Raw genomic sequence first — 55,843 nt, 5'->3', positions numbered from 1 at the left:
GTCCAGGCCCTGGGCGATGTCGTAATTGCGCCGCGAGGCGTAGAACCCGGGATAGGCCTCATCCGCCGCGTTATCGAAGACCTGCGCTTGCTGGATGGCCAGGCGCACGTCATCGGGCATGTCGAGCTTGAGCAGGTCTTCGTAGTAGCCCTGGACCACCAACAGGTTGGAACCACCATAGACCTCTTCGCCCTGCCCGTCCCGGGTCAGGTATTGATCGCCGCAGTAGCTGATGACGTGATCGCCGATAAAGCTCTGGCCGACACTGTGGGTGACCACGTCACTCAGGTCCTGCTCCAGCACCACGCCGTCGCTGAACAATTGCGCCGCATCCGGGCGCGCGAGGATGGCGTCGAACTCGTCGAGGCTGCGGATCACTTCCTGGCCGCGACCGGCGCAGGCATGCACGGGCTTGAGACGGATCGGCCCGGTGTACAGCAAATGGGTCGCCGCCGGCCGCGCATCTGCCAGGGCGTGCACACTCAACCCATCCAGCACCACATTGCGGATGCGCTCGGAAAACAGCGGCGACCAGCCTTCGGGCGCAACCGCGTTTTTATTCAGCAAACCGTGGCTGATGGCCTTGGTGCAGATGAAATCGTGATCGACGTAGCCGCCCCACAGATCCTCAGGGCCTTTGACGCCGAATTGCCGCGCCTGTGCCGCGCCAACCAGCGTCTGAGTGGGCAATAGATAGAGGTCGCGCCCACTGTGCTGCTCAGGGTTATAGCTGCCGCCATATTTGAGCCCGAGGATGTGCGCCAGCCAACGGGCCAGGGCGCGGTTGGTCTCCACTTCGTGCAATGGCGCTTGCGGACGGATTGAATGCGCCACCACGATTTTTTTGCGATTTGTCGGGGTCATGCGTCCCCCTTGGCTCTGCTGCCATGTGTGTAAGGAAACGGTAGCAGGGATCAAGCCAAGGCGGCGTTTGTTTAAACGCGAGGGGAATCAATCAGTTGCGGGAAAAGCGATAGCACTTGGCCTGTTTTATTCTGCACGATGTGATCCCGGTGTCGCGGTTTTCTGCACGATTCAGGCTTGGGCCTTGGTTGGGGTTACACCGAAACGGCTGCGGTAGTCGCTTGGCGCCAGCCCGGTGATTTTCTTGAAGGTGGCGCGGAAGGCGCCGGGGTCCTGGTAACCCACGGTCCAGGCAATGTGATCAATGGTGCTGTTGGTGAACTCGAGCATCTGGCGCGCCTTGCCGACACGCAGGTGCTGGCAATATTCGGTGGGTTTCAAACCGGTGGCGGCGCGGAACCGTCGCAGGAAGGTGCGTTCCTCAAGTCCCGCCTCCTGCGCCATGGCAGCCAACGAAACATCCACCGCACCGCTGGCCTGCAGCCAATGCTGCACCTTGAGAATCGCAGCGTCGCCATGGGCAAGGATCGGCGCAAAATTACTGCCGCACTCACTGGCGCTGTCACTGTGTTCGATCACCAGGAAACGCGCGGTGCTGGCAGCGATGCTCGGGCCGAGCAAACGGTCCACCAGGCGCAGGCCCAATTCGGACCAGGCCATGAGGCCGGCGGTGGTGATCAAGTCACCGTCGTCGACGATGGGTTTGTCGGCCTCCAGGCGAATCGCCGGGTAACGCGCGGCGAAGGACTTGGCCGACGTCCAGTGCGTGGTGGCGCTGCGACCGTCCAACAGGCCGCTTTCCGCCATCAGGATCGAACCTACGCACACCCCGCCCAGAATGGTCCCGGACCGATGTTGCTGGCGCAGCCAATCCAGCAATTCGGCGGACGCCTGGCCCTCGGAAAAGCCGGCAATGGAGGGTGGAATCAGCAAGGCCGTCAGCGCGTGCCCGGGGCCGGGCTGGCTGTCGAATACGCGGGTCGGCGCACCGCCTGTTTCAGCCTGCCAATGGCTGATGCGCAGGGACGGCAGTTGCTCGGACTGATGCTCGGTCGCAATCCGGTTGGCGACCGCGAACAGGTCGGTCAAGCCATGCACGGCAGCCATTTGCGCACCACTGTAGATCAGCACGCCGAGCTCGACGATCGCCATTGTCAGTTTTCCCTCTGTTATTGTCGGTGCGGCCAATCCCCAGGCGTCACGCCAGCCAGGATACTGGACGCATCAACCCTCACAAGGAAACCAACATGGCCAAGCAAGCGCTCATCCTAATCGATATCCAGAACGACTACTTCCCCCAGGGCAAGTGGCCGCTAGACGGAGTGGACGCGGCGGCAGACAAGGCGCAGCAAGTGCTACAGGCATTTCGCCAGGCAGGCGATACGGTGATTCACGTACGCCACGAATTCACCTCCGACGATGCCCCCTTCTTCACCCCGGGCTCGGAAGGTGCACACCTGCACCCCAAGGTGCTGAACCAGGCCGACGAGCCGGTGGTGCTCAAGCATTTCGTCAATGCGTTCCGCGAAACCAACCTGCGGGCCCTGCTGGAACAACGCAGCATCACCGAACTGGTGGTGGTGGGCAGCATGAGCCATATGTGCATCGACGGCGTGGTGCGCGCCGCGTCGGACCTGGGCTACAGCGTGACCGTGGTCCACGATGCCTGCGCCACGCGGGACCTGGAATTCAATGGCAGCGTCGTGCCGGCAGCCCAGGTGCATGCGGCGTTTATGTCGTCGCTGGGGTTTGCTTATGCGAGCGTGGTATCGGCTGAAGCGTATTTGAACGCGCAAAAATAAACCTGAAACCGTGCGGCCTCACAGGAGGCCGCCGATTAAATGGTTTCCTCGAAAATCGCTACCGCCCGCACAAAACCGGCAGAGGCGTGTTTGATCTTGTAGGGGAAACAGGACACTTCAAAACCGTGGGCCGGCAGAGCGTCCAGGTTGGCCAGTTTTTCCATCTGCCCATAGCCGATGTCCCTTCCCGCCTTGTGCCCTTCCCAGATGATCGAGCTGTCACCGCTGGCCGCAAACCGCGCCCGGGTATGGCTGAATGGCGCGTCCCAACTCCAGGCATCAGTGCCTACCACCCGCACCCCGCGCTCCAGCAAATACAAGGTGCCTTCGCGGCCGATCCCCACGCCTGCGTCCAGGTAGCCCGGCTGGCCGAACAAGGCACCGGCACGGGTATTCACCAGCACAATGTCCAGCGGCTGTAACACATGGCCGATGCGCTGCAGCTCCGCCTCGATTTGTGCAGCGCTGATCACATGGCCGTCCGGCAGGTGGCGAAAGTCGAGCTTTACGCCGGGCCGCAGGCACCAGTCCAACGGGATCTCATCAATGCCATAGGCCGGCTTGCCGCCATCGGTGGTCGAGGCGTAGTGCCACGGCGCATCCATGTGCGTGCCGCTGTGGGTGGTGATGTCCAGGCGCTCGGCCGCCCAGGCCTCCTGGCCGGGCATATCGTCGATACACAAGCCCGGAAACATCGCGAGCAGCTCCTGGATACCGCCCTGGTGGTCGACGTACTCGATCTTCGGCAGCAGCGGTGGCGGGTCGGTATAGGGGTTGTTTTCAAGGGTGACCGACAGGTCCACCAGACGACGTTTGCGTTCAGTCATGAAAGCGCCTCTTGAGTGAGCAAGGTGGAGTCAACCAGGCGCTGGTCGATGGCGCCGAATACCGACTCGCCCTCGCTGTCCAGTGCTTCGATGCGTATGCGGTCGCCAAACTTCATGAATCCGGTCAGCGGCTGCCCGTGGTCAATCATCTCGATGGCCCGGCGCTCTGAAATACACGCCGAACCCACAGCGCGGTCGACATTGGACACGGTGCCGGAGCCAATGATGGTGCCGGCGCGCAAGCGTCGGGTGCGCGCGGCATGGGCGATCAGGTCAGCGAAGCTGAAGCTCATTTCAGCGCCATGGGGCGCACCGAACCAGCTCTGGTTCCAGGTGACGCTCAGGGGCAGGCACACCCGCCCGTTGTGCCAGGCGGCACCCAGCGCTTGCGGGGTGACGGCCACCGGCGAAAAACTCGACGAGGGCTTGGCCTGGAAAAACCCGAAGCCGGTGCTGACTTCATGCAGCAGGAAGCCCCGCAGGCTGACGTCGTTGACCAACAGCACCAGCCGCACGTATTGCAACGCCTGGTCGGCGGGGCAGCCCATCGGTACTTCATCGACGATCACGGCGAACTCGCCCTCAAAATCGATTCCGTGATTCACGTCCGGCAAGGGCACATCGTCGCAGGGCCCGAGAAAGTCGTCGCTGGCGCCCTGGTACATCAACGGAATGCGCTCATCGGCCATGGGCGGCAGGCTGAAGGCTTTTTGCAGCAGGTGCGCGTGGTTGAGAAACGCCGAACCGTCGCACCACTGATAAGCCCGGGGCAATGGCGCTGCGGCGTGTGTGGGGTCAAACGCAAACGACTCGGGCGCTTGCCCCAGATTAAGCAACTGGTAGTGCCGGCTCAGCACCGGCTCGGCCTCGGCCCAATTCTCCAGCGCCTGTTGCAAGGTCGCAAAAGGCGGAGCGATTACCGCATGGCGCAGGTCCCTGGAGACCACTACCAACTGGCCGTCACGCAGGCCGTTTTTCAACGTAGCGAGTTTCATCGAGCATTCCTCAAGGAATTAAACGGTTAATGCAGGACCATGTCGTCCGACACTTGAATCGGATCAAGCAGCCGCACACCGGCCAGCCACGGCGCGACCAGCGAAACCAGGGCCGCCAGCAGCAGGCCCCAGCCGACCATGGCCACCGCGCCTACACGCCCATCGGACACACCGGACAACGCCATGACCAATAACGGGCTGGCAAACTGGCCGCCGAAAAAGCCCGCGTTGAACAGGCCGGTGCCTTTGCCGCGGTGTTCGAAACTCAGGGTGGAAAGTGCCCAGCTGAGCACCGTGGGCAACGCCAGCCCGCCGCCCAGGCCGTTGACCATGACGGCGATGACCGCCGTGCGGTAGTAGACGGCGTTGGCCAGCAGCAAAATGCCGATGCCGGAGACCACAAACGCCAGCGCCAGCAGCAAGCCCGGCCCGAAACGGCTCAGACGCCGGAAGCACAGGGCACCGACAAACACCGCCGAATGGCCCAGGCCGATGGCCATGCCAATGCGCTGCGGTGAATCAATGCCGATGTGCTCCAGCAAGAAACCGGTTTGTACCGGAACAATGAAAAAACCCAGGGACGCCAGCACGGTCATGCCGCAAATCACCGACAGCGAGCGCAAGGGAAAACGCGTGCCCAGCGCCACTTCGACCGCCGCACTGGCGCCACGCAACGATTCGCGCAACGCCAGGTGCATCAACGGCGCAAGCAGCAGGCCCACGATGTACACCGCAAACGGCAGGCGCCAACCGTGCTCACCGATGATCCCGCCCAGCATGAAAAACGCCGTGGCCGAGAGTGAGGTGACGATGGTTTGCCACGACAGCAGTTGCACCCGGTCGCGGCCGTCGAAGTAGTCGCCGATCAGCGCGGTGCAGCAGGTCATGATTGCCGCTTCCGCCAGGCCCAGGCCGGCACGGCTGAGCAGGATCGCATCGAGGTTGTCCAGCACCAGCGGCAGCGGCCCGCAGATGCCATACAGCAACATCGCCAGCACCAGCAGGCGCTTGCGCCCGACGCGGTCGGAGAGCCAGCCGGCGAACGGCGAAAACAACGCGATCATCAGCGCCGGCAACGTCAGCACGATGGGCACGATCAGCCCCACGTTGGCGGTACCGGAAAAATGTTCGGCGATGCGCGGCAACACCGGGGCAATCAACACCCCGCCGAGAATCGGCAGGCAGCTGCCGAGCAACAACAACGGGCCTGATCCGCGCGGGCGAGGCGCGGGGGCAGCTTGCGAGGACGGGTTCATGCAGGGTTTCCTATTGTTGTTATCGGGTGTTCGGAAGGTGCATCAGGCAGCAGGAAATGCGCCAGGGCCGGCAGTAATACCAGTGCGCCGAGCATGTTCAGCAGGAACATGAAGGCCAGTAAAATGCCCATGTCTGCCTGGAATTTGATCGGTGAAAATGCCCAGGTGGCAACACCGACTGCCAGGGTGACACCGGTCAGCATCACCACTTTGCCAGTGAACAGCAGCGCCTGGTAATAGGCACGGGACAGGCTGTCACCCGCCTTGCGCCGCGCCAGCAAAATACTCATGACGTACAGCGCGTAGTCCACTCCTATGCCGACGCCCAAGGCAATCACCGGCAGGGTCGCGACCTTGACGCCGATGCCCAGCCACACCATCAGCACCTCGCACAGGATCGAGGTGAGCATCAACGGCAGAATCACGCAGACCACCGCCGCCAAAGAGCGGAAGGTCAGCAGGCACAGCACGATCACCGCGCCGTAGACCCAGTACAACATGTCGTGGTTGGCCTGCTTGACCACGATATTGGTCGCGGCTTCGATACCCGCATTGCCGGCCGCCAGCAGGAACTTCACGTCAGCGGTGTTATTGGCCTGGGCGAAGGCTTCGACTTCGTTCACCAGTCGCGTCAGCGTCACGGCTTTGTGGTCACGCAAGTAGGTGTAGAGCGTGAGGGTGTTGCAACTCTGGTTGAACAGCTCACGCGGTGCCCGCCCGGTGATGGAGTTGAGCAGCGCCTGGTTCTGTGTCAGGTCATACCACTTTGGGTTGCCTTCGCTCATGCCCACCAACAGGCTGCGGTTCAGGCTGGCCAGCGACGCCGTGGACTCCACGCCCGGCAGTTGGCGCAAGCGCCACTCCAGGGCATCCACGCGCATCAAGGTGGTGTAGTCGGAACAGGCGCCGTCAGGTGTGCGCACGATCACCGCGAACACATCGCTGCTGGCGCCGTAGTGAGCCACCATAAACCCGTTGTCGCGGTTATAGCGTGAGTCGGCCCGAAGCTCCGGGGCGCCGGCGTCAAGATCGCCGACTTGCAACTGCTGGCTGATCCACCAGCCGCCGCCGGCCAGCAATGCACTGACCATCAGCGTGCCGGTGGCCCAACGGCGCTGGGTAAAGCGGTCGAGGAACACCCACAACGGTTGCTTGCGCCCGTGCCGGTCAGCCTCTTCACTGCGCAGGCTGCGCGCGGCGGCCCGGGCACTGACGCCGCAATAGCTGAGGAGAATCGGCAACAGGATCAGGTTGGTGAACACCAGCACTGCAACGCCAATGCTGGCGATCAATGCCAGGTCCTGGATGACCTTGATGTCGATCAGCATCAATACGCCAAACCCCACCGCGTCACACAGCAAGGCGGTAAGGCCGGCGAGGAACAACCGCCGAAAGGTGAAACGCGCCGCCACTTGCCGGTGCATGCCGCGCCCGATGTCTTGCATGATGCCGTTCATTTTCTGTGCGCCATGGCTCATGCCGATGGCCAATACCAGGAACGGTACAAGCACTGAATAGGGGTCGAGTTCGAACCCCAGCAACGCCACAAGTCCCAGTTGCCAGACCACCGCAATCAACGAGCAGGCCATCACCAACACGGTGCTGCGCAGGCAACGGGTGAATGCGTAGAGCATCAGCGTGGCGATCAGAATCGCCGCCGCGAAGAACAGCAGTACCTGGCGCAACCCATCGATCAGGTCGCCCACCACTTTGATGAAACCGGTGATGTGAATTGTCAGCCCCTGGGCCTGGAACTCGCTGCGCAGTTGCTCCAGCTGTTGGGACAACGCGCTGTAGTCGAGGGCTTTGCCGGTTTGCGCGTCGATGTCCATCAAGGGCACGAAGATCAGGCTGGAGTGGCCGTCCAGGGCGATGGTCTGGCCGATCTCACCGGAGCGGGTGGCGTTGCGGCGCACCGTCTCCAGGCTGCTGGCCGAACCATCGTAGTCATCGGGGATCACCCGGCCGCCTTCCACGCCCTCCTCGGTCACCGCCATCCAGCGCATGTTGGGGGTCCAGAGGGACTTCATGAAGGGCCGGTCGACACCCGGCAGCAAAAATACTTTGTCGTTAAGACGGGCCAGCAATTCCAGGTAGTGCGCGTCGTAGATGGAGGAGCCAGGCGCTTCGACGGCGATGCGTACCGCGTTGCCCAACCCGGTGAGTTCCTTTTGGTTGGCCAGGTAATTGGCGATATAGGGATGCCCCGTGGGAATCATTTTTTCAAAGCTGGCGTTGAGCCCAAGGCGGGTGCTGGCGACGCCCAAGCCGAGGGTCAACAGCAGGCACAGCCACAGCACCAGGCTGCGATGGTTGAACAAAGCCCGTTCAATCAGCGAGCCGGAATGGCGGTCGAAGTCCTGGAGACTGTGCTCGGGGCCGCGCTGCAGGTCGAGCGGATTACGAAGATGCGTCATTGCCCGTTCACCTGTTCCAATCGCTTGATGCCGCGTGCGCCCACCACGACCCATTGGCCGTCGCCCGCTTGACTGAGGGAAGCCACTGCGCCAACGGCCGGCAGCCTTTGCTCACGTAAAGCAGTGCCTTCGGTACTGAGTAAAAGGTGGCCACTCTGGTCCGCGAGCATCACCCCAGCGCCGGCTGAACGCGCCGCCACCACGCTGCTGCTGAACGGGTTGTTCAGTGCCTGCCATTGCTGACCCTGATCGGTACTGCGCCAGACATTTCCGCGCAATCCCGCCACCAGGACCGTGCCATCGGCTGCCAGGTTCAGGGTAAAGAAACTGCCGTCATACGGGCTCGGCAACCGAACGAAATGCGCGCCGCCGTCTGCGGATGTCCACAAAGTGCCCTGCTCTCCTGCGATGTACATCCGTGGGCCTTGAGCAGCGATCGCGTACAGGTGATTGCCCGCCGGGTTGTCCAGGCGATCGACCCAGGACTGCCAGCTCGCACCACCGTCCTGGGTATGCAGGATCAGGCCGAATGCGCCCACCACAGTGCCTTCCCGCTCGTTGCTGAAATGCACCGACAGCCAGGGTTTGTCTGCGCCGTCTGCAATAAATCCTTGAGCCACCTTGAGCTGCCGCGCGGAGGGATCCGGGGTCGCACGCACGGCATCGAGCACGCGTTGGGCGGCGGCCTTGCCGTCCAGTTGGAGGTGCCAGCTTTCGCCACCGTCCACGGTGTGCAATACCACGCCAGCATGCCCCACTGCCCAGCCTTGCGAGGCGGTGGCAAAGCTGACCGAAGTCAGGCTTGCACTGGTGGGTACCGGCACCTGGCGCCAATGTTTGCCGCCGTCGTCCGAAAGCACGATCAAGCCCTGCTCACCGACGGCCACCAGGCGTTTTCCAGCCTGGGCGATATCGATGAGAACCGCCTGGGTCGGCGCCGCCACCTGCAACGCCGGACGCTGCAGTACATCACTGACGGGGGCCTCGGCGGCATGGCCTGCCAGGCAGATAGCCAGCACGCCCAGCGCCAGCCATACGGGTTGCCCACGCATCAACGCACACCATCGGCAGCCAGGCCGTCCGGGCTGAAATCACTGTCGGGGAACGGTGCGACCACATCGTTGTGCACGCGTTTTTCGGTGACCACGTTGTGGGCCATCCAGGCTCCGGTCTGCAGGTCGTACTGGCCATACAAGCCACGCACCAGCCCCGGCAATTGCGGCATCAGGTACGGCAGTTGAAAGTAGGTGCGCCACAGTTGGTGGTTGGCGTCCCAGCTGTCGCCGAGTACGGCCATCCAGGTGTCTTCGTCTACGTAGAAGCGGCGCTTGGGCATGCTGTGGCGTTTGCCGGCGACCAGGTTGCCTTCAATCACCCACACCCGATGCAGTTCCCAGCGCATGTGGTCGGGGTTGAGGAAGCGCTCGCCAAGGATCGCGTCGTCCTTGGCCGGTTGCAGGATCTTGTTACTGTTGTAGGGGATCAGCATTTCCTGCTTGCCGACGATCTTCCAGTCATAACGGTCGAGCGGGCCGGTGAATACCGAGACCTCGTCGAAGTTGGCCACGCCCGAACTGGTGGGCGTGGGCGTGTCGTAAGACGACACCGGCAGTTTGCGCACACGGCGCTGGCCAGCCAGGTAGACCCAGGATTGCGGGCCGCCGTTGGCGTAATCCAGCGGCTCACGGCCCAGCAAGGCTTCACCGGCACGTTGCGGCGGGCCGAGGTTGACCAGGCGGGTCATCCAGTACACCCCTTTGTATTCGGGTTTACCGTCCTGGAAGTAATACGGCATCTCGCGCTGCGCCTGCACTGTGGCTGAAAGAATGCGCTGGCCGCTGGCGGTGATCACGTACACGTTGTAGTCGTTCTTCCAGGCCACGCCGCGCCAGCTCAGGTGATGGTTCCAGATCACTTCGGCGCCGGTAGTCGGGATCGGGAACGGAATGCCGCCACTGGCGCCTTCCAGCGTGTTGCCCTCGTGGGTGAGGTGCGCGCCTGTGGCGTTTTTCAGGGTGTTGTCGTAGACCCATTGCGGCGCGGCGGCGGTGCGCCGGCTCGGGTACACGTCGATGCGGTAGGTCGGGTATTTGGCGAACAACGCTTTTTGCCCGTCGCTGAGTTTGTCGGCGTACTGCGCGACGTTTTGCGGGGTGACCGAGTACAGCGGTTTGTCACTGGCAAAGTAGTCCGGCAGGCGCGGGCCCGGGTTGACGCCAGCCGGAACCTGGGTAAAACCCTTGTCCCATGCGGGAATACTGCCATCGGCGTTGCCGGCGCGCTCGGCGCCCAGCGGGGTCAGCGTGGACTTCAGTTGCTGGGCCTGGGCGTCGGTTGCAGCCCAGCCTGCGGGCGCGACGGCCACCAACAGACCCGCGAGCATCAACGGTTGGAGTTTCATGAAACGCACCTCTGTTTATTGTTGTTATGCAGCCACGATCAAAATGATCGCTGGACGGTAAAGGCAATAAAGTCGCGGTCCTTGAGCGGTTGCCCATAGGTGTTGGCGTTCCGGCTATCGAGGAAGTTGTCGCTGCCGCCGATGTAGTGCGTGTAGTTGAGGCCGGCCTTCCAGGTTTGCAGGTACTCAAGCTGCAGGCCGATGCTCACATCGCCGCCTTTGTCGCCCACACCGTTGTTGAATTTGCTGATCACCGACGAGCGCCCTTTCGGGTTGTAGCCCAGGCCCAGCGGCACACTCAGGTCGACGCCGGGGTACACCTGGAAGAAGTTGGGGGTGAAGCTCATGCGCAGGCCCCAGGCATCGCGCTCGCTGTTGGGGTCGAGCGCGGCAGCGTTTTTGGTGATGCTGGTGCGCCGGTGCCAGGCCACTTCACCCGCCAGGCTGGCAGAATCCCAAATGCCGTTGCTGTTGAACGAGTAGAGGCTGGAGAGCTGGGCATGCAGCGAGTTGCCCACGGCGTACAAGGCATGGCTGGCGTTATCTCCCAGGCCCGTCGGGTTGGCCTGGGACACGCTCACCAGCGGCGTATTGCGCCGTACCGAGACTTCACCGGCAACGTTGGCATCGCCCACCGAGGTGCTGAAGCTGGCGCCAAATGCGCGAATCCCTTCGGCGTACACCAGTTGGTATTCGCCCAGTTGACCGGTCAACGGGTTGGGCCCGCCGGGATTGGCGCGGGTGTAAATCATCGGATCCTTGGCGTGATAGCGGATCGCATAGAGACCAAAATCGGTGTTCCAGTCTTCAGGCGAAAACCGCAGCGACAGACCGTACTGGCCCTTGTCGTCCGCCTTGATGTCCTTGCCGTGAAAGAACGCCAGCGGTTGTTGGTTGGGGCCGATCGGGCCACCCACAATCAAGCGTTCACCGCCCTCGCCCACCACATCCGAGGTGGAAAAATAGCTGCCTACGGCGGGGATGCGGTTCTCTTCCCACGCAAACTGGTAGTACGCCGCCACCGAGACGTTCGGCCGCAACTGAACCTGCCCGGAGAATTGATTGACCGGGCGAATCAATTCCTTGAACGGTGTATTGGGTACTGAGGTGGCCTTGATGATGTCCACCGGTGCTTGCCCGCCCGCAATGCCGTTGGCCCCGAAGAACAGGCTTTCGCCCCACAACACGGTGTGCCGGCCCAGGCGGAAGCTGGTGGGCAGCTCGCCGAGGTTGCCCTTGCCGAAGACAAACGCATCGAGGATCTCGGCATCGCTGCCGTGAAGCTTGCGGGTGTCGTCCGTGAAGTGGTCATGGCTGACTGAGCGCTGGTTAGCGGTGGCCGGCGAATCGTTGTCGTTGCTGCCTTCATACACGCTGTCATACCAGCCGGCCGCACTGACGCGGGCGCCGAAGTTGTTATAGCGCGCATCAAATTCGGACAGGATATTCAGCCGGTTAGAGATCAGGCCCTTGTCGAAGTTACGGTCGCTGTCGTCCTGGTTAACCGTGCTGACGAGTTTGCTGTCCCGGTCCTTTACGCGCCACGCAGCGTTGTACTTGAGGGTGTTGTCCCAGCGCAGACGCAAGTCTGAATCGCCAGTGTCGATTTCAAATGCACCCGCGTGATGGACCCAGCCCACTGCGGCAAGCGCTGCGGCAAGGGTGGCCCACTGGCAAGGCGGCCGGACGCTGCTCATACGGTCCCGTTTCATCAATACCAACCTCTGACTTGTTATTTTTGTCTTGAAAGGTCTTTTGAGAACCGGCGCTCCTGCCGCTTCTGGAATCGATAATAGGGAGGGCCAAACAATCCGAACAATCGATTATCGGGATGCCATCCATCCAAAAAAAGTGATACAACGCGCCATACTCATCTGGAGGCAAGGCCATGCGCTTTCATCACCTGGATTTGAATTTGCTGGTGGTCCTCGACACCCTGCTCACCGAACAGAACATCACGCGCGCAGCGCAGCGCCTGAACGTCAGCCAGTCGGCGGCCAGCGGCTTGCTGGCGCGGTTGCGCGATTACTTTGATGATGAGTTGCTGGTGCAGGTGGGGCGCAAGATGTTGCCCACGCCACTCGCCCAAGGCCTGGCCGAGCCGGTGCGTCGAGTGCTGCTGGATATTCAATCGACGATCGTCAACAAGCCCGAATTTGACCCGCTGACCTGCAAGCGCCACTTCAAGTTGATCGCCACCGACTTTGTGACCACGGTCATTCTCGGCCCGCTGACCCAACGCCTGCAGCAACGGGCGCCGTACATCACCCTCGACATCCAGCACGCCTCCGATCACTACAACCAAATGCTGACCCAGGGCGAGGTGGACTTCGTGATCATGCCCGATCAGTACCTGTCGGATCTGCATGCCAAAGAGTTGTTGTTCGAGGATGACTACCAGTGTGTGGTCTGGTCGCAGAACAGCCTGGTGGGAGAGCACCTCAGCCTGGAGCAATACCTGAACCTGGGGCACATTGCGGTCAACTTCGGCAGTGCCCGCGAACCCAGTTTCAGTGAAAAAATCCTTCAGGGTTATGGCCAGGCGCGCCGGGTCGAGTTGACCACCAGCAGCTTCAATACGGTGCCGCATCTGCTGGTGGGCACCCAACGGGTCGCGGTGATCCCGAGAAGCCTGGCGACCTTGTATGGCGACTTCCTGTCATTGCGCGCACTGGCGCCGCCCTTTGAATTGCCGCTGCTGCGCGAATTCACCTTGTGGAACAAAGTGCTCGACAGCGACCCGGCGCACCGCTGGATGCGCCACTTGCTTCAGGAAGTGGCGGCGGAATACAGCGAGCGCGTGGCCGGGTTGTTCAACGGGTCGCGATGATGAACAGCCGAGGGAAAGGCAGCAGTACGGTGCCATCGGCCAGCGCTGGATAAGCCTTGGTGATCCGCGCCAGGTACTCGTCGAGGAAGGCGTTCCTTTCTGACTCGGTCAGGGGCGCCAGGAACGGACGCAATGCCGACCCCTTGAACCACTCCACCACCGCGGCAGAACCTGCCAGCGGGTGGTGGTAAGTGGTGCGCCATACATCCACGGTGGAACAGTGTTGGCTCAGCAACTCAAAGTAGTAGCTCGCGGTATGGCGTTCATTGTGTTTGACGCTGCCGATCTTTGCGGCCCACGGGCCGTCCGCCGCGACTTCCCGCGCCAGCTTGTGGGCCGGCTCGTCAAGATTGTCGGGCGTCTGCACCGCCAGGGTGCCGCCGGAGGTCAGTTGATTGACTAAATGCGGATACAGCGTGGCGTGATCAGGCAGCCATTGCAGCGATGCATTGGCGAGGATGACGTCAAATTTCTGCACGGGGTTCCAGGCGCCGATATCCGCCAATTCGAAGTTCAACGCGGGTAGGCGCTTGCGGGCGTCGACCAGCATGTCATCGGAACTGTCCATGCCGGTGACCACTGCCTGCGGAAAGCGCTCAGCCAGGACTTCAGTCGAGTTGCCCGGGCCGCAACCCAGGTCGACGGCGGTGCGCACGTCACCCTCAGGGATGGCCGCTACCAGATCCCGGACGGGACGAGTGCGCTGTTGTTCGAACATCGAGTATTGCTTGGCTGACCAGGTCATTGCGGCATTCCTTCTTCTGTGAGGAGTGAGGACAGCCTAAATCTTGTGATCCATGAGAACAAATGCCACGATTGATCATCTCCCATACCTGAAAAGTATCCCTATGCTGGAACTCAGGCAGCTCAGGGCCTTCGTCGCGATTGCCGAAGAAGGCTATATCACCCGCGCGGCAGAACGTCTGGGCATGCAGCAACCGCCGCTGACCCGCCTGTTGCAAAGTCTTGAAGCCGAGTTGGGTGTGGTGCTGATGGAGCGCCTGCCACGAGGCGTGCGCCCGACCACTGCGGGGCTGGCCTTGCTGGAAGAGGCGCGGCATATCTTGGCCAGCGTCGATGGTGTGGCCGACATTGTGCGCCGCGCCGCCCGAGGTGAACGCGGACGCCTGGCGATTGGTTTCACCAGCTCTGCCGCCTTGCATCCGTTTGTGCCCAGCGTACTGCGCCTGTTTCGGGAAACCTTTGTCGGCGTTTCAGTGGTACTGGAAGAAGCCGGTACCGGTGAACTGCTGGACGCGTTGCTGCACGAAAAGCTCGACGCGGCGTTCATTCGCTCGCCGCTGAGCGGGACGCAGGCGTTGCAGGACCAGCCAATTCTGGTGGAGCCAATGTTGCTGGCGCTGCCTACCGACCACCCACTGGCTATCAACCCGTCGACGCCGCTGCCGTTGGCGGCATTGGCCACCGAGGCGTTTGTGCTGTATCGGCGCCGGGTAGGGCTTGGGTTGTATGACGCGATTCTGGTGGCGTGTCGCGAAGCGGGTTTCAGCCCGCAAGTTGTGCAAGAGGCGCCGCGCATGACGGCGACGTTGAGCCTGGTGGCTGCAGGGCTTGGGGTTTCGATTGTGCCTGCCTCAATGCAACGGTTGCGGGGCGACGGGATTGTTTATCGGGAGCTTTCGGAGTGCCGGAGCCTGGTGGCGCCGTTGCACCTGGCTACCCGGGTAGGTGATACGTCGTCGGTATTGGAGAGGTTTCGGGAGTTGGTGGTGAGCGCCGCTTCTACTGACGTTTAGCGGATTGCCGTGTCCGCAATGAAAAACCCCCGGGGCCAAGGCCACCGGGGGTTTTCTGGTGTTACGCGACAGTTCTGGGTCTCAAGCGACCTTAGAACGGAATATCGTCATCAAAGCTGTCGAAGTCGGCTGCCGGCTGAGGAGCGGCCTGCTGTGGCGCTGGACGCGACTCACGCTGTGGCTGCTGGGTTGGCTGCGGACGGGACTGCTGCTGTGGACGCGGCGCCGAGTTGGACATGCCGCCCTGGCCCTGTTGGTCGCCCTGTGGACGGCCGCCCAGCAGTTGCATGGTGCCTTGCATGTCGACCACGATTTCGGTGGTGTAACGCTTGATGCCGTCTTTTTCCCACTCGCGGGTTTGCAGCTTGCCTTCGATGTAGACCTGCGAACCTTTGCGCAGGTATTCACCGGCGATCTCTGCAACCTTGCCGAACATCGACACACGGTGCCATTCGGTTTTCTCGACCTTCTGGCCGGTTTGCTTGTCGGTCCACTGTTCGCTGGTCGCCAGACTCAGGTTGGTCACGGCGTTACCGTTCGGCAAGTAGCGAACTTCGGGATCCTGGCCGCATGTACCGACCAATATGACTTTGTTAACCCCACGGGCCATAACGTTCTCCTAGGCTGGGCGCGCTGTCGGCACTGGGTTGACCAGTTGCTCGAGCGTCGCGCGATCCAATAATTCGGTGTCCAATTTGATGTAAATGGCCGCCTCTTCAGCAACCACGACTGCATCTGTTACCCCAACGACGGCCTTCAGGCGCTCTACCAGACCGGCTTCACGAATCGCTTCGGGCGATAACGGCAGACGCAGGCTTGTGACGTATGGGGGTTCGCGCATGGTAACAGCAAAGGCCAGCCAAAGTGCAGCCAGCCCGGCGCATCCAAGGAACACAACCGACAAACCGCCATGCTGGAACATCCAGCCGCCCATGATCCCGCCCAGTGCAGAACCGAGGAACTGGCTGGTGGAATACACGCCCATCGCCGTGCCTTTGCCGCCGGCCGGTGAAACCTTACTGATCAGCGAAGGCAGTGAAGCCTCCAGCAGGTTGAACGCGGTGAAGAACACCACCGTGCCGATCACCAGCGCCCGCAGGCTGTCGCCGAACTGCCAGAAGAATAGCTCAGTGAGCATCAATGTCGCGACGGCGCCCAGCAGAACTCGTTTCATTTTGCGTTTCTTCTCGCCATAGATGATGAACGGGATCATGGCGAAGAACGAAATCAGCAGCGCGGTCAGGTACACCCACCAGTGCTGCTCCTTGGGCAGCCCGGCTTTTTGTACCAGGGCCAGGGGCAAGGCGACGAAGCTGCACATCAGCATTGCGTGTAATACGAAGATACCCAAATCCAGGCGCAACAGGTCCGGGTGCTTGAGTGTCGGCAGCAATGCCTGCTTGGCGACGCCCGACTCACGGTGCTGCAACGGCCCCGTGGAATGCGGAACCATGAAGGCGACAATCACGATGCCGAACAGCGCCATGCCACCCGTCGCCAGGAACAGGCCGTGCAAGCCGAACGCGCGGGTCAGCAGCGGGCCGACTACCATCGCCACGGCGAACGAAAGACCGATGGTCATGCCGATCATCGCCATGGCCTTGGTACGGTGTTGTTCGCGGGTCAGGTCGGAGAGCAGTGCCATGACGGCGGCGGAAATCGCGCCGGCGCCTTGCAGGACGCGTCCGGCGATCACGCCCCAGATCGAGTCGGCATTGGCCGCAAGCACACTGCCCAGGGCGAAGACGATCAGGCCGAGGTAGATCACCGGCCGGCGGCCGATGCGGTCGGAAATGACGCCGAACGGAATCTGAAACAGCGCCTGGGTCAGGCCATAGGCGCCAATCGCCAGGCCGATCAGGGCCGGGGTCGCTCCTGCGAGATCCATTCCATAGGTTGCCAGCACCGGCAACACCATAAACATGCCAAGCATACGGAATGCGAACACCAGGGCCAGACCGCTTGCTGCGCGGGTCTCGCTGCCACTCATGCGTTCGCTGTGGGGATCGTGCATGGATAAACCTCGTGTGAACCGGCGGCGATTCTACCAGTCCCATCGATTGAGAGGGTATATGCGGCGCTTTGCCGCGCAGCTTTCATGTAAGGCTGCACCCGGCACTTTGACAGTGTATATTCATCCAGTCTTTAGCCGTATACTCCTGCATTATTTACGCCCGCCGTGCGAGGCCATCTTGGACAAGATCCTGATTCGTGGGGCTCGAACCCACAACCTGAAGAACATCGACCTGACCCTGCCACGGGACAAACTGATCGTCATCACCGGCTTGTCCGGGTCCGGCAAGTCGTCCCTGGCGTTTGACACGCTGTACGCCGAAGGCCAGCGCCGCTACGTGGAATCCCTGTCGGCCTATGCCCGCCAGTTCCTGTCGATGATGGAAAAGCCCGACGTCGACACCATTGAAGGCCTGTCGCCTGCGATTTCCATCGAACAGAAATCCACCTCCCACAACCCGCGTTCCACCGTGGGCACCATCACCGAGATCTACGACTACCTGCGCCTGCTGTATGCCCGCGTCGGTATTCCCCGCTGCCCGGACCACGACATTCCCCTGGAAGCCCAGACCGTCAGCCAGATGGTCGACCTGGTGCTGGCCCAGCCGGAGGGCGCCAAGCTGATGCTGCTGGCACCGGTGATTCGCGAGCGCAAGGGTGAACACCTTTCGGTCTTTGAAGAACTGCGTGCCCAGGGTTTCGTGCGTGCCCGCATCAACGGCAAGCTCTACGAGCTGGACGAAGCGCCGAAGCTGGATAAACAGAAAAAGCACTCGATTGATGTGGTCGTCGACCGCTTCAAGGTGCGTGCCGATTTGCAGCAGCGCCTGGCGGAGTCTTTCGAGACCGCGCTGAAGCTGGCAGACGGCATTGCCCTGGTGGCGCCGATGGACGATGAACCCGGGGAAGAAATCATCTTCTCCGCGCGCTTCGCCTGCCCGATCTGCGGCCATGCCATCAGCGAGCTGGAACCGAAGCTGTTTTCCTTCAACAACCCGGCCGGCGCTTGCCCGACCTGTGATGGCCTGGGGGTTAAGCAATTCTTCGACATCAAGCGCCTGGTCAACGGTGACCTCACACTGGCGGAGGGTGCGATACGTGGCTGGGACAGGCGTAACGTCTATTACTTCCAGATGCTGGGTTCGTTGGCTTCGCACTACAAGTTCAGCCTGGAAGTGCCGTTCAACGAACTGCCGGCCGAACAGCAGAAATTCATCCTGCATGGCAGCGGTTCACAGAACGTCGACTTCAAGTATTTGAACGACCGTGGCGATATCGTCAAACGCTCGCACCCGTTCGAAGGCATCGTGCCGAACCTGGAGCGGCGCTACCGCGAGACAGAGTCCGCCAGCGTGCGCGAGGAGCTGGCCAAGTTCCTCAGCACCCAGCCTTGCCCGGATTGCCGTGGCACACGCCTGCGCCGTGAGGCGCGGCATGTGTGGGTTGGCGAGAAGACCCTGCCGGCAGTGACCAACCTGCCGATTGGCGATGCCTGCGAATACTTCGGCACGCTGAAACTGACGGGCCGCCGCGGGGAAATTGCCGACAAGATCCTCAAGGAGATTCGTGAACGGCTGCAGTTCCTGGTCAACGTGGGCCTGGACTACCTGTCGCTGGACCGCAGTGCCGACACGCTTTCCGGCGGTGAAGCCCAGCGGATTCGCTTGGCCAGCCAGATCGGTGCCGGCCTGGTGGGCGTGTTGTACATCCTCGATGAACCGTCGATTGGATTGCATCAACGGGACAACGACCGCTTGCTGGGCACGCTGAAGCACCTGCGGGACATCGGCAATACGGTGATCGTGGTCGAGCACGATGAAGACGCGATTCGCCTGGCCGATTATGTGGTCGATATCGGCCCGGGAGCGGGTGTTCACGGTGGGCATATTGTCGCCGAGGGCACGCCGGCTGAAGTGATGGCGCATCCTGACTCGCTGACCGGTAAGTACCTGTCGGGTCGCGTGAAGATCGCCGTGCCGGCCAAACGCACCCCGCGCAACAAGAAGATGGCACTGCACCTCAAGGGCGCGCGCGGCAACAACCTGCGCAATGTCGACCTGGAGATCCCGCTGGGCCTGCTGACCTGTGTGACCGGTGTATCCGGTTCGGGCAAATCAACGCTGATCAACAACACGCTGTTCCCGTTGAGTGCCACTGCACTGAACGGCGCGACCACCCTGGAAGCCGCCGCTCACGACAGCATCAAGGGCCTGGAACACCTGGACAAGGTGGTCGATATCGACCAAAGCCCGATTGGCCGCACACCGCGCTCCAACCCGGCGACCTACACCGGGCTGTTCACGCCGATTCGCGAGCTGTTCGCCGGCGTGCCGGAATCGCGCTCCCGTGGCTACGGGCCTGGTCGGTTCTCGTTCAACGTCAAGGGCGGCCGCTGCGAAGCGTGCCAGGGCGATGGCTTGATCAAGGTGGAGATGCACTTCCTGCCGGACATCTACGTGCCGTGCGACGTGTGCAAGAGCAAGCGCTACAACCGCGAAACCCTGGAGATCAAGTACAAGGGCAAGAGCATCCACGAAACCCTCGAGATGACGATCGAGGAAGCGCGGGTGTTCTTCGACGCGGTACCGGCCCTGGCGCGCAAGCTGCAGACACTGATGGATGTTGGCCTGTCGTACATCAAGCTGGGTCAGTCGGCGACGACGCTGTCGGGTGGCGAGGCCCAGCGGGTCAAGCTGTCTCGCGAGCTGTCCAAGCGTGATACCGGCAAGACGCTGTACATCCTCGACGAGCCGACCACAGGCCTGCACTTCGCGGATATTCAGCAATTGCTGGATGTGCTGCATCGCCTGCGTGACCACGGCAATACGGTGGTAGTGATCGAGCACAATCTGGATGTGATCAAGACCGCCGACTGGCTGGTGGACCTGGGGCCGGAAGGCGGTTCCAAAGGTGGGCAGATCATTGCGGTCGGCACACCGGAGCAAGTCTCGGAGATGAAGCAGTCTCACACCGGCTTCTACCTCAAGCCTCTGCTGGCTCGCGACAAGGACTGATTGTTCAGCCCCACGAAAAAGCCCCTGTCACCGTGTAAGTGACAGGGGCTTTTTAGTAGCTGGAGGAATCAGAACTGCGATTGCAGGTAATTCTCCAGGCCAATCAGCTTGATCAGGCCCAACTGCTTTTCCAGCCAGTAGGTGTGATCCTCTTCGGTGTCATTCAACTGCACCCGCAGGATTTCCCGCGTGACGTAGTCGTTGTGCTGCTCGCAGAGCTCAATGCCCTTGCAGAGCGCGGCACGGACCTTGTACTCAAGGCGCAAGTCGCTGGCGAGCATCTCAGGCACCGTGGTGCCGGTATCCAGGTCGTCGGGACGCATACGGGGCGTGCCTTCGAGCATCAGGATACGGCGCATCAGTGCGTCGGCGTGCTGTGCCTCTTCTTCCATTTCATGGTTGATACGCTCGTAGAGCTCGGTAAAGCCCCAGTCTTCGTACATCCGCGAGTGAATGAAATATTGGTCACGAGCTGCCAGTTCGCCCGTCAGCAACGTGTTGAGGTAATCGATTACGTCGGGGTGACCTTGCATCGCCCTACATCTCCCTGCTTGAAAGTCTGTAGTTTGAACCATGATGACCCGGAGGTCACGGGACCAACGGCAGAAAAGTGAAGATTTCCGGTGAAAAGTAGCTTAAATAACGCAAAAACCGCCCAAATGAGGGCGGTTCTGCTTATCGTTTAGAGTCAGTTAAGCGATACACCCAGTGCAGATGCGATCCCTTCTCCATAAGCCGGGTCGGCCTTGAAGAAGTACTGCAACTGGCGCTGCACCACGTCGCTGGAAACACCCGCCATTGCGCCGGCGATATTGTTGATCAGCAGGGCTTTCTGCTCATCGTTCATCAGGCGGAACAGCGCACCGGCATGGCTGTAGTAGTCGGTATCTTCGCGGTGATCGTAACGATCAGCCGCACCGCTCAGGGCCAAGGCTGGCTCGGCATACTGAGGAGCCTGCTTCGGCGCATCGGCGTAGCTGTTTGGCTCGTAATTGGGGGCCGCACCACCATTGGAGCCGAATGCCATCGAACCATCACGCTGGTAGCTGTTGACTGGGCTGCGTGGCGCATTCACCGGCAGTTGCTGGTGATTGGTACCTACGCGATAGCGATGGGCATCGGCGTAAGCGAACACGCGCCCTTGCAGCATGCGGTCTGGCGACAGGCCAACACCCGGGACCATGTTGCTTGGACCGAAAGCCGCCTGTTCAACTTCAGCGAAGTAGTTCAGCGGGTTGCGGTTCAGTTCCAGCTCACCCACTTCGATCAGCGGGAACTCTTTCTGCGACCAGGTCTTGGTCACGTCGAACGGGTTTTCGTAGTGAGCGTTGGCCTGGGCCTCAGTCATGATCTGAATGCACACGCGCCATTTCGGGAAGTCACCACGCTCAATAGCACCGAACAGATCGCGCTGAGCGTAATCAGGGTCGGTACCCGCCAGGCGTGCAGCGTCAGCCGGCGCCAGGTTCTTGATACCTTGCTTGGTCTTGTAGTGCCACTTCACCCAGTGACGCTCGCCTTTGGCGTTAATCAAGCTGTAGGTGTGACTGCCGAAGCCGTGCATGTGACGGTAGCCGTCCGGGATGCCACGGTCCGAAAACAGGATGGTGACCTGGTGCAGCGCCTCAGGGGAGTGCGACCAGAAGTCCCACATCATCTGTGCACTTTTCAGGTTGCTTTGCGGCAGGCGCTTTTGGGTGTGGATAAAGTCGGGAAACTTCAGCGGGTCGCGGATGAAGAACACCGGGGTGTTGTTACCAACGATGTCCCAGTTGCCTTCTTCGGTGTAGAACTTCAACGCGAAACCACGCGGGTCGCGCTCAGTATCAGCCGAACCACGCTCGCCACCCACCGTGGAGAAGCGCAGGAAAGTCGGAGTTTGCTTGCCCACAGAATCGAACAGCTTGGCGCTGGTGTACTGCGTGATGTCTTGAGTGACGGTGAAGGTACCGTAAGCGCCCGAGCCTTTGGCGTGTACACGACGCTCAGGAATGTTTTCACGGTTGAAGTGAGCGAGCTTCTCGATCAGGTGAAAGTCGTCGAGCAGCAGCGGGCCGCGTGGGCCGGCGGAACGGGAATTCTGGTTATCCGCGACAGGTGCGCCGCTGGCGGTAGTAAGGGTTTTATTCTGGCTCATGCTCAATCTTCCTCAGGTCAGTCTTGGAACTGCCGGCTAATCGGCGTGTAGCGATTATTGATCAGGAAGATGACACCATCAAATTTATTAAATCATACCCACCGATAGAAATTAACTAACGATCCATCCGAACGGATATCAAAAGTTGCTGCACGGGCTGAACGTGTATTCGCTCGAGGTAATGCCAGTTTTCCAACGCGCACAAAAAACCGGGCACTAGGCCCGGTTCTTCGTTACAGACTGACGTCTTACTCAGCGGATACAGCTTCACCGCCAACTGGACGATCGATCAGCTCAACGTACGCCATAGGCGCGTTGTCACCAGCGCGGAAACCGCACTTGAGGATGCGCAGGTAGCCACCCTCACGGGTAGCGTAACGCTTGCCCAGGTCGTTGAAGAGCTTACCAACGATAGCTTTCGAACGAGTACGGTCGAAAGCCAGACGGCGGTTAGCCAGGCTGTCTGTCTTGGCCAAAGTAATCAGCGGCTCAGCAACGCGACGCAGTTCTTTAGCTTTCGGCAGTGTAGTTTTGATCAGCTCGTGCTCGAACAGCGACACCGCCATGTTCTGGAACATAGCCTTACGGTGCGAGCTGGTACGGCTCAGGTGACGACCACTTTTACGATGACGCATGGTTCATTCCTTACCAAACTCACGTTCGGTGATTACGACGATCAGGCAGTCGCCTTGTCGTCCTTCTTAAGACTTGCAGGCGGCCAGTTGTCGAGGCGCATGCCGAGGGACAGACCGCGGGAGGCCAGAACGTCCTTGATTTCAGTCAAGGATTTCTTGCCCAGGTTCGGAGTCTTCAACAGTTCTACTTCGGTGCGCTGAATCAGATCACCGATGTAGTAAATGTTTTCCGCCTTAAGGCAGTTAGCCGAACGTACAGTCAGTTCCAGATCGTCAACCGGGCGAAGCAGGATCGGATCGATCTCGTCTTCCTGCTCGATTACCACTGGTTCGCTGTCACCCTTGAGGTCGACGAACGCAGCCAACTGCTGTTGCAGAATGGTTGCAGCGCGGCGGATAGCCTCTTCAGGATCCAGAGTACCGTTGGTTTCCAGATCAATAACCAGCTTGTCCAGGTTAGTACGCTGTTCGACACGGGCGTTTTCCACCACGTATGCGATACGGCGAACCGGGCTGAACGAAGAGTCGAGCTGCAAGCGACCAATGCTGCGGCTTTCGTCTTCATCGCTCTGACGCGAGTCGGCCGGTTCATAACCACGACCACGAGCTACGGTGAGCTTCATGTTCAGGGCGCCGTTAGACGCCAGGTTAGCGATTACGTGATCGGGATTAACGATCTCGACATCATGATCCAGCTGAATATCGGCAGCGGTAACCACCCCCGAACCCTTCTTCGACAAGGTCAGCGTAACTTCGTCACGGCCGTGCAGCTTGATAGCCAGACCTTTAAGGTTCAACAGGATTTCAATTACGTCTTCCTGTACACCTTCGATGGCGCTGTACTCGTGGAGCACACCGTCAATCTCGGCCTCGACTACTGCACAGCCGGGCATTGAGGACAACAGGATGCGGCGCAGCGCGTTGCCCAGGGTGTGGCCAAAACCACGCTCGAGAGGCTCGAGAGTGATCTTGGCGCGGGTTGGACTGACAACCTGCACATCAATGTGACGGGGTGTCAGGAACTCATTTACCGAAATCTGCATGGATGCACCTATTTTCTAGCCCTTACTTGGAGTAGAGCTCGACAATCAGGCTTTCGTTGATGTCGGCGGACAGATCACTGCGAGCAGGAACGTTCTTGAAAACGCCCGACTTCTTCTCAGTGTCTACTTCTACCCATTCTACGCGGCCACGTTGGGCACACAGATCGAGAGCTTGGACAATGCGAAGTTGATTTTTTGCTTTCTCGCGAATCGCGACCACGTCACCAGCACGAACCTGGTACGACGGGACGTTAACGGTTTGGCCGTTTACGCTGACGGATTTGTGCGATACCAGCTGACGGGATTCGGCACGAGTCGAACCAAAGCCCATACGGTATACAACGTTGTCCAGACGGCATTCGAGCAGTTGCAGCAGGTTTTCACCGGTTGCACCTTTCTTGCCAGCAGCTTCTTTGTAGTAGCCGCTGAACTGACGCTCGAGAACGCCGTAGATACGACGGACCTTCTGCTTTTCACGCAGTTGGGTGCCGTAGTCGGACTGGCGACCGCGGCGTTGGCCGTGGATACCAGGTGCTGCTTCAATGTTGCACTTCGATTCGATCGCGCGCACGCCGCTCTTCAGAAAGAGATCGGTGCCTTCACGACGAGCGAGTTTGCATTTTGGACCAATGTAACGAGCCATTCTTTACAATCTCCTGGATTACACGCGGCGCTTCTTCGGCGGACGGCACCCGTTGTGCGGGATTGGCGTCACGTCGGTGATGCTGGCGATCTTATAGCCACAGCCGTTCAATGCACGGACAGCAGACTCACGACCTGGACCTGGACCTTTGACGTTGACGTCGAGGTTTTTCAGGCCATATTCCAGCGCAGCTTGACCAGCACGTTCAGCAGCTACTTGAGCAGCAAACGGGGTGGACTTGCGGGAACCGCGGAAACCCGAACCACCGGAGGTAGCCCAAGAAAGCGCGTTACCTTGACGGTCGGTGATGGTCACGATTGTGTTGTTAAAAGATGCATGGATGTGGGCGATGCCATCAACCACTGTCTTTTTAACTTTTTTACGAGGACGAGCAGCAGGTTTTGCCATGATTAATTTCCTGTCGATTCGCGTGGGCGATTACTTGCGGATCGGCTTACGCGGACCTTTACGGGTACGCGCGTTAGTCTTGGTACGCTGACCGCGTACTGGAAGACCACGACGATGACGCAGACCACGGTAGCAACCGAGGTCCATCAAACGCTTGATTTTCATGTTGATTTCGCGACGCAGGTCACCTTCAGTGGTGAACTTCGCCACTTCGCCACGCAACAGCTCAATCTGCTCGTCGCTCAGATCCTTGATCTTTGCGGCTGGGTTTACCCCAGTGTCTGCGCAAATTTTCTGCGCAGTAGTGCGACCAACACCATAGATGTAGGTCAGCGAGATAACAGTGTGCTTGTTATCTGGAATGTTAACGCCTGCAATACGGGCCATTCAGTGGGACTCCAATTGACAGCTACCTACGCCCCGGAAGCCAAGAAATAGGGCGCGAGATAATATCGCTGTAATAACAAATAATCAACCCGGCAGCGCACTAGCTGCCGGGCTTCAAGCGGATCACACTCAGCCTTGGCGCTGTTTGTGACGCGGTTCCGCGCTGCAAATTACTCGAACAACACCTTCGCGGCGAATAATCTTGCAGTTACGGCACAGCTTTTTCACCGATGCACGAACTTTCATCACCAACTCCTCGAACCTTATGGGTACTCAGCGCAACATGCCGCTGCCGTAACCCTTCAGGTTGGCTTTCTTCATCAGGGATTCGTACTGGTGCGAAACGAGGTGCGATTGTACTTGGGACATGAAGTCCATCACAACCACGACGACGATCAGCAACGAGGTCCCGCCAAGGTAGAACGGAACGTTTGCTGCAACCACCAGGAACTGGGGCAACAGGCAGACGGCCGTCATATATAGAGCACCGAACATGGTCAAGCGAGTCAGAACGCCATCAATGTAGCGCGCAGACTGCTCACCTGGACGAATACCCGGAATAAAGGCACCGGACTTCTTCAGGTTTTCCGCTACGTCTTTCGGATTGAACATCAACGCCGTATAGAAGAAGCAGAAGAAAATAATCCCTGCACTAAACAGCAGAATATTCAACGGCTGACCAGGAGCGATCGACTGCGAGATGTCCTGCAACCAGCCCATACCTTCAGACTGACCGAACCAGGCACCCAACGAAGCCGGAAACAGCAAAATGCTGCTCGCGAAAATGGCAGGAATAACCCCAGCCATGTTCACTTTCAGCGGCAGGTGGCTGGTCTGCGCGGCAAAGACCTTGCGGCCCTGCTGACGCTTGGCGTAGTGAACAGCAATACGACGCTGGCCACGCTCAATGAACACCACAAAACCGATAATCGCTACTGCCAACAAACCGATGGCAACCAGGGCGAAGATATTGATATCACCCTGACGTGCAGACTCGAAAGACTGCCCAATCGCTCTCGGAAGACCGGCAACGATACCTGCGAAAATCAACATCGAGATACCGTTACCAACACCACGCTCAGTAATCTGCTCACCCAGCCACATCATGAACATCGCACCAGCCACAAATGTGGATACCGCGACGAAATGGAAGCCAAAGTCACCAGTGAACGCAACACCCTGCCCGGCCAGGCCAACGGACATGCCGATAGCCTGGACCAGGGCGAGGATGACAGTGCCGTAGCGGGTGTACTGGCTTATCTTGCGACGGCCAGCTTCACCTTCCTTCTTCAACTGCTCCAACTGCGGACTGACGGCGGTCATCAGTTGCATGATGATCGATGCCGAGATGTACGGCATGATCCCCAGTGCAAAGATGCTCATCCGTTCCAGCGCGCCGCCGGAAAACATGTTGAACAAGCTAAGAATGGTCCCCTCATTCTGTCGAAACAGGTCTGCGAGTCGGTCCGGGTTGATACCTGGAACCGGGATGTGTGCGCCTATTCGGTAGACGATAATCGCCAGGAACAGAAAACGCAGACGAGCCCAAAGTTCAGACATACCGCCTTTGCCGAGCGCTGAGAGAGCACCTTGCTTAGCCATTTATTCCTCGAACTTGCCGCCAGCTGCTTCGATAGCCGAACGCGCACCTTTGGTGGCGCCGATTCCCTTGCCGATAGTGACAGCGCGAGTCACTTCACCGGACAGCATGATTTTCACACGCTGTACGTTGACGTTGATCACGTTGGCATCTTTCAGGGTCTGCACGGTAACGATGTCGCCTTCCACTTTGGCCAGCTCGGACAGACGCACTTCTGCGCGGTCCATGGCTTTCAGGGAAACGAAACCGAACTTCGGCAGGCGACGATGCAGCGGCTGTTGACCGCCTTCAAAGCCTGGAGCGATGGTGCCACCGGAGCGGGAGGACTGACCTTTGTGGCCACGGCCACCGGTCTTGCCCAAACCACTACCGATACCACGGCCCGGACGATGCTTTTCGCGACGGGAACCCGGCGCTGGACTCAGATCATTGAGTTTCATCGAATTAACCCTCGACACGCAGCATGTAGTAAGCCTTGTTGATCATCCCGCGATTCTCGGGAGTATCAAGTACTTCTACAGTGTGACCGATGCGACGCAGACCCAAACCCTTAACGCACAATTTGTGGTTAGGGATGCGGCCGGTCATGCTTTTGATCAGCGTTACTTTAACGGTAGCCATGATCAGAAGATCTCCTTGACGCTTTTGCCACGCTTGGCGGCAATGGATTCAGGAGACTGCATTGCTTTCAAACCCTTGAAAGTGGCGTGAACCACGTTTACCGGGTTAGTCGAGCCGTAGCACTTGGCCAGAACGTTCTGAACGCCAGCAACTTCGAGGACAGCACGCATAGCGCCGCCAGCGATGATACCGGTACCTTCAGAGGCAGGCTGCATGTACACCTTCGAAGCGCCGTGAGCGGACTTCATTGCGTACTGCAGAGTGGTGCCGTTCAGATCAACTTGGATCATGTTGCGACGAGCAGCTTCCATTGCCTTCTGGATCGCAGCAGGCACTTCACGTGACTTGCCACGGCCGAAGCCAACGCGCCCTTTACCATCACCTACCACGGTCAACGCGGTGAAAGTGAAGATACGGCCGCCTTTAACGGTTTTGGCTACGCGGTTAACTTGAACCAGCTTCTCAATGTAGCCTTCGTCGCGCTTTTGGTCGTTATTTGACATAACTTAGAACTCCAGCCCAGCTTCACGAGCAGCATCAGCCAGCGCTTTCACGCGGCCGTGGTACTTGAAGCCAGAGCGGTCGAAAGCCACTTGCGAGACGCCGGCGGCCTTAGCACGCGTAGCGACCAGCTGGCCAACCTTAGTGGCCGCGTCGATGTTGCCAGTGGCACCATCACGCAGTTCTTTATCCAAAGTCGAGGCGCTTGCCAGGACTTTGTTGCCGTCGGCCGAGATGACCTGGGCGTAGATGTGCTGCGACGAGCGGAACACGCAGAGACGCACGACTTCGAGTTCGTGCATTTTCAGGCGTGCTTTGCGAGCGCGACGCAGTCGAGTAACTTTTTTGTCGGTCATTTGCTATGCCCTACTTCTTCTTGGCTTCTTTACGACGGACGACTTCGTCCGCGTAGCGCACACCTTTGCCTTTGTACGGCTCTGGTGGACGGAAGTCGCGGATCTCAGCGGCCACCTGACCTACCAGCTGCTTATCAATACCCTTGATCAGGATATCGGTTTGGCTAGGGGTCTCAGCGGTGATGCCTTCCGGCAGTTCGTAATCCACTGGGTGCGAGAAGCCAAGGGCCAGGTTCAGAACCGTGCCTTTTGCTTGCGCTTTGTAACCAACACCGACCAGCTGGAGCTTGCGCTCGAAGCCTTGGCTTACGCCTTGGACCATGTTGTTTACCAACGCACGAGTGGTACCGGCCATTGCGCGAGTTTGTTGATCGCCATTGCGAGCAGCGAAACGCAGCTCACCAGCTTCTTCAACGATCTCAACGGACGAATGGATGTTCAGTTCCAGAGTGCCCTTGGCACCCTTCACCGAAAGCTGTTGGCCTGCGAATTTTACTTCGACACCGGCTGGCAGCTTAACGGGGTTCTTAGCGACGCGTGACATGCTTATCCCCCCTTAGAACACAGTGCAAAGAACTTCGCCGCCGACACCGGCAGCGCGCGCAGCACGATCCGTCATCACACCTTTGTTGGTGGAGACGATAGACACACCGAGACCGCCACGAACTTTTGGCAGATCATCAACGGACTTGTACTGACGCAGGCCTGGACGGCTAACGCGCTTCACTTCTTCGATGACCGGACGGCCTTCGAAGTACTTCAGCTCGATGGACAGCAGTGGTTTGATTTCGCTGCTGATCTGATAACCCGCAATGTAGCCTTCGTCTTTCAGGACTTTGGCAACAGCAACCTTCAACGTGGAAGATGGCATGCTTACGACGGACTTTTCAGCCATCTGGGCATTACGGATACGAGTTAGCATGTCCGCTAACGGGTCCTGCATACTCATGGCTAGACGCTCCTAATACAAAAAAATTAGCCTTGCGGCCATTACGTGTCGCCGAGAATCTCCGAGCACAAAACACACGGGCTCAGGCGAGCCGCGTATTTTAGACACACTCCGGAAATGAAACAAGCCCCAAAAGGGGCTTGTTCCAGATTCTAGGCCACCGGCGGTCAGTATCTTGCGATCCTGGCCACCGAGACTTCGAACGTACTTACCAGCTGGCTTTAACCAGACCTGGTACGTCACCACGCATTGCCGCTTCACGCAGTTTGTTACGGCCGAGGCCGAACTTGCGGTAAACGCCGTGTGGACGACCGGTCAGGCGGCAGCGGTTACGCATGCGCGAAGCGCTTGCGTCACGTGGCTGCTTCTGCAGAGCAACTGTAGCTTCCCAACGCGCTTCTGGACTTGCGTTCAGATCAACGATGATTGCTTTCAGTGCTGCACGCTTCTTGGCGTACTTGGCAACCGTGAGCTGACGCTTCAGCTCGCGGTTTTTCATGCTCATCTTGGCCATGGTCCTACTCCAATCAGTTGCGGAACGGGAATTTGAACGCACGCAGCAGAGCGCGGCCTTCATCATCGTTCTTGGCAGTGGTGGTCAGGGTGATGTCCAGACCGCGGAGAGCATCGATCTTGTCGTAGTCGATTTCCGGGAAGATGATCTGCTCTTTAACGCCCATGCTGTAGTTACCACGACCATCGAAGGACTTGGCATTCAGGCCGCGGAAGTCGCGGACCCGAGGCAGGGAGATCGACAGCAGACGATCCAGGAATTCGTACATACGCTCACGGCGCAGAGTCACTTTGACGCCGATCGGCCATCCTTCACGGACTTTAAAGCCAGCGATGGATTTACGAGCGTAGGTCACAACGACTTTTTGGCCGGTGATCTTTTCCAGGTCAGCAACAGCGTGCTCGATGACTTTTTTGTCGCCGATCGCTTCGCCCAGACCCATGTTCAGGGTGATTTTGGTAACGCGCGGAACTTCCATCACGTTCGAAAGCTTAAGTTCTTCCTTAAGTTTCGGTGCGATTTCCTTCCGGTAAATCTCTTTTAGTCGTGCCATGGTCTTCTACCTAGCAGTGTTCAAGCATCAACCGCTTTTTGGGTCGACTTGAAGACACGAATTTTCTTACCGTCTTCTACTTTGAAACCAACGCGGTCAGCCTTGTTGGTTTCGCCGTTGAAGATGGCGACGTTAGAAGCGTGCAGTGGCGCTTCTTTCTCGACGATACCGCCTTGTACGCCCGACATCGGGTTAGGCTTGGTATGACGCTTGACCAGGTTCAGACCACCAACGACCAGACGGTCATCAGCAAGAACCTTCAGCACCTTACCGCGCTTACCTTTGTCTTTGCCGGCGATCACGATGATCTCGTCGTCACGACGAATCTTTTGCATGTCGGATCTCCTTACAGCACTTCTGGGGCGAGCGAGACGATCTTCATGAACTTCTCAGTACGAAGTTCACGGGTCACTGGCCCAAAGATACGGGTGCCGATCGGCTCTTGCTTGTTGTTCAGAAGAACAGCAGCGTTGCCATCAAAGCGGATAATGGAGCCATCTGCACGGCGTACGCCGTGACGAGTGCGGACTACAACAGCAGTCATCACTTGGCCTTTTTTCACTTTACCGCGAGGAATTGCTTCCTTCACGGTAACTTTGATGATGTCACCGATACCAGCGTAACGACGATGGGAGCCACCCAGCACCTTGATGCACATAACGCGGCGTGCGCCGCTGTTATCGGCCACATCGAGCATGGATTGAGTCTGAATCATATAATTTCTCCGACCCCTAGTCCTTAGACTTCCACAGCGCGTTCGAGAACATCAACCAGGGCCCAAGACTTGGTCTTGGCCAACGGACGAGTTTCACGAATAGTGACTTTGTCGCCGATGTGGCACTGGTTGGTTTCGTCGTGCGCGTGCAGCTTAGTCGAACGCTTAACGTATTTACCGTAGATCGGGTGCTTAACGCGACGCTCGATCAAAACGGTGATGGTTTTGTCCATCTTGTCGCTGACAACACGGCCAGTCAGCGTACGGACAGTCTTTTCGGCTTCAGCCATGATCACTTACCTGCCTGCTGGTTGAGCACAGTCTTCACGCGAGCAATGTCACGCTTAACTTGCGAGAGCAGATGAGACTGCCCCAACTGGCCAGTTGCTTTCTGCATACGCAGATTGAACTGGTCGCGCAGCAGGCCGAGCAGTTGCTCGTTCAGCTGCTGTGCGGATTTTTCACGAAGTTCATTCGCTTTCATCACATCACCGTCCGTTTAACAAAGGAGGTGGCGAGCGGCAGCTTTGCAGCAGCCAGGGCGAAAGCCTCACGCGCCAGCTCTTCAGTAACACCCTCGATTTCATACAGGACTTTGCCTGGCTGAATCTGGGCAACCCAATATTCCACGTTACCCTTACCTTTACCCATCCGAACTTCGAGGGGCTTTTTGGAGATAGGCTTGTCCGGGAATACACGGATCCAGATCTTGCCGCCACGTTTAACGTGACGGGTCAGTGCACGACGCGCTGACTCGATCTGACGAGCGGTGAGACGACCACGAGCTACAGACTTCAGCGCATATTCGCCGAAGCTGACTTTGCTACCGCGCTGAGCCAGACCACGGTTGTGGCCTGTCATCTGCTTGCGGAACTTCGTACGCTTTGGTTGCAACATTTGGCGTACCCCTTACTTAGCAGCTTTTTTACGAGGCGCTGGTGCTTGTGGTTTCAGTTCTTCTTGGCGACCACCAATTACTTCGCCTTTGAAGATCCAAACCTTTACACCGATCACACCGTAGGTGGTGTGAGCTTCGTAGTTGGCATAGTCGATGTCGGCACGCAGGGTGTGCAGTGGCACACGACCTTCGCGATACCATTCAGTACGTGCGATTTCAGCACCGCCGAGACGACCGCTCACTTGGATTTTGATGCCTTTGGCACCAATGCGCATGGCGTTCTGTACTGCGCGCTTCATAGCGCGACGGAACATTACGCGACGCTCCAGCTGCTGAGCTACGCTCTGCGCAACCAGCATACCGTCGAGCTCCGGCTTGCGGATCTCTTCGATATTGATGTGCACAGGCACACCCATTTGCTTGGTCAGGTCCTGACGCAGTTTCTCAACATCTTCACCTTTCTTCCCGATAACGATACCTGGACGAGCGGTGTGGATGGTGATACGTGCAGTTTGAGCAGGACGATGGATATCGATACGGCTCACGGACGCGCTTTTTAGTTTGTCTTGGAGATACTCACGCACCTTCAGATCAGCGAACAAGTAGTCCGCATAAGTCCGACCGTCTGCGTACCAGACGGAGGTGTGCTCCTTGACGATTCCCAGGCGAATGCCAATGGGATGTACTTTCTGACCCATCTCTTCGACTCCGTTACTTGTCAGCAACCTTGACAGTGATATGGCAAGACCGCTTGACGATGCGATCAGCTCGGCCTTTGGCACGAGGCATGATGCGCTTCAGCGAACGCCCTTCGTTGACGAAAACGGTGCTGACCTTCAGGTCATCAACGTCTGCGCCTTCGTTGTGCTCGGCGTTGGCTACGGCCGACTCCAGCACTTTCTTGATGATCTCGGCGGCTTTCTTACTGCTGAAAGCCAACAGGTTGAGCGCTTCGCCCACCTTCTTCCCGCGGATCTGGTCGGCGACCAAGCGGGCTTTCTGGGCGGAGATTCGAGCGCCCGACAACTTAGCGGCTACTTCCATCGTTCCTTACCCCTTAACGCTTGGCTTTCTTGTCTGCCACGTGCCCACGATATGTGCGGGTACCGGCAAACTCGCCTAGTTTGTGGCCGACCATGTCTTCGTTCACGAGAACTGGAACATGTTGACGACCGTTATGCACTGCAATGGTCAGACCGACCATTTGTGGCAGGATCATCGAACGACGCGACCAGGTTTTCACCGGTTTGCGATCGTTCTTTTCCGCCGCCACTTCGATCTTCTTCAGTAGGTGAAGATCAATAAAAGGACCTTTTTTCAGAGAACGTGGCACTGTCGTATCCCTCTATTTACTTGCGACGACGGACGATCATTTTGTCGGTACGCTTATTACCACGAGTCTTCGCGCCCTTAGTCGGGAAGCCCCATGGCGATACCGGATGACGACCACCAGAGGTACGACCTTCACCACCACCGTGTGGGTGGTCAACCGGGTTCATGGCAACACCACGAACGGTTGGGCGAACGCCACGCCAGCGTTTGGCACCAGCTTTACCCAGCGAACGCAGGCTGTGCTCGGAGTTCGAGACTTCGCCCAGGGTCGCACGGCATTCAGCCAATACTTTACGCATTTCACCAGAGCGCAGACGCAGGGTCACGTAGACACCTTCACGAGCGATCAGCTGAGCCGAAGCACCAGCGGAACGAGCGATTTGCGCGCCTTTACCCGGCTTCAATTCGATGCCGTGTACGGTGCTACCAACTGGAATGTTGCGCAGTTGCAGAGCGTTGCCCGGCTTGATCGGTGCCAAAGCACCTGCGATCAGCTGGTCACCAGCACTCACGCCTTTAGGGGCGATGATGTAGCGACGCTCGCCATCTGCGTACAGCAGCAGAGCGATGTGAGCAGTACGGTTTGGATCGTATTCGATACGCTCGACAGTGGCAGCGATGCCATCTTTGTCGTTGCGACGGAAGTCGACCAGACGATAATGCTGCTTATGGCCACCACCGATGTGACGAGTGGTAATACGACCATTGTTGTTACGACCACCAGTCTTCGATTTCTTCTCGAGCAGCGGTGCGTGAGGAGCGCCTTTATGCAGCTCCTGGTTGACCACCTTGACCACAAAACGGCGGCCAGGGGAAGTCGGTTTGCATTTAACGATTGCCATGATGCACCCCTTCCTTACTCAGCACTGCTGCTGAAATCGAGATCTTGGCCTGGCTGAAGGGAGATAACTGCCTTCTTCCAGTCATTACGCTTGCCCAGACCGCGAGCAGTGCGCTTGCTCTTACCCAGAACATTCAGGGTAGTAACACGCTCTACTTTCACGCTGAACAGGCTTTCGACGGCCTTCTTGATTTCCAGCTTGGTTGCGTCAGTTGCAACCTTGAAAACGAACTGGCCTTTCTTGTCAGCCAGAACCGTAGCCTTTTCGGAAACGTGCGGGCCAAGCAGAACTTTAAATACGCGTTCCTGGTTCATCCCAGCAGCTCCTCGAATTTCTTCACGGCCGACACGGTGATCAACACCTTGTCGTATGCGATCAGACTAACTGGATCGGAACCTTGCACGTCACGTACATCAACGTGTGGCAGGTTGCGAGCAGCCAGGTACAGGTTCTGATCAACAGCTTCAGACACGATCAGGACGTCAGTCAGGCCCATGCCGTTCAGCTTGTTCAGCAGATCTTTGGTTTTCGGCGCTTCAACAGCGAAGTCCTGAACCACGACCAGACGATCAGTACGCACGAGTTCAGCAAGGATGGAGCGCAGTGCTGCGCGATACATCTTCTTGTTGAGCTTCTGGGTGTGATCCTGTGGACGTGCTGCGAAAGTGGTACCGCCGCCACGCCAGATTGGGCTACGGATAGTACCGGCACGAGCGCGGCCAGTACCTTTCTGACGCCAAGGGCGCTTACCGCCACCACGAACGTCGGAACGGGTCTTTTGCTGCTTGCTACCTTGACGGCCGCCGGCCATGTAGGCCACGACTGCTTGGTGAACCAGCGTCTCGTTGAATTCGCCGCCAAATGTCAGTTCGGAAACTTCGATCGCTTGAGCGTCATTTACGTTTAATTGCATGTCAGCTTCCCCTTAACCGCGAGCCTTGGCCGCTGGACGTACAACCAGGTTGCCGCCAGTAGCGCCAGGAACAGCACCCTTGACCAACAACAGATTGCGTTCAGCGTCGACGCGCACTACTTCGAGGGACTGCACGGTCACGCGCTCAGCGCCCATATGACCGGACATTTTTTTGCCCTTGAATACACGACCAGGAGTCTGGCACTGGCCAATAGAGCCCGGGACGCGGTGGGAAACGGAGTTACCGTGAGTGTTGTCTTGGCCACGGAAATTCCAACGCTTGATCGTACCCTGGAAGCCTTTACCCTTGGACTGACCGGTTACATCAACCAGTTGACCAGCGGCGAAGATTTCAGCGTTGATCAGATCGCCAGCCTGGTAGTCGCCGTCTTCAAGACGGAACTCCATGACAGTACGACCAGCTGCAACGTTTGCTTTAGCGAAGTGACCTGCTTGAGCAGCAGTCACACGCGAAGCACGACGCTCGCCGACAGTGACTTGCACTGCACGATAGCCATCGGTTTCTTCAGTTTTAAACTGGGTGACGCGATTCGGTTCGATCTCAATGACCGTGACCGGAATGGAGACACCTTCTTCGGTGAAAATACGGGTCATACCGCATTTACGACCGACTACACCAATAGTCATGTTGTAAACCTCATGAGTGTACGGGGCTTTCACCCGCTATGGCCGCCCATTTCAGAGCGTTACACGACTAAGACCCAAGTCTTAGCCGAGGCTGATCTGTACTTCCACACCGGCCGCCAGATCAAGCTTCATAAGTGCATCAACGGTTTTATCCGTTGGCAGGACGATGTCCAGCACGCGCTTATGAGTACGGATCTCGTACTGGTCACGCGCGTCTTTGTTGACGTGCGGGGAGACCAGAACGGTGAACCGCTCTTTACGGGTAGGCAGTGGAATTGGACCACGCACTTGAGCACCAGTACGTTTCGCGGTTTCCACGATTTCCTGGGTGGATTGGTCGATCAGTTTGTGGTCAAAAGCCTTCAACCTGATACGAATTTGCTGATTTGCCATTGGATTTCAGACTCCGGCTGCTATTCCCAGCGAGCGCAACACGCCCGTTAAAAGGAGGCGCAATTCTATAGACGCCCCATATGGGTGTCAACTCAATAAAAAAGCCCCCGCTGAGCGGGGGCTTTTTCAAGTCATCACTTATTAAGCGATGATTTTGGCTACGACGCCAGCGCCGACGGTACGACCGCCTTCACGGATAGCGAAACGCAGACCATCTTCCATTGCGATGGTTTTGATCAGGGTGACAACCATTTTGATGTTGTCGCCTGGCATTACCATTTCAACGCCTTCCGGCAGTTCGCAGTTACCGGTCACGTCAGTGGTCCGGAAGTAGAACTGTGGACGGTAGCCTTTGAAGAACGGAGTGTGACGACCGCCTTCTTCTTTGCTCAACACGTACACTTCAGCTTCGAAGGTAGTGTGCGGCTTAACCGAACCTGGCTTGACCAGAACCTGGCCACGCTCAACGTCGTCACGCTTGGTACCACGCAGCAGAACGCCGCAGTTCTCGCCTGCACGACCTTCGTCGAGCAGTTTACGGAACATTTCAACACCGGTGCAGGTGGTGACGGTAGTGTCACGCAGACCAACGATTTCCAGTGGATCTTGAACCTTAACGATACCGCGCTCGATACGACCAGTCACAACAGTACCACGACCGGAGATCGAGAATACGTCTTCGATTGGCATCAGGAACGGCTTGTCGATAACACGAACTGGATCTGGGATGTAGCTGTCCAGAGTCTCAACCAGTTTACGAACGGCAGTGGTGCCCATTTCGTTGTCGTCAAGACCGTCCAGAGCCATACGAGCAGAACCGATGATGATCGGAGTGTCGTCGCCTGGGAAGTCGTAAGTGCTCAGCAGATCGCGCACTTCCATCTCAACCAGTTCCAGCAGCTCAGCGTCGTCTACCAGGTCAGCCTTGTTCAGGAAAACCACGATGTACGGAACGCCTACCTGACGGGACAGCAGGATGTGCTCACGGGTTTGTGGCATCGGACCATCAGCGGCCGAGCAAACCAGGATCGCGCCGTCCATCTGGGCAGCACCGGTGATCATGTTCTTCACATAGTCAGCGTGACCTGGGCAGTCAACGTGAGCGTAGTGACGGATCAGCGAGTTGTATTCAACGTGCGCGGTGTTGATGGTGATACCACGAGCTTTTTCTTCTGGTGCGCTGTCGATCTTGTCGAAGTCAACACGAGCCGAACCGAAAACTTCGGAGCAGACGCGAGTCAGAGCAGCGGTCAGAGTGGTTTTACCGTGGTCAACGTGGCCGATAGTGCCAACGTTTACGTGCGGTAGGGAACGATCAAATTTTTCTTTAGCCACGACAATTAACTCCTTGCCTAAAGGACTGAATCAGCCTTGTTTTTTGGATACAGTTTCAGCGATGTGCGCCGGAGCTGTGTTGTATTTTTTGAATTCCATAGAGTAGCTTGCGCGACCCTGAGACATGGAACGAACGTCGGTCGCATAACCGAACATCTCGCCCAACGGAACCTCGGCACGAATCACTTTGCCGGAAACCGTATCTTCCATACCCAAGATCATGCCGCGACGACGGTTAAGGTCGCCCATCACGTCACCCATGTAGTCTTCAGGCGTAACGACTTCTACTGCCATGATTGGCTCAAGCAACTCACCACCGCCCTTCTGGGCCAGTTGCTTGGTAGCCATGGAAGCAGCCACCTTAAACGCCATCTCGTTGGAGTCGACGTCGTGGTAAGAACCGTCAAAAACGGTCGCCTTCAGGCCGATGAGCGGATAGCCGGCAACAACACCGTTCTTCATCTGCTCTTCGATACCCTTCTGGATAGCCGGGATGTATTCCTTAGGAACAACACCGCCCACTACTTCGTTCACGAATTGCAGACCTTCCTGACCTTCATCAGCAGGAGCAAAACGGATCCAGCAATGGCCGAACTGGCCACGACCGCCGGACTGACGAACGAATTTGCCTTCGATTTCGCAGTTCTTCGTGATGCGCTCACGATAGGAAACCTGAGGCTTACCGATGTTGGCTTCGACGTTGAACTCACGGCGCATCCGGTCAACCAGGATGTCCAGGTGAAGCTCGCCCATGCCGGAGATGATCGTTTGACCAGTCTCTTCATCAGTCTTGACGCGGAAAGATGGATCTTCCTGAGCAAGCTTGCCCAGAGCGATACCCATTTTTTCCTGGTCATCCTTGGTCTTAGGCTCAACGGCAACCGAAATAACCGGCTCCGGGAAGTCCATGCGAACCAGGATGATTGGCTTGGCAGCGTCGCACAAGGTCTCACCAGTGGTGACGTCCTTCATGCCGATCAGGGCCGCGATGTCACCAGCGCGTACTTCCTTGATCTCTTCACGGGCGTTTGCGTGCATTTGCACCATACGACCCACACGCTCTTTCTTGCCTTTAACCGAGTTGATCACGCCGTCGCCGGAGGCCAACACGCCCGAGTAAACGCGGACGAAGGTCAAAGTACCCACGAATGGGTCAGTAGCGATCTTGAACGCCAGAGCCGAGAACGGCTCGCTGTCATCGGCGTGACGCTCCATCTCTTCTTCCTCGTTATCAGGGTTGGTACCCTTGATAGCAGGAATGTCGGTTGGAGCAGGCAGGTAGTCGATAACGGCGTCGAGAACCAGGGGAACACCCTTGTTCTTGAAGGAAGAACCGCAAACAGCCAGAACGATCTCACCAGCGATAGTACGCTGACGCAGAGCGGCCTTGATTTCCACGTTGGTAAGCTCTTCACCTTCGAGGTACTTGTTCATCAGCTCTTCGCTGGCTTCGGCAGCAGCCTCAACCATGTTGTTACGCCACTCGTCAGCCAGCTCCTGCAGTTCTGCAGGGATAGGCTTACGAACAGGAACCATGCCTTTGTCAGCGTCATTCCAGTAAACAGCTTCCATGTTGATCAGATCGATCTGACCCTGGAAGTTGTCTTCGGAACCGATAGCCAACTGGATTGGCACCGGAGTGTGACCCAGACGCTGTTTGATCTGACCGATCACGCGCAGGAAGTTGGCACCAGCACGGTCCATCTTGTTTACGTAAACAAGACGTGGAACGCCGTACTTGTTGGCCTGACGCCATACGGTTTCCGACTGAGGCTCAACACCCGAAGTACCGCAGAACACAACGACAGCGCCGTCGAGTACACGCAGGGAACGCTCAACTTCAATGGTGAAGTCTACGTGGCCCGGGGTATCGATTACGTTGAAGCGGTGCTCGTCCTTGTACTGCTTCTCGGAACCTTTCCAGAAGGCGGTAATAGCAGCAGAAGTAATGGTAATACCACGCTCCTGCTCCTGAACCATCCAGTCTGTGGTCGCGGCGCCGTCATGCACCTCGCCCATTTTGTGACTTTTGCCGGTGTAAAACAGTACGCGCTCGGTGGTGGTGGTTTTACCAGCATCCACGTGAGCAACGATACCGATGTTACGGTAGCGGCTAATCGGAGTAGTACGAGCCATAAAGCCCTCGCAAAATTAGTGAAGCTAGAATTAGAAGCGGTAGTGCGAGAAAGCTTTGTTGGCTTCAGCCATACGGTGCACGTCTTCACGCTTCTTAACAGCAGCACCTTTACCTTCAGCAGCGTCCAACAGTTCGCCAGCCAAACGCAGGGCCATAGACTTCTCGCCGCGCTTACGGGCGAAGTCTACCAACCAGCGCATTGCCAAAGCGTTACGACGGGACGGGCGAACTTCAACCGGAACCTGGTAAGTAGCACCGCCTACACGGCGCGACTTCACTTCGACCAGCGGAGCGATGGCGTCGAGAGCTTTCTCGAAGATTTCCAGGGGGTCGCTGTTCTTGCGTTCTTTAACCTTTTCCAGCGCGCCATAAACGATACGCTCGGCAACGGCTTTCTTGCCGCTTTCCATTACGTGGTTCATGAACTTGGCCAGGATTTGGCTTCCGTATTTTGGATCGTCAAGCACTTCGCGCTTGGCTGCTACGCGTCTTCTTGGCATGGATAAGCCCTCAAACGGTCTTCAGGTTCGCTCGGAATCGGTGCCCTTTCGGGACGCCTCCGACCTTACTCTTATCGACTCAGAAAATAAGATGATTCAGTTTTACAAAAAGCCGCTACTACTTAGGCTTCTTGGTACCGTACTTCGAACGACCCTGGTTACGACCTTTAACGCCGGAAGTATCCAAGGAGCCGCGTACGGTGTGGTAACGAACACCTGGCAAGTCTTTTACACGACCGCCGCGGATCAGTACCACGCTGTGCTCTTGCAGGTTGTGACCTTCACCGCCGATGTACGAGGAAACCTCGAAACCGTTGGTCAGGCGCACACGGCATACTTTACGCAGTGCCGAGTTAGGTTTTTTCGGCGTAGTGGTATACACGCGAGTGCATACGCCACGACGTTGCGGGCAGTTCTGCAGCGCAGGCACGTCGGATTTCTCGACGATACGCTTACGCGGCTGACGTACCAGCTGGTTGATAGTTGCCATCTACTAGCTCCACTGTTGTCTTGCGACGCTATTGTCTTGCAAGAAAAGCAAAATGGCAGGAACGAATTCCCGCCAAATTTAGGGGTACAAGAGTCTAAAGAGGATCTTGTCCCCAGTCAAGGCAAGGCCCCGACCTCCCCTTCCATCGAACCGGGACAAATCTGTCTCGATCCGACGAACGGGGCTGCCAGGGCCCGGTCTTATTTACCGCAGAACTCAGTTACCGCTTGAGTTCAGCGCTTCGGTCAGTGCAGCTTCCACTTCACTGGCGCTTACGCGCAACGGCTTGTCGAGTTCACGGCGACGCTTACGCTCGCTGTGGTAGGCCAAACCGGTACCGGCCGGGATCAGACGACCCACAACCACGTTTTCTTTCAGGCCGCGCAGGTAATCGCGCTTGCCGGTTACCGCTGCTTCGGTCAGTACGCGAGTGGTCTCCTGGAAGGAGGCCGCCGAGATGAACGACTCAGTGGACAACGACGCCTTGGTGATACCCAGCAACACACGAGTGAACTTGGAAACGAATTTCTCGTCGTTCGCCAGGCGCTCGTTCTCTACCAGTACGTGAGTCAGTTCCATCTGGTCGCCCTTGATGAAACTCGAATCGCCGGATTCAGCGATTTCAACTTTACGCAGCATCTGACGCAGGATGGTCTCGATGTGCTTATCGTTGATCTTCACGCCTTGCAGACGGTAAACGTCCTGGATCTCGTTAACGATGTACTTGGCCAGCGCACTCACACCCAGCAGACGCAGGATGTCGTGTGGATCGCTCGGGCCGTCGGAGATAACTTCGCCGCGGTTTACCTGTTCGCCTTCGAAGACGTTCAGGTGACGCCACTTCGGAATCAGCTCTTCGTACGGATCGCTACCGTCGTTCGGGGTGATAACCAGGCGGCGCTTGCCCTTGGTCTCTTTACCGAACGCGATGGTGCCGCTGACTTCAGCCAGAATCGACGCTTCTTTCGGACGACGAGCTTCGAACAAGTCGGCAACACGCGGCAGACCACCGGTGATGTCACGGGTCTTCGAAGTTTCTTGCGGGATACGAGCGATAACATCACCGATCGCGATCTTCGCACCATCCGCAACACCGACCAGGGCGTTGGCTGGCAGGAAGTACTGAGCGATAACGTCAGTGCCTGGCAGCAACAGATCCTTGCCGTTGTCATCAACCATCTTCACGGCAGGACGGATATCTTTGCCTGCAGCTGGACGGTCTTTGGCGTCGAGTACTTCAATGTTGGTCATACCGGTCAATTCGTCAGTCTGACGCTTGATCGTGATGCCTTCTTCCATGCCCACGTAGGTCACGGTACCTTTCATTTCGGTAACGATTGGGTGAGTGTGCGGATCCCACTTGGCCACGATTGCGCCAGCGTCGACCTTGTCACCTTCTTTAACCGAAATCACAGCACCGTACGGCAGCTTGTAACGCTCACGCTCACGACCGTAGTCATCAGCGATTGCCAGCTCACCGGAACGGGACACAGCAACCAGGTGGCCATCCACTCGCTCAACGTGCTTCAGGTTGTGCAGACGGACGGTACCGCCATTCTTCACCTGAACGCTGTCGGCTGCGGAGGTCCGGCTTGCCGCACCACCGATGTGGAACGTACGCATGGTCAGCTGGGTACCCGGCTCACCGATGGACTGGGCAGCGATAACGCCGACCGCTTCACCGATGTTCACCTGGTGACCACGAGCCAAGTCACGGCCGTAGCACTTGGCGCAAATGCCGTAGCGGGTTTCGCAGCTGATCGGCGAGCGAACAATCACTTCGTCGATGCTGTTGAGTTCGATGAACTCGACCCACTTCTCGTCTACCAGGGTGCCGGCAGGAACGATGACTTCCTCGGTACCTGGCTTGAATACGTCACGGGCGATTACTCGACCCAGTACGCGCTCACCCAACGGTTCTACAACGTCGCCGCCTTCGATGTGCGGAGTCATCAGCAGACCGTGTTCGGTGCCGCAGTCAACTTCAGTCACAACCAAGTCTTGCGCAACGTCTACCAGACGACGAGTCAGGTAACCGGAGTTAGCGGTTTTCAACGCGGTATCCGCCAGACCTTTACGAGCACCGTGAGTCGAGATGAAGTATTGAAGTACGCTCAAACCTTCACGGAAGTTCGCAGTAATCGGCGTTTCGATGATGGAACCGTCCGGCTTGGCCATCAGGCCACGCATACCGGCGAGCTGACGGATCTGCGCAGCAGAACCCCGTGCGCCCGAGTCGGCCATCATGTACATCGAGTTGAACGACTCTTGATCGACTTCCACGCCATGACGGTCGATAACACGCTCTTTCGAGAGGTTCGACATCATCGCCTTCGACACTTCGTCGTTGGCCTTGGACCAAAGGTCGATCACTTTGTTGTACTTCTCGCCCTGGGTTACCAGGCCGGAGGCGTACTGGCTTTCGATCTCTTTCACTTCATCGGTGGCAGCACCGATGATGGCGGCTTTCTCGTCCGGGATAACGAAGTCGTTAACACCGATGGAAACGCCGGAAATGGTCGAATAAGCAAAACCGGTGTACATCAACTGGTCAGCGAAGATAACGGTCTCTTTCAAACCAACCACGCGGTAGCACTGGTTGATCAGCTTGGAGATCGCCTTTTTCTTCATTGGCTGGTTGACCACGTCGTACGACAGGCCAGGCGGAACAACCTGGAACAGCAGCGCACGGCCGACAGTGGTGTCGACAATACGGGTGTTCTTGACGCTGCCACCGTCACGATCGTTGATGGTTTCGTGGATGCGGACTTTAACCTTGGCGTGCAGTGCGGCTTCGCCGGCACGGAACACACGGTCAACTTCCTGCAGATCCGCGAACACACGACCTTCGCCCTTGGCGTTGATCGCTTCACGAGTCATGTAGTACAGACCCAATACAACGTCCTGCGACGGAACGATGATTGGCTCACCGTTGGCTGGCGACAGAATGTTGTTGGTCGACATCATCAACGCACGCGCTTCCAGCTGGGCTTCCAGCGTCAGCGGTACGTGCACGGCCATTTGGTCGCCGTCGAAGTCGGCGTTGTACGCAGCACAGACCAGAGGGTGCAGCTGGATAGCCTTACCTTCGATCAGTACCGGTTCAAACGCCTGGATACCCAGACGGTGAAGGGTCGGTGCACGGTTGAGGAGAACCGGGTGTTCACGGATCACTTCAGCGAGAACGTCCCAAACCTCAGGTAGTTCGCGCTCGACCATTTTCTTGGCGGCCTTGATGGTAGTCGCGAGACCACGCATTTCAAGCTTGCCGAAAATGAACGGCTTGAACAGCTCGAGAGCCATCTTCTTCGGCAGACCGCACTGGTGCAGACGCAGGGTCGGGCCTACGGTAATTACCGAACGACCGGAGTAGTCAACACGCTTACCGAGCAAGTTCTGACGGAAACGACCTTGCTTACCCTTGATCATGTCAGCCAGGGATTTCAGAGGACGCTTGTTCGAACCGGTGATAGCGCGGCCACGACGACCGTTGTCGAGCAGGGCATCGACAGCTTCCTGCAACATACGCTTTTCGTTGCGCACGATGATGTCCGGAGCGGACAGGTCGAGCAGACGCTTCAAGCGGTTGTTACGGTTGATCACGCGACGGTACAGGTCGTTGAGGTCGGAAGTCGCGAAGCGACCACCATCCAACGGTACCAGCGGACGCAGGTCTGGCGGCAGAACCGGCAGAACGGTCAGCACCATCCACTCTGGCAAGTTGCCGGAACCCTGGAAGGCTTCCATCAACTTCAGACGCTTGGACAGTTTCTTGATCTTGGTTTCGGAGTTGGTTTGCGGAATTTCTTCACGCAGACGGCCAATCTCGTGTTCCAGGTCGATAGCGTGCAGCAGTTCGCGGACAGCTTCGGCACCCATGCGGGCATCGAAATCGTCGCCGAACTCTTCCAGCGCTTCGAAGTACTGCTCGTCGTTCAGCAGCTGACCCTTTTCAAGGGTGGTCATGCCTGGATCGATAACGACATAGCTCTCGAAGTAGAGAACGCGTTCGATATCACGCAGGGTCATGTCCATCAGCAAGCCGATACGGGACGGCAGTGATTTCAGGAACCAGATGTGGGCAACCGGCGAAGCCAGCTCGATGTGCGCCATGCGCTCACGACGAACCTTGGCCAGTGCAACTTCAACGCCGCACTTCTCGCAGATCACACCACGGTGCTTCAAGCGCTTGTACTTACCGCACAGGCACTCGTAATCCTTTACCGGGCCAAAGATCTTGGCGCAGAACAGGCCGTCACGCTCTGGTTTGAACGTACGGTAGTTGATGGTTTCCGGCTTTTTAACTTCACCGAACGACCACGAACGGATCATCTCAGGCGATGCCAACCCAATACGGATGGCGTCGAACTCTTCGACTTGACCCTGGTTTTTCAGCAAATTCAGTAGGTCTTTCAAGGCCTTTCCTCCTGGCGGAGCAGAGAGCGGGCTAAACAGCCCCGCTCTCGATTCGCGTCACGTGTTATTCGGTTTCCAGATCGATATCGATGCCGAGGGAACGAATTTCTTTGATCAACACGTTGAAAGACTCGGGCATGCCCGGCTCCATACGGTGATCGCCGTCCACGATGTTTTTGTACATCTTGGTCCGACCGTTCACATCGTCCGACTTCACTGTGAGCATTTCTTGCAGAGTGTAAGCAGCACCGTATGCTTCCAGTGCCCAGACCTCCATCTCCCCGAAACGCTGACCACCGAACTGAGCCTTACCACCCAGCGGCTGCTGGGTAACCAGGCTGTACGAACCGGTAGAACGAGCGTGCATCTTGTCGTCTACCAAGTGGTTCAGCTTCAGCATGTACATGTAGCCAACAGTAACCGGGCGCTCAAACTTGTTGCCGGTACGGCCGTCGAACAGCTGCATCTGGCCGCTTTCTGGCAGGTCTGCCAGTTTCAGCATGGCCTTGATTTCGCTTTCCTTGGCACCGTCGAACACCGGGGTAGCCATTGGAACGCCGCCGCGCAGGTTCTTCGCCAGATCCAGGATTTCCTGGTCGGAGAAGGTGTCCAGCTCTTCGTTGCGACCGCCGATCTCGTTGTAGATCTCGTGCAGGAACTTGCGCAGGTCTGCGACCTTGCGCTGCTCTTCGATCATACGGTTGATCTTCTCGCCCAGACCTTTGGCCGCGAGGCCCAGGTGGGTTTCAAGGATCTGACCAACGTTCATACGCGAAGGTACGCCCAACGGGTTGAGGACGACGTCTACCGGGGTGCCATTGGCATCGTGCGGCATGTCTTCAACCGGCATGATCACGGAGACCACACCTTTGTTACCGTGACGACCGGCCATCTTGTCGCCCGGCTGGATGCGGCGACGGATTGCCAGGTAAACCTTGACGATTTTCAGCACGCCTGGAGCTAGGTCATCGCCCTGCTGCAGTTTGCGCTTCTTGTCTTCGAACTTGTCGTCCAGCAGACGGCGACGATCGACGATGTAGGCCTGGGCCTTCTCGAGCTGCTCGTTCAGAGCATCTTCAGCCATGCGCAGTTTGAACCACTGCCCGTGCTCAAGACCGTCGAGTACTTCGTCGGTGATGTCCTGACCTTTCTTCAGACCTGCGCCGCCTTCAGCCTTGTGGCCTACCAGGGCGGAACGCAGACGTTCGAAGGTCGCGCCTTCAACGATACGGAACTCTTCGTTCAGATCCTTGCGGATCTCGTCGAGTTGGGTCTTCTCGATGGACAGCGCACGAGCATCACGCTCAACGCCGTCACGGGTGAAGACCTGTACGTCGATGACAGTGCCCTTGGTACCGGTAGGTACACGCAGGGAAGTGTCTTTAACGTCGCTGGCTTTTTCACCGAAGATGGCACGCAACAGCTTCTCTTCCGGAGTCAGTTGGGTCTCGCCTTTCGGAGTGACCTTACCTACCAGAATGTCGCCTGCGCCAACTTCAGCACCTACGTAAACGATACCGGCTTCGTCCAGCTTGTTCAGTGCAGCTTCACCCACGTTCGGGATGTCTGCAGTGATTTCCTCTGGCCCAAGCTTGGTGTCACGCGCCACACAGGTCAGTTCCTGAATGTGGATCGTGGTGAAGCGATCTTCCTGAACCACACGCTCGGACAGGCAGATGGAGTCTTCGAAGTTGTAACCGTTCCAGGCCATGAACGCGATGCGCATGTTCTGACCCAGTGCCAGCTCACCCATATCGGTGGACGGACCGTCTGCCATGATGTCGCTGCGCTGAACCCGATCACCCTTGCTCACCAGCGGACGCTGGTTGATGCAGGTGTTCTGGTTGGAGCGGGTGTATTTGGTCAGGTTGTAGATGTCGACACCGGCTTCGCCAGTTTCAACTTCGTCATCGGCAACACGAACCACGATACGGCTGGCATCAACGGAGTCGATCACGCCGCCACGACGAGCCACGACGCAAACGCCGGAGTCACGAGCTACGTTACGCTCCATGCCGGTACCTACCAGCGGCTTGTCGGCGCGCAGGGTCGGTACAGCTTGACGCTGCATGTTGGAACCCATCAACGCACGGTTGGCGTCATCGTGTTCCAGGAACGGGATCAGCGACGCTGCAACCGAAACTACCTGCTTCGGCGAAACGTCCATCAAGGTGACGTCTTCCGGCGCCTTGACGGTGAACTCGTTCAAGTGACGAACAGCTACCAGCTCGTCGATCAGCATTTTCTTGTCGTTCATCGTGGCCGAAGCCTGAGCGATCACGTGATCAGCTTCTTCGATGGCGGACAGGAACACGATCTCGTCGGTGACCAGTGCGTCTTTCACCACGCGGTACGGGCTCTCGAGGAAGCCGTACTGGTTGGTGCGCGCATAGGCAGCCAGGGAGTTGATCAGACCGATGTTCGGACCTTCCGGCGTTTCAATCGGGCATACACGACCGTAGTGAGTCGGGTGTACGTCACGAACTTCAAAGCCTGCACGCTCACGAGTCAGACCGCCCGGGCCCAGTGCGGAAACACGGCGCTTGTGGGTGATCTCGGAAAGCGGGTTGTTCTGGTCCATGAACTGCGAGAGCTGGCTGGAACCGAAGAACTCTTTCACCGCCGCAGCCACTGGCTTGGCGTTGATCAGGTCTTGCGGCATCAGGCCTTCGCTTTCGGCCATCGACAGACGCTCTTTGACCGCACGCTCAACACGTACCAGGCCAACGCGGAACTGGTTCTCGGCCATTTCGCCTACGCAGCGAACACGACGGTTACCCAGGTGGTCGATGTCATCGACGATGCCTTTGCCGTTACGGATGTCGACCAGGGTCTTCAGTACCGCGACGATGTCTTCCTTGCACAGCACGCCCGAACCTTCGATCTCGGTACGACCGATACGACGGTTGAACTTCATCCGGCCGACCGCAGACAGGTCATAGCGCTCAGGGCTGAAGAACAGGTTGTTGAACAGGGTCTCGGCAGCGTCTTTGGTTGGTGGCTCGCCAGGACGCATCATGCGATAGATCTCGACCAGCGCTTCCAATTGGTTGCTGGTGGAGTCGATCTTCAGGGTGTCGGAGACGAACGGGCCGCAGTCGATGTCGTTGGTGTACAGGGTCTCGATGCGAACAACCTGGGACTTGGCGATTTTCGCCAGGATCTCGGTGTTCAGCTCGGTGTTGCATTCAGCCAGGATTTCGCCGGTGGCCGGGTGCACGATGACCTTGGCGGTGGTGCGACCCAGGACGTAGTCCAGAGGCACTTCCAGCGTCTTGATACCGGCTTTTTCGATCTGGTTGATGTGGCGCGCGGTAATACGGCGGCCGGCTTCAACGATGACCTTGCCTTTGTCGTCCTGGATGTCCAGAACGGCAATCTCACCACGCAGGCGCTGAGGCACCAACTCCAGGCTGAGGGTTTCGCCGCTCAGGTGGAATACGTTAGTGGTATAGAAAGCGTCCAGCACTTGCTCAGTGGTATAGCCGAGCGCGCGCAGCAGTACCGAGGCCGGCAGCTTGCGACGACGGTCGATACGCACGAACACGCAGTCTTTCGGGTCGAACTCGAAGTCCAACCACGAACCGCGGTACGGAATGATCCGCGCGGAGTACAGGAGCTTGCCGGAGCTGTGCGTCTTGCCGCGGTCGTGGTCAAAGAACACGCCCGGGGAACGGTGCAGCTGGGAAACGATAACGCGCTCGGTACCGTTGATAACGAAGGTACCGTTCTCAGTCATCAGGGGGATTTCACCCATGTAGACTTCTTGCTCTTTGATGTCCTTGATCGCTTTGTTCGACGACTCTTTGTCGAAGATGATCAGACGGACTTTTACCCGCAAAGGTACGGCGTACGTAACACCGCGCAACACGCATTCTTTGACATCAAATGCCGGTTCGCCCAGGCGATAACCGACGTACTCCAGCGCAGCATTGCCGGAGTAGCTGATGATCGGGAAAACGGATTTGAAGGCCGCATGCAGGCCCACGTCGCGGAACTGATCTTTGGTCGCTCCCGCCTGCAAGAATTCACGATACGAATCCAGCTGGATAGCCAGAAGGTACGGGACATCCATGACGTCCGGCAACTTGCTAAAGTCCTTGCGGATACGTTTTTTCTCAGTATATGAGTAAGCCATCAGCGTTCCCCAGCTTGGTCACCTGCTTGTTTGGCCCCTCCCGACGGGAGCAGCCAGAAAATCTTGCAAACCCCATGGTTTGCGCCACCGCATCGGGTGGTTACAGCGCGTTATAGGCGACGACCGAGTCGATTGCCAATAACGGAAAAAGGCCGGTGGCAAGAGCCACCAGCCATCAGCCTTCAGCTTAACGCTTGGGCTGGAGACGCAAGGTCGATGCTTACTTCAGCTCGACTTTAGCGCCTGCTTCTTCCAGCACTGCTTTAGCTTTGTCAGCTGCGTCTTTCGACACTGCTTCCAGAACCTGGGCAGGGGCGCCGTCAACTACTGCCTTGGCTTCTTTCAGGCCCAGACCGGTCAGTTCACGTACTGCCTTGATCACGTTTACTTTCTTCTCGCCAGCTTCCAGCAGCATGACGTTGAATTCGGTTTGCTCTTCAGCAGCAACAGCGGCAACAGCTGGGCCAGCCGAAGCAGCGGCAGCGGAAACACCGAATTTTTCTTCGAAAGCTTTGATCAGCTCAACAACCTGCAGAACCGACATTTCAGCTACGGCGTTGAGGATATCGTCTTGGGAGATAGACATTGCTGTAATTCCTGAATTGGGGGACGGCCTACGCGGCCATCGAAATAAACAAAAATACGCGAGAGGAGATGCTCAGCCTTAGGCTGCGGCAGCTTCTTTTTGCTCGCGAACTGCGGCCAGAGTACGAGCCAACTTGCTGGTAGCGCCTTGAATCACGCTCATCAGCTGAGAAATAGCTTCGTTACGGGTCGGCAGTGTTGCCAGTACGTCGATTTGGTTAGCTGCGAGGAACTTGCCCTCGAACGCAGCTGCCTTGATCTCGAACTTATCCTGACCCTTGGCGAATTCCTTGAACAAACGGGCAGCAGCGCCAGGATGTTCCTTGGAGAACGCAATCAGGGTCGGGCCAGTGAACACGTCGTTGAGGACACTGTATTCAGTGTCAGCAACAGCGCGCTTGAGCAGGGTGTTACGTACAACACGTACGTATACGCCAGCTTCACGAGCCTCTTTACGGAGTCCGGTCATAGCGCTTACTGTCACACCACGGGCATCAGCCACGACAGCGGACAGAGCAGCTTTGGCAGCCTCGTTGACTTCAGCGACGATGGCCTTCTTGTCTTCGAGATTAATTGCCACGGGTTTAACTCCTGCTTGTTACCGTTTCATCTGGCCTGGGCCGGATGTCGTTTTGGTGTCTGATTCGGTAAGGAACCGGGAGCACCATCTGCGTAGGCTTGTGGTTTAAGACTTGCGTCGCCTACGGTCTTGGATAGCCCCCGCCAGGCAGGGACCCCAATCTTTCAATTGGCGCAATTACTTGCGCCAATTTGTGTCTTATACGTCCAGCGAGCCTTGGTCGATGACCAGACCTGGGCCCATAGTGGTGCTCAGGGTAACGCGCTTGACGTAGATACCTTTCGAGGAAGCTGGCTTGATACGCTTCAGATCAGCGATCAGGGCTTCAACGTTTTCCTTCAGCTTGACGGCATCAAAGCCGACTTTGCCAACGGAGGTGTGAATGATGCCGTTTTTGTCGGTGCGATAACGAACCTGACCAGCCTTGGCGTTTTTAACCGCGGTAGCTACGTCTGGAGTCACGGTGCCGACTTTAGGGTTAGGCATCAGACCACGTGGACCAAGGATCTGACCCAGCTGACCTACAACGCGCATTGCATCCGGGGAAGCAATTACGACGTCATAGTTCAGGTCGCCGCCTTTCATTTCGGCAGCCAGGTCGTCCATGCCAACGCGATCGGCGCCGGCGGCCAGAGCAGCTTCAGCTGCTGGGCCTTGGGTGAAGACAGCTACACGTACGGTCTTGCCAGTACCGTGTGGCAGCACAGTAGCGCTACGAACGACCTGGTCGGATTTACGTGGGTCAACGCCCAGGTTTACAGCAACGTCAACAGACTCGCTGAACTTGACAGTCGACAGCTCGGTCAGCAGAGCAGCAGCGTCTACAAAATTGTAGGACTTGCCCGCTTCGATTTTGCCGGCGATAGCCTTTTGGCGCTTGGTCAGCTTAGCCATTACACACCCTCCACGTTAAGGCCCATGCTACGAGCAGAACCGGCGATGGTACGCACGGCTGCATCCATATCAGCTGCAGTCAGATCCGCGTTTTTGGTTTTCGCGATTTCTTCCAGCTGAGCACGAGTCACGGTGCCAACCTTAACGGTGTTAGGACGAGCGGAACCGCTAGTCAGACCAGCAGCTTTCTTCAACAGAACCGAAGCCGGGGTCGACTTGGTTTCGAAGGTGAAGCTACGGTCGCTGTATACAGTGATGATCACTGGAGTCGGCAGACCTGGCTCAATACCCTGAGTACGGGCGTTGAAGGCCTTGCAGAATTCCATGATGTTCACGCCGTGCTGACCCAGAGCTGGACCAACAGGTGGGCTTGGGTTGGCCTGAGCGGCCTTCACTTGCAGCTTGATGTAAGCGGTAATCTTCTTGGCCATGAGGCACTCCAATTACGGGTTCGAACGCCTCGAAAGGCTCCCCGGTTACTTGCGCGTTTATCCCAGTGACGACAAAACCCCACAGCCTAAGGCTGCGGGGTTGGGATGCTTGCTCAGCTAGACTTTTTCGACCTGGCTGAACTCTAGCTCTACCGGAGTAGAGCGACCGAAAATGAGCACTGCCACTTGGATCCGGCTCTTTTCGTAGTTAACTTCTTCGACGGTGCCGTTAAAATCAGCGAACGGACCATCTGTGACACGAACAACCTCACCCGGCTCGAACAACGTCTTCGGCTTGGGCTTGTCGCTACCATCAGCAACGCGACGCAGAATTGCTTCTGCTTCTTTGTCAGTGATCGGAGCAGGCTTATCAGCGGTACCGCCGATGAAACCCATGACGCGAGGAGTGTCCTTGACCAAGTGCCAAGTACCCTCATTCATGTCCATTTGAACCAGCACGTAGCCAGGGAAGAACTTACGTTCGCTTTTGCGTTTCTGGCCATTACGCATTTCAACCACTTCTTCAGTGGGAACCAGAATTTCGCCGAAGCCATCTTCCATGCCTGCCAGCTTTACGCGCTCTAGCAAAGAGCGCATGACATGCTTCTCGTAACCCGAGTAAGCATGCACAACGTACCAACGCTTAGCCACGGGACACCCTTAGCCAACAATCAAGGAAACAAGCCAGCCGAGCAGGGAATCAAGCCCCCACAACAGCAACGCCATAACCAGAACAACAGCTACCACGATCAACGTGGTCTGCGTGGTTTCTTGGCGAGTCGGCCAAACGACTTTACGGATCTCGGTACGAGCTTCCTTCACCAGGACCGCAAACGACTTGCCTTTTGCAGTCTGCAGGCCAACAAAGGCAGCAACAGCAGCAAGGGCGAGCAATGCGAGGACACGGTACAGGATTGGCGACCCAGAGTAGTACTGGTTACCAACAACGCCTACAACCACAACAGCGACTACTACAAGCCACTTGAGCAGATCGAAGCGAGAGCCTTGAGCTTCAGCCTTAGGAGTCATCTATGAAGATCCTGTGAAAAGAAAGCCAGACACACCAAGTGAATCTGGCAGGTCAGGAGGGAATCGAACCCCCAACCTACGGTTTTGGAGACCGTCGCTCTGCCAATTGAGCTACTGACCTAAAACAAAATCAGGCCGACAATTATGCCGATCTGAAAAAGACTTTACAACAACAAACCCCTGCAGACCTGAAACCCACCCAAACAAAACAGCGAGAGAGGGCATATTCAACCGGAGGTAGCTGTTAAAACAAAGGCAGATATTTTCATATCTGCCTTGTTATATGGAGCTCTTGAGCGGATTTGAACCGCTGACCTCACCCTTACCAAGGGTGTGCTCTACCAACTGAGCTACAAGAGCGAAACAACTTGCACAACCTGCAAACTTGGAGCGGGTAGCGGGAATCGAACCCGCATCATCAGCTTGGAAGGCTGAGGTTCTACCACTAAACTATACCCGCGGAGCTTGCAGCTCACGCTAAAATGGTGGAGGGGGAAGGATTCGAACCTTCGAAGTCGTAGACGTCAGATTTACAGTCTGATCCCTTTGGCCGCTCGGGAACCCCTCCTAAGCGAGCCGGCATTCTACATCATGCCAGCCTTCTGTCAAGCATTTTCTCATTAAAAAATATGAGGTTAGCTGCGTTGACCTTCACTTCACCCTGTCGACCTAGAAGGTCTTCACTGCGAAGCGGGCGCCATTCTATGCAAACTATTCGAAGGTTGCAATGCCTTCGCACGGCATTATTTTATGTTTTAACTCATTGAATTCATTAGCAAGGTTTTCAAAGGGCAGATCATCGGCCAGACGCCTGCTTTCAGGGGCCACTCGCAGCCAGTATCCCGACGCATCAGGCAGGTTCAGAGACTGCAGCCTGACCTTGATATCCAGGCTCGTGAGGCGCTGCTCAACGGATTGAGCCTCTTTCTGATCAGGCAAACCGCCGATATACAAGCACATCGCCTGCGCATCAGGCGCTTTTGCCCTGTCTCGCCGAACCATCGCATCAGCCGATTCGCTCAACAGGCGGATATCTTGCTGAGAACCACGATAGAGAGCCAAAGGCGTGACATCTTTAGCGCGCAGAGGGGCCTCCTGCTGATGCCAGATGTAATAGAAGACATTGAGGACCAGCAAAAGCAGAAACAGCCAACGCATAAAAACCTCAGGACAAAGGGCACGCCATCGCCAAGCCAACAAAAACCAGATCAGGGACAAGCCTACCGTGAGGCACAGCGTCAGCCACGAGCTCAGCGTCCCCACCGGTAAGGAAGACGGTAAAATCGCTCCCCCAATAGCTTCGAGCCAACTCCAGCTGGGTCAACACAAAACCCCTCAGCATGAGCGTACAGCCGCGCTCTACCGCCTCCACAGTTGTACGCCCTGGAGACAGCGCCTCAAGAGCCCGTTCAGCGGCGATATCGTCATAGCGTATTTTGCGGGTATGTGTTCGAAGCTGATTACGCATCAGCGGCATCCCCGGACAAATGAAACCGCCGAGATGCTCACCGTCTGCGGAAATGAAGTCTGCTGTTGCGGCGGTGCCAAAATCGAGCACCAGGCACGCGCCCGACGCCAGCTGAAACCCACCCAGCATCGCGAGCCAACGATCCAGTCCCAGGCGCTCGAAATCTTCGTACCCGTTCCGCACCCCACCCATCTGCCTCGCCGAAGCAGCACACAGCACCTTGACGCCAAATGCCTCGACCAGGGTAGCGACCAGTTGACTTGTCTCATCCGAAGCGCGAACACTCACCAGCCGGCAGTGTTTTAACGCGAGCCCCGTGAGCGCGAACAGGCTGTCGATCAGCGAGGCATCCGACCCAACGACACCTTCGGCAAAGATACGAGCCTTATCCGACTCAAGTACCCGCCATTTGATAAAGCTATTCCCACAGTCGAGCTCAAGAATCATCACGCAACCTCAGGCTTAGCTCACCACCGCTATATACTTTCTCAACACCATCCACGCTCAACCGCAATGCACCTTGCCCATCGACCCCCAGCACCACGCCGTCAATCTGGTTCACGCCCGCGATGAGCGATACAGGCCGGCCCTGCCATAAATGGCTTTGCTCCCACTCACCCTGAATTGCCGAAAAGCCAGATGCCTGGTGACGCTCAAGATAAGCCTGCAGCTGCACTCCAAGACGCGCTACCAGGTAGTTGCGATCAACAGCACTGCCGCTCTCCAACTGTACGGAGCTCCATTGCTGATCGACCTCATCCGCCTTCTGCATGTTCACGTTGATGCCAATACCAATAACGACGTGACAGACGTCAGCGGGATCCCCGACCAGTTCCAGGAGAATTCCGGCGATCTTTTTCTGCCCGACCAAAACGTCATTTGGCCACTTCAACCCTGCACCACGAACACCCGCGTCGCGCAGCGCCTGCATAACTGCAAGTCCGACCACCAGGCTTAGCCCTTCCAACTGACGCATGCCGCCTTCGATCCGCATCACAAGGCTGTAGTAGACGTTTTGAGCGAAAGGACTGACCCACTTTCGTCCGCGCCTTCCCCTGCCTGCAGTTTGCTGTTCTGAAAGCACAAGAAATGGCGCAGTGCGACCCGATTCAATCAGCCGCAATGCCTCGGCATTGGTAGAGTCAATGGAGTCAGAGATATGAACAGGCCATGCAGGAACAGGTACATGCCGAGCTATTTCATCGGCACTTAACAGTATCAGGGGCGCAGCCAACTGATACCCCCTGCCGCGCACTTTATGGATAGGTAGACCCAATTCCGCCTCGAGATGCTGAAGCTGCTTCCATACAGCACTGCGACTGACACCCAAGGCAGCACCGAGCGCCTCCCCGGAGTGGAATCGGCCATCTTTTAGAAGTTTCAACAACGTCAGCATGCAGGTCTCGCCTCACAATGAGGCACGCATGATAGCCATGCATTAGGCCATTGCATAGAAAGGCAGGACGTTAGCATTGAAGATGCTTGAAATTCGACCACCCAAATTTTCCGACCGCCCAAAACAAAACCCCTGATTGCGTTAGCAATCAGGGGTTTTGGAATTTAATCTTGACGATGA

At 57.6% G+C, this 55,843-nt stretch carries 61 protein-coding genes and 4 tRNA genes (1 of these 65 cut by a window edge); 4 read left to right on the top strand and 61 right to left on the bottom strand.

From position 1 onward, the window contains the following. Together HX818_RS24920 and HX818_RS24915 are read right to left on the bottom strand one after the other, a co-directional pair. A protein-coding gene (locus HX818_RS24920; RefSeq protein ID WP_177020915.1) for a DUF3182 family protein crosses the window boundary here: on the bottom strand, positions 1-864 show its 5' portion. It extends 246 nt beyond the left edge of the window; the window shows 864 of its 1,110 coding nt (coding positions 1-864); its start codon is at positions 862-864; its stop codon lies beyond the left edge, outside the window. Between the two features lie 171 nt (positions 865-1,035). Beyond that, positions 1,036-2,016, bottom strand: coding sequence for a GlxA family transcriptional regulator (locus HX818_RS24915; protein WP_177020914.1), 981 nt, complete (start codon positions 2,014-2,016; stop codon positions 1,036-1,038). 95 nt (positions 2,017-2,111) lie between these two features. On the opposite strand from HX818_RS24915, the gene HX818_RS24910 reads away from it, so the two are divergent. Continuing rightward, positions 2,112-2,666 (top strand): cysteine hydrolase family protein, encoded by a 555-nt coding sequence (locus HX818_RS24910; protein WP_177020913.1) that lies wholly within the window; start codon positions 2,112-2,114, stop codon positions 2,664-2,666. 35 nt (positions 2,667-2,701) lie between these two features. Here HX818_RS24910 and HX818_RS24905 read toward each other — a convergent pair whose 3' ends face one another. From HX818_RS24905 to HX818_RS24875, 7 genes are read right to left on the bottom strand one after another with little or no spacing between them, the layout of a single operon-like run. Beyond that, complete coding sequence (locus HX818_RS24905; RefSeq protein ID WP_177020912.1) at positions 2,702-3,493, bottom strand: cyclase family protein; 792 nt, start codon at positions 3,491-3,493, stop codon at positions 2,702-2,704. Beyond that, positions 3,490-4,488 carry a fumarylacetoacetate hydrolase family protein gene (locus HX818_RS24900; protein ID WP_177020911.1) on the bottom strand — a complete coding sequence of 333 codons (999 nt, stop codon included), beginning with the start codon at positions 4,486-4,488 and terminating at the stop codon, positions 3,490-3,492. The genes HX818_RS24905 and HX818_RS24900 overlap by 4 nt, the downstream gene beginning before the upstream one ends. Positions 4,489-4,514: 26 nt before the next feature. Then, the gene (locus HX818_RS24895) at positions 4,515-5,744 is read right to left on the bottom strand and encodes an MFS transporter (RefSeq protein ID WP_177020910.1); all 1,230 of its coding nucleotides are present in this window, start codon (positions 5,742-5,744) and stop codon (positions 4,515-4,517) included. After that, complete coding sequence (locus HX818_RS24890; RefSeq protein ID WP_177020909.1) at positions 5,741-8,161, bottom strand: RND family transporter; 2,421 nt, start codon at positions 8,159-8,161, stop codon at positions 5,741-5,743. The genes HX818_RS24895 and HX818_RS24890 overlap by 4 nt, the downstream gene beginning before the upstream one ends. Then, entirely contained in the window at positions 8,158-9,213 is a 1,056-nt protein-coding gene (locus HX818_RS24885; protein WP_177020908.1) for a YCF48-related protein, read from the bottom strand. The genes HX818_RS24890 and HX818_RS24885 overlap by 4 nt, the downstream gene beginning before the upstream one ends. Further along, positions 9,213-10,562 carry a DUF1329 domain-containing protein gene (locus HX818_RS24880; protein WP_177020907.1) on the bottom strand — a complete coding sequence of 450 codons (1,350 nt, stop codon included), beginning with the start codon at positions 10,560-10,562 and terminating at the stop codon, positions 9,213-9,215. The genes HX818_RS24885 and HX818_RS24880 overlap by 1 nt, the downstream gene beginning before the upstream one ends. 38 nt (positions 10,563-10,600) lie before the next feature. After that, positions 10,601-12,274: a DUF1302 domain-containing protein gene (locus HX818_RS24875; RefSeq protein ID WP_256346378.1), complete on the bottom strand. Its 1,674-nt coding sequence runs from the start codon at positions 12,272-12,274 to the stop codon at positions 10,601-10,603. A 176-nt stretch (positions 12,275-12,450) separates the two neighbouring features. On the opposite strand from HX818_RS24875, the gene HX818_RS24870 reads away from it, so the two are divergent. Continuing rightward, the gene (locus HX818_RS24870; protein WP_177020906.1) at positions 12,451-13,392 is read left to right on the top strand and encodes a LysR family transcriptional regulator; all 942 of its coding nucleotides are present in this window, start codon (positions 12,451-12,453) and stop codon (positions 13,390-13,392) included. Here the strand turns inward: HX818_RS24870 and tam are convergent. Further along, positions 13,376-14,137 carry a trans-aconitate 2-methyltransferase gene (gene tam, locus HX818_RS24865; RefSeq protein WP_177020905.1) on the bottom strand — a complete coding sequence of 254 codons (762 nt, stop codon included), beginning with the start codon at positions 14,135-14,137 and terminating at the stop codon, positions 13,376-13,378. The genes HX818_RS24870 and tam overlap by 17 nt on opposite strands. A gap of 103 nt (positions 14,138-14,240) precedes the next feature. Here tam and HX818_RS24860 point away from each other — a divergent pair, with 103 nt between their 5' ends. Continuing rightward, positions 14,241-15,149 carry a LysR family transcriptional regulator gene (locus HX818_RS24860; RefSeq protein WP_177008886.1) on the top strand — a complete coding sequence of 303 codons (909 nt, stop codon included), beginning with the start codon at positions 14,241-14,243 and terminating at the stop codon, positions 15,147-15,149. Positions 15,150-15,240: 91 nt separating this feature from the next. Here HX818_RS24860 and HX818_RS24855 read toward each other — a convergent pair whose 3' ends face one another. Both HX818_RS24855 and HX818_RS24850 read right to left on the bottom strand, forming a co-directional pair. After that, on the bottom strand, positions 15,241-15,759 hold the full coding sequence (locus tag HX818_RS24855) for a single-stranded DNA-binding protein (RefSeq protein ID WP_003210042.1): 519 nt from the start codon (positions 15,757-15,759) through the stop codon (positions 15,241-15,243). A gap of 9 nt (positions 15,760-15,768) precedes the next feature. Continuing rightward, complete coding sequence (locus HX818_RS24850; RefSeq protein ID WP_008436436.1) at positions 15,769-17,163, bottom strand: MFS transporter; 1,395 nt, start codon at positions 17,161-17,163, stop codon at positions 15,769-15,771. 178 nt (positions 17,164-17,341) lie between these two features. Between HX818_RS24850 and uvrA the strand changes: the two genes are divergently transcribed. After that, entirely contained in the window at positions 17,342-20,176 is a 2,835-nt protein-coding gene (gene uvrA / locus HX818_RS24845) for an excinuclease ABC subunit UvrA (RefSeq protein ID WP_003210046.1), read from the top strand. Between the two features lie 68 nt (positions 20,177-20,244). On the opposite strand, the gene bfr is transcribed toward uvrA, so the two are convergent. From bfr to birA, 49 genes are all read right to left on the bottom strand, one after another. Beyond that, positions 20,245-20,709 carry a bacterioferritin gene (gene bfr / locus HX818_RS24840; RefSeq protein WP_003210048.1) on the bottom strand — a complete coding sequence of 155 codons (465 nt, stop codon included), beginning with the start codon at positions 20,707-20,709 and terminating at the stop codon, positions 20,245-20,247. A gap of 155 nt (positions 20,710-20,864) precedes the next feature. After that, positions 20,865-22,313 carry a catalase gene (locus HX818_RS24835; protein ID WP_008436430.1) on the bottom strand — a complete coding sequence of 483 codons (1,449 nt, stop codon included), beginning with the start codon at positions 22,311-22,313 and terminating at the stop codon, positions 20,865-20,867. A 248-nt stretch (positions 22,314-22,561) separates the two neighbouring features. After that, complete coding sequence (gene rplQ / locus HX818_RS24830; protein WP_003210053.1) at positions 22,562-22,948, bottom strand: 50S ribosomal protein L17; 387 nt, start codon at positions 22,946-22,948, stop codon at positions 22,562-22,564. Between the two features lie 41 nt (positions 22,949-22,989). Then, positions 22,990-23,991 (bottom strand): DNA-directed RNA polymerase subunit alpha, encoded by a 1,002-nt coding sequence (gene rpoA, locus HX818_RS24825; RefSeq protein WP_003176403.1) that lies wholly within the window; start codon positions 23,989-23,991, stop codon positions 22,990-22,992. Positions 23,992-24,013: 22 nt separating this feature from the next. Continuing rightward, positions 24,014-24,634 (bottom strand): 30S ribosomal protein S4, encoded by a 621-nt coding sequence (gene rpsD / locus HX818_RS24820; RefSeq protein ID WP_003210056.1) that lies wholly within the window; start codon positions 24,632-24,634, stop codon positions 24,014-24,016. 18 nt (positions 24,635-24,652) lie between these two features. Further along, a complete protein-coding gene (gene rpsK / locus HX818_RS24815; protein WP_002555466.1) occupies positions 24,653-25,042 on the bottom strand; it encodes a 30S ribosomal protein S11 in 390 nt (129 codons plus the stop codon). 30 nt (positions 25,043-25,072) lie between these two features. Further along, positions 25,073-25,429, bottom strand: coding sequence for a 30S ribosomal protein S13 (gene rpsM, locus HX818_RS24810; protein ID WP_003210063.1), 357 nt, complete (start codon positions 25,427-25,429; stop codon positions 25,073-25,075). Positions 25,430-25,558: 129 nt separating this feature from the next. Further along, complete coding sequence (rpmJ, locus tag HX818_RS24805) at positions 25,559-25,675, bottom strand: 50S ribosomal protein L36 (RefSeq protein ID WP_002555468.1); 117 nt, start codon at positions 25,673-25,675, stop codon at positions 25,559-25,561. A 27-nt stretch (positions 25,676-25,702) separates the two neighbouring features. Next, positions 25,703-27,031, bottom strand: coding sequence for a preprotein translocase subunit SecY (gene secY / locus HX818_RS24800; RefSeq protein WP_003210064.1), 1,329 nt, complete (start codon positions 27,029-27,031; stop codon positions 25,703-25,705). Next, positions 27,032-27,469, bottom strand: coding sequence for a 50S ribosomal protein L15 (gene rplO, locus HX818_RS24795; RefSeq protein ID WP_003210066.1), 438 nt, complete (start codon positions 27,467-27,469; stop codon positions 27,032-27,034). Positions 27,470-27,473: 4 nt separating this feature from the next. Further along, positions 27,474-27,650: a 50S ribosomal protein L30 gene (gene rpmD, locus HX818_RS24790; protein WP_003186033.1), complete on the bottom strand. Its 177-nt coding sequence runs from the start codon at positions 27,648-27,650 to the stop codon at positions 27,474-27,476. Between the two features lie 2 nt (positions 27,651-27,652). Beyond that, the gene (gene rpsE, locus HX818_RS24785) at positions 27,653-28,153 is read right to left on the bottom strand and encodes a 30S ribosomal protein S5 (protein ID WP_003186035.1); all 501 of its coding nucleotides are present in this window, start codon (positions 28,151-28,153) and stop codon (positions 27,653-27,655) included. A gap of 3 nt (positions 28,154-28,156) precedes the next feature. Then, on the bottom strand, positions 28,157-28,507 hold the full coding sequence (rplR, locus tag HX818_RS24780; RefSeq protein ID WP_003186037.1) for a 50S ribosomal protein L18: 351 nt from the start codon (positions 28,505-28,507) through the stop codon (positions 28,157-28,159). Between the two features lie 10 nt (positions 28,508-28,517). Beyond that, a complete protein-coding gene (gene rplF / locus HX818_RS24775; RefSeq protein WP_003176412.1) occupies positions 28,518-29,051 on the bottom strand; it encodes a 50S ribosomal protein L6 in 534 nt (177 codons plus the stop codon). Between the two features lie 12 nt (positions 29,052-29,063). Further along, complete coding sequence (gene rpsH, locus HX818_RS24770; protein WP_003186040.1) at positions 29,064-29,456, bottom strand: 30S ribosomal protein S8; 393 nt, start codon at positions 29,454-29,456, stop codon at positions 29,064-29,066. Positions 29,457-29,664: 208 nt separating this feature from the next. Further along, entirely contained in the window at positions 29,665-29,970 is a 306-nt protein-coding gene (gene rpsN / locus HX818_RS24765) for a 30S ribosomal protein S14 (protein ID WP_003176414.1), read from the bottom strand. Between the two features lie 13 nt (positions 29,971-29,983). Beyond that, complete coding sequence (gene rplE / locus HX818_RS24760) at positions 29,984-30,523, bottom strand: 50S ribosomal protein L5 (protein WP_003210069.1); 540 nt, start codon at positions 30,521-30,523, stop codon at positions 29,984-29,986. Positions 30,524-30,543: 20 nt separating this feature from the next. Then, positions 30,544-30,858 carry a 50S ribosomal protein L24 gene (gene rplX, locus HX818_RS24755; protein ID WP_007896770.1) on the bottom strand — a complete coding sequence of 105 codons (315 nt, stop codon included), beginning with the start codon at positions 30,856-30,858 and terminating at the stop codon, positions 30,544-30,546. Between the two features lie 11 nt (positions 30,859-30,869). Then, complete coding sequence (gene rplN / locus HX818_RS24750; RefSeq protein WP_002555479.1) at positions 30,870-31,238, bottom strand: 50S ribosomal protein L14; 369 nt, start codon at positions 31,236-31,238, stop codon at positions 30,870-30,872. A gap of 23 nt (positions 31,239-31,261) precedes the next feature. After that, positions 31,262-31,528 carry a 30S ribosomal protein S17 gene (gene rpsQ / locus HX818_RS24745; protein WP_003176419.1) on the bottom strand — a complete coding sequence of 89 codons (267 nt, stop codon included), beginning with the start codon at positions 31,526-31,528 and terminating at the stop codon, positions 31,262-31,264. A gap of 2 nt (positions 31,529-31,530) precedes the next feature. Then, entirely contained in the window at positions 31,531-31,722 is a 192-nt protein-coding gene (rpmC, locus tag HX818_RS24740) for a 50S ribosomal protein L29 (protein ID WP_002555481.1), read from the bottom strand. Continuing rightward, on the bottom strand, positions 31,722-32,135 hold the full coding sequence (gene rplP / locus HX818_RS24735; RefSeq protein WP_003210075.1) for a 50S ribosomal protein L16: 414 nt from the start codon (positions 32,133-32,135) through the stop codon (positions 31,722-31,724). Before rplP ends, rpmC begins: the two co-directional genes overlap by 1 nt. 12 nt (positions 32,136-32,147) lie before the next feature. Further along, entirely contained in the window at positions 32,148-32,834 is a 687-nt protein-coding gene (gene rpsC, locus HX818_RS24730) for a 30S ribosomal protein S3 (RefSeq protein ID WP_003176422.1), read from the bottom strand. Between the two features lie 13 nt (positions 32,835-32,847). After that, entirely contained in the window at positions 32,848-33,180 is a 333-nt protein-coding gene (rplV, locus tag HX818_RS24725) for a 50S ribosomal protein L22 (RefSeq protein ID WP_003210077.1), read from the bottom strand. Between the two features lie 13 nt (positions 33,181-33,193). Further along, entirely contained in the window at positions 33,194-33,469 is a 276-nt protein-coding gene (gene rpsS / locus HX818_RS24720) for a 30S ribosomal protein S19 (RefSeq protein ID WP_002555486.1), read from the bottom strand. A gap of 16 nt (positions 33,470-33,485) precedes the next feature. Beyond that, complete coding sequence (rplB, locus tag HX818_RS24715) at positions 33,486-34,310, bottom strand: 50S ribosomal protein L2 (RefSeq protein WP_003210080.1); 825 nt, start codon at positions 34,308-34,310, stop codon at positions 33,486-33,488. 14 nt (positions 34,311-34,324) lie between these two features. Then, positions 34,325-34,624, bottom strand: a complete 300-nt coding sequence (rplW, locus tag HX818_RS24710; RefSeq protein ID WP_002555488.1) for a 50S ribosomal protein L23 — start codon at positions 34,622-34,624, stop codon at positions 34,325-34,327. Then, a complete protein-coding gene (gene rplD / locus HX818_RS24705) occupies positions 34,621-35,223 on the bottom strand; it encodes a 50S ribosomal protein L4 (RefSeq protein ID WP_003210082.1) in 603 nt (200 codons plus the stop codon). Before rplD ends, rplW begins: the two co-directional genes overlap by 4 nt. Before the next feature lie 12 nt (positions 35,224-35,235). After that, positions 35,236-35,871, bottom strand: a complete 636-nt coding sequence (rplC, locus tag HX818_RS24700; RefSeq protein WP_003194649.1) for a 50S ribosomal protein L3 — start codon at positions 35,869-35,871, stop codon at positions 35,236-35,238. Positions 35,872-35,952: 81 nt separating this feature from the next. Beyond that, on the bottom strand, positions 35,953-36,264 hold the full coding sequence (gene rpsJ / locus HX818_RS24695) for a 30S ribosomal protein S10 (protein ID WP_003210084.1): 312 nt from the start codon (positions 36,262-36,264) through the stop codon (positions 35,953-35,955). A 141-nt stretch (positions 36,265-36,405) separates the two neighbouring features. Continuing rightward, positions 36,406-37,599 carry an elongation factor Tu gene (tuf, locus tag HX818_RS24690; RefSeq protein ID WP_003210085.1) on the bottom strand — a complete coding sequence of 398 codons (1,194 nt, stop codon included), beginning with the start codon at positions 37,597-37,599 and terminating at the stop codon, positions 36,406-36,408. Between the two features lie 30 nt (positions 37,600-37,629). Beyond that, the gene (gene fusA, locus HX818_RS24685; RefSeq protein ID WP_003210087.1) at positions 37,630-39,735 is read right to left on the bottom strand and encodes an elongation factor G; all 2,106 of its coding nucleotides are present in this window, start codon (positions 39,733-39,735) and stop codon (positions 37,630-37,632) included. A 30-nt stretch (positions 39,736-39,765) separates the two neighbouring features. Then, the gene (rpsG, locus tag HX818_RS24680; protein ID WP_002555493.1) at positions 39,766-40,236 is read right to left on the bottom strand and encodes a 30S ribosomal protein S7; all 471 of its coding nucleotides are present in this window, start codon (positions 40,234-40,236) and stop codon (positions 39,766-39,768) included. Positions 40,237-40,354: 118 nt separating this feature from the next. Then, the gene (gene rpsL / locus HX818_RS24675; protein ID WP_002555494.1) at positions 40,355-40,726 is read right to left on the bottom strand and encodes a 30S ribosomal protein S12; all 372 of its coding nucleotides are present in this window, start codon (positions 40,724-40,726) and stop codon (positions 40,355-40,357) included. 216 nt (positions 40,727-40,942) lie between these two features. After that, a complete protein-coding gene (rpoC, locus tag HX818_RS24670; protein WP_003210090.1) occupies positions 40,943-45,142 on the bottom strand; it encodes a DNA-directed RNA polymerase subunit beta' in 4,200 nt (1,399 codons plus the stop codon). A 64-nt stretch (positions 45,143-45,206) separates the two neighbouring features. Continuing rightward, positions 45,207-49,280, bottom strand: a complete 4,074-nt coding sequence (gene rpoB, locus HX818_RS24665) for a DNA-directed RNA polymerase subunit beta (protein ID WP_008436421.1) — start codon at positions 49,278-49,280, stop codon at positions 45,207-45,209. 220 nt (positions 49,281-49,500) lie between these two features. Further along, the gene (gene rplL / locus HX818_RS24660) at positions 49,501-49,866 is read right to left on the bottom strand and encodes a 50S ribosomal protein L7/L12 (RefSeq protein WP_003210093.1); all 366 of its coding nucleotides are present in this window, start codon (positions 49,864-49,866) and stop codon (positions 49,501-49,503) included. A 78-nt stretch (positions 49,867-49,944) separates the two neighbouring features. After that, complete coding sequence (gene rplJ / locus HX818_RS24655; RefSeq protein ID WP_003210095.1) at positions 49,945-50,445, bottom strand: 50S ribosomal protein L10; 501 nt, start codon at positions 50,443-50,445, stop codon at positions 49,945-49,947. Between the two features lie 198 nt (positions 50,446-50,643). Further along, positions 50,644-51,339, bottom strand: coding sequence for a 50S ribosomal protein L1 (gene rplA, locus HX818_RS24650; protein ID WP_003176434.1), 696 nt, complete (start codon positions 51,337-51,339; stop codon positions 50,644-50,646). Continuing rightward, a complete protein-coding gene (rplK, locus tag HX818_RS24645) occupies positions 51,339-51,770 on the bottom strand; it encodes a 50S ribosomal protein L11 (RefSeq protein WP_003210097.1) in 432 nt (143 codons plus the stop codon). The genes rplA and rplK overlap by 1 nt, the downstream gene beginning before the upstream one ends. Positions 51,771-51,887: 117 nt before the next feature. Then, a complete protein-coding gene (nusG, locus tag HX818_RS24640; protein WP_003176436.1) occupies positions 51,888-52,421 on the bottom strand; it encodes a transcription termination/antitermination protein NusG in 534 nt (177 codons plus the stop codon). Positions 52,422-52,430: 9 nt separating this feature from the next. After that, the gene (gene secE, locus HX818_RS24635) at positions 52,431-52,799 is read right to left on the bottom strand and encodes a preprotein translocase subunit SecE (RefSeq protein WP_003210099.1); all 369 of its coding nucleotides are present in this window, start codon (positions 52,797-52,799) and stop codon (positions 52,431-52,433) included. Between the two features lie 45 nt (positions 52,800-52,844). After that, positions 52,845-52,920: transfer RNA gene (locus HX818_RS24630), tRNA-Trp, on the bottom strand. A gap of 163 nt (positions 52,921-53,083) precedes the next feature. Continuing rightward, positions 53,084-53,159: transfer RNA gene (locus tag HX818_RS24625), tRNA-Thr, on the bottom strand. A 26-nt stretch (positions 53,160-53,185) separates the two neighbouring features. Then, positions 53,186-53,259, bottom strand: a tRNA-Gly gene (locus tag HX818_RS24620). 23 nt (positions 53,260-53,282) lie between these two features. Further along, positions 53,283-53,367 (bottom strand) — tRNA-Tyr (locus tag HX818_RS24615). A gap of 143 nt (positions 53,368-53,510) precedes the next feature. Beyond that, positions 53,511-53,957, bottom strand: a complete 447-nt coding sequence (locus HX818_RS24610) for a hypothetical protein (RefSeq protein ID WP_003210101.1) — start codon at positions 53,955-53,957, stop codon at positions 53,511-53,513. Between the two features lie 7 nt (positions 53,958-53,964). Next, positions 53,965-54,714, bottom strand: coding sequence for a pantothenate kinase (locus HX818_RS24605; protein ID WP_003210103.1), 750 nt, complete (start codon positions 54,712-54,714; stop codon positions 53,965-53,967). Beyond that, the gene (birA, locus tag HX818_RS24600) at positions 54,704-55,663 is read right to left on the bottom strand and encodes a bifunctional biotin--[acetyl-CoA-carboxylase] ligase/biotin operon repressor BirA (protein ID WP_003210105.1); all 960 of its coding nucleotides are present in this window, start codon (positions 55,661-55,663) and stop codon (positions 54,704-54,706) included. The genes HX818_RS24605 and birA overlap by 11 nt, the downstream gene beginning before the upstream one ends. Positions 55,664-55,843: the final 180 nt, after the last annotated feature.

This window comes from Pseudomonas sp. F9001 (assembly GCF_013385435.1).
In the GTDB taxonomy this organism is placed as follows: Bacteria; Pseudomonadota; Gammaproteobacteria; order Pseudomonadales; family Pseudomonadaceae; genus Aquipseudomonas.
This window is presented reverse-complemented; position numbering and strand designations above follow the sequence as displayed.

Bases quoted from the DNA above. Each gene is read 5' to 3' on its own strand.
- HX818_RS24915 (WP_177020914.1), bottom strand. From the start codon at position 2,016: ATGGCGATCGTCGAGCTCGGCGTGCTGATCTACAGTGGTGCGCAAATG.
- HX818_RS24910 (WP_177020913.1), top strand. From the start codon at position 2,112: ATGGCCAAGCAAGCGCTCATCCTAATCGATATCCAGAACGACTACTTC.
- HX818_RS24905 (WP_177020912.1), bottom strand. From the start codon at position 3,493: ATGACTGAACGCAAACGTCGTCTGGTGGACCTGTCGGTCACCCTTGAA.
- HX818_RS24900 (WP_177020911.1), bottom strand. From the start codon at position 4,488: ATGAAACTCGCTACGTTGAAAAACGGCCTGCGTGACGGCCAGTTGGTA.
- HX818_RS24895 (WP_177020910.1), bottom strand. From the start codon at position 5,744: ATGAACCCGTCCTCGCAAGCTGCCCCCGCGCCTCGCCCGCGCGGATCA.
- HX818_RS24890 (WP_177020909.1), bottom strand. From the start codon at position 8,161: ATGACGCATCTTCGTAATCCGCTCGACCTGCAGCGCGGCCCCGAGCAC.
- HX818_RS24885 (WP_177020908.1), bottom strand. From the start codon at position 9,213: ATGCGTGGGCAACCCGTATGGCTGGCGCTGGGCGTGCTGGCTATCTGC.
- HX818_RS24880 (WP_177020907.1), bottom strand. From the start codon at position 10,562: ATGAAACTCCAACCGTTGATGCTCGCGGGTCTGTTGGTGGCCGTCGCG.
- HX818_RS24875 (WP_256346378.1), bottom strand. From the start codon at position 12,274: ATGAAACGGGACCGTATGAGCAGCGTCCGGCCGCCTTGCCAGTGGGCC.
- HX818_RS24870 (WP_177020906.1), top strand. From the start codon at position 12,451: ATGCGCTTTCATCACCTGGATTTGAATTTGCTGGTGGTCCTCGACACC.
- tam (WP_177020905.1), bottom strand. From the start codon at position 14,137: ATGACCTGGTCAGCCAAGCAATACTCGATGTTCGAACAACAGCGCACT.
- HX818_RS24860 (WP_177008886.1), top strand. From the start codon at position 14,241: ATGCTGGAACTCAGGCAGCTCAGGGCCTTCGTCGCGATTGCCGAAGAA.
- HX818_RS24855 (WP_003210042.1), bottom strand. From the start codon at position 15,759: ATGGCCCGTGGGGTTAACAAAGTCATATTGGTCGGTACATGCGGCCAG.
- HX818_RS24850 (WP_008436436.1), bottom strand. From the start codon at position 17,163: ATGCACGATCCCCACAGCGAACGCATGAGTGGCAGCGAGACCCGCGCA.
- bfr (WP_003210048.1), bottom strand. From the start codon at position 20,709: ATGCAAGGTCACCCCGACGTAATCGATTACCTCAACACGTTGCTGACG.
- HX818_RS24835 (WP_008436430.1), bottom strand. From the start codon at position 22,313: ATGAGCCAGAATAAAACCCTTACTACCGCCAGCGGCGCACCTGTCGCG.
- rplQ (WP_003210053.1), bottom strand. From the start codon at position 22,948: ATGCGTCATCGTAAAAGTGGTCGTCACCTGAGCCGTACCAGCTCGCAC.
- rpoA (WP_003176403.1), bottom strand. From the start codon at position 23,991: ATGCAGATTTCGGTAAATGAGTTCCTGACACCCCGTCACATTGATGTG.
- rpsD (WP_003210056.1), bottom strand. From the start codon at position 24,634: ATGGCTCGTTACATTGGTCCAAAATGCAAACTCGCTCGTCGTGAAGGC.
- rpsK (WP_002555466.1), bottom strand. From the start codon at position 25,042: ATGGCAAAACCTGCTGCTCGTCCTCGTAAAAAAGTTAAAAAGACAGTG.
- rpsM (WP_003210063.1), bottom strand. From the start codon at position 25,429: ATGGCCCGTATTGCAGGCGTTAACATTCCAGATAACAAGCACACTGTT.
- rpmJ (WP_002555468.1), bottom strand. From the start codon at position 25,675: ATGAAAGTTCGTGCATCGGTGAAAAAGCTGTGCCGTAACTGCAAGATT.
- secY (WP_003210064.1), bottom strand. From the start codon at position 27,031: ATGGCTAAGCAAGGTGCTCTCTCAGCGCTCGGCAAAGGCGGTATGTCT.
- rplO (WP_003210066.1), bottom strand. From the start codon at position 27,469: ATGAAACTCAATGATCTGAGTCCAGCGCCGGGTTCCCGTCGCGAAAAG.
- rpmD (WP_003186033.1), bottom strand. From the start codon at position 27,650: ATGGCTACCGTTAAAGTAACGCTGATCAAAAGCATGACCGGCCGCATC.
- rpsE (WP_003186035.1), bottom strand. From the start codon at position 28,153: ATGTCAAATAACGACCAAAAGCGCGACGAAGGCTACATTGAGAAGCTG.
- rplR (WP_003186037.1), bottom strand. From the start codon at position 28,507: ATGACCGACAAAAAAGTTACTCGACTGCGTCGCGCTCGCAAAGCACGC.
- rplF (WP_003176412.1), bottom strand. From the start codon at position 29,051: ATGTCACGCGTCGCTAAGAACCCCGTTAAGCTGCCAGCCGGTGTCGAA.
- rpsH (WP_003186040.1), bottom strand. From the start codon at position 29,456: ATGAGTATGCAGGACCCGTTAGCGGACATGCTAACTCGTATCCGTAAT.
- rpsN (WP_003176414.1), bottom strand. From the start codon at position 29,970: ATGGCCAAGATGAGCATGAAAAACCGCGAGCTGAAGCGTCAGCTCACG.
- rplE (WP_003210069.1), bottom strand. From the start codon at position 30,523: ATGGCACGACTAAAAGAGATTTACCGGAAGGAAATCGCACCGAAACTT.
- rplX (WP_007896770.1), bottom strand. From the start codon at position 30,858: ATGCAAAAGATTCGTCGTGACGACGAGATCATCGTGATCGCCGGCAAA.
- rplN (WP_002555479.1), bottom strand. From the start codon at position 31,238: ATGATTCAGACTCAATCCATGCTCGATGTGGCCGATAACAGCGGCGCA.
- rpsQ (WP_003176419.1), bottom strand. From the start codon at position 31,528: ATGGCTGAAGCCGAAAAGACTGTCCGTACGCTGACTGGCCGTGTTGTC.
- rpmC (WP_002555481.1), bottom strand. From the start codon at position 31,722: ATGAAAGCGAATGAACTTCGTGAAAAATCCGCACAGCAGCTGAACGAG.
- rplP (WP_003210075.1), bottom strand. From the start codon at position 32,135: ATGTTGCAACCAAAGCGTACGAAGTTCCGCAAGCAGATGACAGGCCAC.
- rpsC (WP_003176422.1), bottom strand. From the start codon at position 32,834: ATGGGTCAGAAAGTACATCCCATTGGCATTCGCCTGGGAATCGTCAAG.
- rplV (WP_003210077.1), bottom strand. From the start codon at position 33,180: ATGGAAGTAGCCGCTAAGTTGTCGGGCGCTCGAATCTCCGCCCAGAAA.
- rplB (WP_003210080.1), bottom strand. From the start codon at position 34,310: ATGGCAATCGTTAAATGCAAACCGACTTCCCCTGGCCGCCGTTTTGTG.
- rplW (WP_002555488.1), bottom strand. From the start codon at position 34,624: ATGAACCAGGAACGCGTATTTAAAGTTCTGCTTGGCCCGCACGTTTCC.
- rplD (WP_003210082.1), bottom strand. From the start codon at position 35,223: ATGCAATTAAACGTAAATGACGCTCAAGCGATCGAAGTTTCCGAACTG.
- rplC (WP_003194649.1), bottom strand. From the start codon at position 35,871: ATGACTATTGGTGTAGTCGGTCGTAAATGCGGTATGACCCGTATTTTC.
- rpsJ (WP_003210084.1), bottom strand. From the start codon at position 36,264: ATGGCAAATCAGCAAATTCGTATCAGGTTGAAGGCTTTTGACCACAAA.
- fusA (WP_003210087.1), bottom strand. From the start codon at position 39,735: ATGGCTCGTACTACTCCGATTAGCCGCTACCGTAACATCGGTATCGTT.
- rpsG (WP_002555493.1), bottom strand. From the start codon at position 40,236: ATGCCAAGAAGACGCGTAGCAGCCAAGCGCGAAGTGCTTGACGATCCA.
- rpsL (WP_002555494.1), bottom strand. From the start codon at position 40,726: ATGGCAACTATCAACCAGCTGGTACGTCAGCCGCGTAAGCGTATCGTC.
- rpoB (WP_008436421.1), bottom strand. From the start codon at position 49,280: ATGGCTTACTCATATACTGAGAAAAAACGTATCCGCAAGGACTTTAGC.
- rplL (WP_003210093.1), bottom strand. From the start codon at position 49,866: ATGTCTATCTCCCAAGACGATATCCTCAACGCCGTAGCTGAAATGTCG.
- rplA (WP_003176434.1), bottom strand. From the start codon at position 51,339: ATGGCTAAGCTGACCAAGCGCCAAAAGGCTATCGCCGGCAAAATCGAA.
- rplK (WP_003210097.1), bottom strand. From the start codon at position 51,770: ATGGCCAAGAAGATTACCGCTTACATCAAGCTGCAAGTGAAGGCCGCT.
- secE (WP_003210099.1), bottom strand. From the start codon at position 52,799: ATGACTCCTAAGGCTGAAGCTCAAGGCTCTCGCTTCGATCTGCTCAAG.
- HX818_RS24610 (WP_003210101.1), bottom strand. From the start codon at position 53,957: ATGCGTTGGCTGTTTCTGCTTTTGCTGGTCCTCAATGTCTTCTATTAC.
- HX818_RS24605 (WP_003210103.1), bottom strand. From the start codon at position 54,714: ATGATTCTTGAGCTCGACTGTGGGAATAGCTTTATCAAATGGCGGGTA.
- birA (WP_003210105.1), bottom strand. From the start codon at position 55,663: ATGCTGACGTTGTTGAAACTTCTAAAAGATGGCCGATTCCACTCCGGG.